Source organism: Stenotrophomonas maltophilia (assembly GCF_003970865.1).
Lineage (GTDB): Bacteria > Pseudomonadota > Gammaproteobacteria > Xanthomonadales > Xanthomonadaceae > Stenotrophomonas > Stenotrophomonas maltophilia_AR.
In genome coordinates, this window is the sequence record NZ_RXLZ01000028.1 from 1 (window position 1) to 57,069 (window position 57,069).

48 protein-coding genes are annotated in these 57,069 nt (G+C 66.6%); 26 read left to right on the plus strand and 22 right to left on the minus strand.

All coding sequences use genetic code 11. The features are described 5' to 3' along the window. Positions 1-243: 243 nt before the first annotated feature. Together EKL94_RS10985 and EKL94_RS10990 are read right to left on the minus strand one after the other, a co-directional pair. Positions 244-1,671 carry an amino acid permease gene (locus tag EKL94_RS10985; protein ID WP_032128776.1) on the minus strand — a complete coding sequence of 476 codons (1,428 nt, stop codon included), beginning with the start codon at positions 1,669-1,671 and terminating at the stop codon, positions 244-246. A gap of 82 nt (positions 1,672-1,753) precedes the next feature. Beyond that, the gene (locus EKL94_RS10990) at positions 1,754-3,229 is read right to left on the minus strand and encodes an amino acid permease (protein ID WP_126929125.1); all 1,476 of its coding nucleotides are present in this window, start codon (positions 3,227-3,229) and stop codon (positions 1,754-1,756) included. A 133-nt stretch (positions 3,230-3,362) separates the two neighbouring features. Between EKL94_RS10990 and EKL94_RS10995 the strand changes: the two genes are divergently transcribed. Further along, complete coding sequence (locus EKL94_RS10995) at positions 3,363-3,977, plus strand: NUDIX hydrolase (protein WP_126929126.1); 615 nt, start codon at positions 3,363-3,365, stop codon at positions 3,975-3,977. Positions 3,978-4,048: 71 nt separating this feature from the next. Here the strand turns inward: EKL94_RS10995 and serA are convergent, their stop codons facing one another. Next, on the minus strand, positions 4,049-5,290 hold the full coding sequence (gene serA / locus EKL94_RS11000) for a phosphoglycerate dehydrogenase (protein WP_126929127.1): 1,242 nt from the start codon (positions 5,288-5,290) through the stop codon (positions 4,049-4,051). Positions 5,291-5,459: 169 nt separating this feature from the next. Here serA and EKL94_RS11005 point away from each other — a divergent pair, with 169 nt between their 5' ends. From EKL94_RS11005 to EKL94_RS11015, 3 genes are all read left to right on the plus strand, one after another. Next, complete coding sequence (locus EKL94_RS11005; protein ID WP_126929128.1) at positions 5,460-6,848, plus strand: D-2-hydroxyglutarate dehydrogenase; 1,389 nt, start codon at positions 5,460-5,462, stop codon at positions 6,846-6,848. Positions 6,849-6,910: 62 nt separating this feature from the next. Then, a complete protein-coding gene (locus EKL94_RS11010; RefSeq protein ID WP_126929129.1) occupies positions 6,911-7,210 on the plus strand; it encodes a DUF2388 domain-containing protein in 300 nt (99 codons plus the stop codon). A 40-nt stretch (positions 7,211-7,250) separates the two neighbouring features. Beyond that, positions 7,251-9,047, plus strand: coding sequence for a DUF7844 domain-containing protein (locus EKL94_RS11015; protein ID WP_126929130.1), 1,797 nt, complete (start codon positions 7,251-7,253; stop codon positions 9,045-9,047). On the opposite strand, the gene EKL94_RS11020 is transcribed toward EKL94_RS11015, so the two are convergent. Further along, positions 9,025-10,101 (minus strand): ATP-binding protein, encoded by a 1,077-nt coding sequence (locus tag EKL94_RS11020; RefSeq protein WP_126929131.1) that lies wholly within the window; start codon positions 10,099-10,101, stop codon positions 9,025-9,027. The genes EKL94_RS11015 and EKL94_RS11020 overlap by 23 nt on opposite strands. After that, the gene (locus EKL94_RS11025; RefSeq protein ID WP_180836344.1) at positions 10,101-10,817 is read right to left on the minus strand and encodes a response regulator; all 717 of its coding nucleotides are present in this window, start codon (positions 10,815-10,817) and stop codon (positions 10,101-10,103) included. Before EKL94_RS11025 ends, EKL94_RS11020 begins: the two co-directional genes overlap by 1 nt. Before the next feature lie 129 nt (positions 10,818-10,946). Here EKL94_RS11025 and EKL94_RS11030 point away from each other — a divergent pair, with 129 nt between their 5' ends. The 4 genes from EKL94_RS11030 to EKL94_RS11045 all read left to right on the plus strand — a co-directional run bounded on the left by EKL94_RS11030 (position 10,947) and on the right by EKL94_RS11045 (position 16,430). Beyond that, positions 10,947-12,095, plus strand: coding sequence for an efflux RND transporter periplasmic adaptor subunit (locus EKL94_RS11030; protein WP_126929132.1), 1,149 nt, complete (start codon positions 10,947-10,949; stop codon positions 12,093-12,095). A gap of 36 nt (positions 12,096-12,131) precedes the next feature. Further along, complete coding sequence (locus EKL94_RS11035; RefSeq protein WP_126929133.1) at positions 12,132-15,281, plus strand: multidrug efflux RND transporter permease subunit; 3,150 nt, start codon at positions 12,132-12,134, stop codon at positions 15,279-15,281. After that, positions 15,262-15,654 carry a nuclear transport factor 2 family protein gene (locus tag EKL94_RS11040; RefSeq protein ID WP_126929134.1) on the plus strand — a complete coding sequence of 131 codons (393 nt, stop codon included), beginning with the start codon at positions 15,262-15,264 and terminating at the stop codon, positions 15,652-15,654. The genes EKL94_RS11035 and EKL94_RS11040 overlap by 20 nt, the downstream gene beginning before the upstream one ends. A gap of 83 nt (positions 15,655-15,737) precedes the next feature. Then, on the plus strand, positions 15,738-16,430 hold the full coding sequence (locus tag EKL94_RS11045) for a COG3650 family protein (RefSeq protein ID WP_126929135.1): 693 nt from the start codon (positions 15,738-15,740) through the stop codon (positions 16,428-16,430). 47 nt (positions 16,431-16,477) lie between these two features. Here the strand turns inward: EKL94_RS11045 and EKL94_RS11050 are convergent, their stop codons facing one another. The 6 genes from EKL94_RS11050 to EKL94_RS11075 form a co-directional block, all read right to left on the minus strand. Continuing rightward, positions 16,478-17,005, minus strand: coding sequence for a hypothetical protein (locus EKL94_RS11050; RefSeq protein ID WP_126929136.1), 528 nt, complete (start codon positions 17,003-17,005; stop codon positions 16,478-16,480). Continuing rightward, positions 16,995-17,561 carry an elongation factor P-like protein YeiP gene (gene yeiP, locus EKL94_RS11055; RefSeq protein WP_006363947.1) on the minus strand — a complete coding sequence of 189 codons (567 nt, stop codon included), beginning with the start codon at positions 17,559-17,561 and terminating at the stop codon, positions 16,995-16,997. Before yeiP ends, EKL94_RS11050 begins: the two co-directional genes overlap by 11 nt. 49 nt (positions 17,562-17,610) lie before the next feature. Beyond that, positions 17,611-18,381, minus strand: a complete 771-nt coding sequence (locus EKL94_RS11060) for an SDR family oxidoreductase (RefSeq protein WP_126929137.1) — start codon at positions 18,379-18,381, stop codon at positions 17,611-17,613. A 100-nt stretch (positions 18,382-18,481) separates the two neighbouring features. After that, complete coding sequence (locus EKL94_RS11065) at positions 18,482-19,378, minus strand: hydroxymethylglutaryl-CoA lyase (RefSeq protein WP_126929138.1); 897 nt, start codon at positions 19,376-19,378, stop codon at positions 18,482-18,484. Further along, positions 19,375-19,776 (minus strand): VOC family protein, encoded by a 402-nt coding sequence (locus EKL94_RS11070; protein ID WP_126929139.1) that lies wholly within the window; start codon positions 19,774-19,776, stop codon positions 19,375-19,377. The genes EKL94_RS11065 and EKL94_RS11070 overlap by 4 nt, the downstream gene beginning before the upstream one ends. Before the next feature lie 2 nt (positions 19,777-19,778). Next, a complete protein-coding gene (locus tag EKL94_RS11075) occupies positions 19,779-20,567 on the minus strand; it encodes an enoyl-CoA hydratase/isomerase family protein (RefSeq protein ID WP_126929140.1) in 789 nt (262 codons plus the stop codon). 119 nt (positions 20,568-20,686) lie between these two features. Here EKL94_RS11075 and EKL94_RS11080 point away from each other — a divergent pair, with 119 nt between their 5' ends. Genes EKL94_RS11080 through EKL94_RS11090 form a run of 3 tightly spaced genes read left to right on the plus strand, consistent with a single transcriptional unit; the run spans position 20,687 to position 23,057 of the window. After that, positions 20,687-20,941, plus strand: a complete 255-nt coding sequence (locus tag EKL94_RS11080) for a FeoA family protein (protein WP_005409473.1) — start codon at positions 20,687-20,689, stop codon at positions 20,939-20,941. Next, positions 20,938-22,803, plus strand: a complete 1,866-nt coding sequence (feoB, locus tag EKL94_RS11085; protein WP_126929141.1) for a ferrous iron transport protein B — start codon at positions 20,938-20,940, stop codon at positions 22,801-22,803. The genes EKL94_RS11080 and feoB overlap by 4 nt, the downstream gene beginning before the upstream one ends. Beyond that, positions 22,803-23,057, plus strand: a complete 255-nt coding sequence (locus EKL94_RS11090) for a DUF6587 family protein (protein ID WP_126929142.1) — start codon at positions 22,803-22,805, stop codon at positions 23,055-23,057. The genes feoB and EKL94_RS11090 overlap by 1 nt, the downstream gene beginning before the upstream one ends. A 129-nt stretch (positions 23,058-23,186) precedes the next feature. Here the strand turns inward: EKL94_RS11090 and EKL94_RS11095 are convergent, their stop codons facing one another. The 4 genes from EKL94_RS11095 to EKL94_RS11110 form a co-directional block, all read right to left on the minus strand. Then, positions 23,187-23,648, minus strand: coding sequence for a DUF4304 domain-containing protein (locus tag EKL94_RS11095; RefSeq protein WP_126929143.1), 462 nt, complete (start codon positions 23,646-23,648; stop codon positions 23,187-23,189). 117 nt (positions 23,649-23,765) lie between these two features. Continuing rightward, positions 23,766-24,347, minus strand: coding sequence for an NAD(P)H-dependent oxidoreductase (locus EKL94_RS11100; protein ID WP_126929144.1), 582 nt, complete (start codon positions 24,345-24,347; stop codon positions 23,766-23,768). 55 nt (positions 24,348-24,402) lie between these two features. After that, entirely contained in the window at positions 24,403-24,798 is a 396-nt protein-coding gene (locus EKL94_RS11105) for a MerR family transcriptional regulator (RefSeq protein WP_126929145.1), read from the minus strand. A 4-nt stretch (positions 24,799-24,802) separates the two neighbouring features. After that, on the minus strand, positions 24,803-25,564 hold the full coding sequence (locus EKL94_RS11110; RefSeq protein WP_440085920.1) for a 3-oxoacyl-ACP reductase: 762 nt from the start codon (positions 25,562-25,564) through the stop codon (positions 24,803-24,805). 90 nt (positions 25,565-25,654) lie between these two features. Here EKL94_RS11110 and dapB point away from each other — a divergent pair, with 90 nt between their 5' ends. The 6 genes from dapB to recJ all read left to right on the plus strand — a co-directional run bounded on the left by dapB (position 25,655) and on the right by recJ (position 34,527). Then, positions 25,655-26,383 (plus strand): 4-hydroxy-tetrahydrodipicolinate reductase, encoded by a 729-nt coding sequence (gene dapB, locus EKL94_RS11115; protein WP_126929146.1) that lies wholly within the window; start codon positions 25,655-25,657, stop codon positions 26,381-26,383. Between the two features lie 311 nt (positions 26,384-26,694). Further along, positions 26,695-27,822, plus strand: coding sequence for a glutamine-hydrolyzing carbamoyl-phosphate synthase small subunit (carA, locus tag EKL94_RS11120; RefSeq protein ID WP_126929147.1), 1,128 nt, complete (start codon positions 26,695-26,697; stop codon positions 27,820-27,822). Positions 27,823-27,971: 149 nt separating this feature from the next. After that, positions 27,972-31,214 (plus strand): carbamoyl-phosphate synthase large subunit, encoded by a 3,243-nt coding sequence (gene carB / locus EKL94_RS11125; RefSeq protein ID WP_126929148.1) that lies wholly within the window; start codon positions 27,972-27,974, stop codon positions 31,212-31,214. Positions 31,215-31,222: 8 nt separating this feature from the next. After that, positions 31,223-31,687, plus strand: coding sequence for a transcription elongation factor GreA (gene greA / locus EKL94_RS11130; protein ID WP_185830019.1), 465 nt, complete (start codon positions 31,223-31,225; stop codon positions 31,685-31,687). Positions 31,688-31,691: 4 nt separating this feature from the next. Continuing rightward, entirely contained in the window at positions 31,692-32,609 is a 918-nt protein-coding gene (locus tag EKL94_RS11135) for a phosphoglycerate mutase (protein ID WP_126929150.1), read from the plus strand. A gap of 160 nt (positions 32,610-32,769) precedes the next feature. After that, the gene (gene recJ, locus EKL94_RS11140; RefSeq protein ID WP_126929151.1) at positions 32,770-34,527 is read left to right on the plus strand and encodes a single-stranded-DNA-specific exonuclease RecJ; all 1,758 of its coding nucleotides are present in this window, start codon (positions 32,770-32,772) and stop codon (positions 34,525-34,527) included. A gap of 84 nt (positions 34,528-34,611) precedes the next feature. On the opposite strand, the gene EKL94_RS11145 is transcribed toward recJ, so the two are convergent. Beyond that, positions 34,612-35,661 (minus strand): DUF1176 domain-containing protein, encoded by a 1,050-nt coding sequence (locus EKL94_RS11145; protein WP_126929152.1) that lies wholly within the window; start codon positions 35,659-35,661, stop codon positions 34,612-34,614. Positions 35,662-35,789: 128 nt separating this feature from the next. Here EKL94_RS11145 and EKL94_RS11150 point away from each other — a divergent pair, with 128 nt between their 5' ends. Beyond that, entirely contained in the window at positions 35,790-38,702 is a 2,913-nt protein-coding gene (locus EKL94_RS11150) for a DUF2135 domain-containing protein (protein WP_126929153.1), read from the plus strand. A 38-nt stretch (positions 38,703-38,740) separates the two neighbouring features. Here the strand turns inward: EKL94_RS11150 and imm45 are convergent, their stop codons facing one another. The 4 genes from imm45 to EKL94_RS11170 all read right to left on the minus strand — a co-directional run bounded on the left by imm45 (position 38,741) and on the right by EKL94_RS11170 (position 42,666). Next, positions 38,741-39,082 (minus strand): Imm45 family immunity protein, encoded by a 342-nt coding sequence (imm45, locus tag EKL94_RS11155; RefSeq protein ID WP_126929154.1) that lies wholly within the window; start codon positions 39,080-39,082, stop codon positions 38,741-38,743. 63 nt (positions 39,083-39,145) lie between these two features. Continuing rightward, positions 39,146-40,300, minus strand: a complete 1,155-nt coding sequence (locus tag EKL94_RS11160; RefSeq protein ID WP_126929155.1) for a hypothetical protein — start codon at positions 40,298-40,300, stop codon at positions 39,146-39,148. 124 nt (positions 40,301-40,424) lie between these two features. Further along, positions 40,425-41,387: a phosphatase PAP2 family protein gene (locus EKL94_RS11165; RefSeq protein WP_126929156.1), complete on the minus strand. Its 963-nt coding sequence runs from the start codon at positions 41,385-41,387 to the stop codon at positions 40,425-40,427. Between the two features lie 73 nt (positions 41,388-41,460). Continuing rightward, positions 41,461-42,666, minus strand: a complete 1,206-nt coding sequence (locus EKL94_RS11170; protein ID WP_126929157.1) for an acyltransferase family protein — start codon at positions 42,664-42,666, stop codon at positions 41,461-41,463. A 153-nt stretch (positions 42,667-42,819) separates the two neighbouring features. On the opposite strand from EKL94_RS11170, the gene EKL94_RS11175 reads away from it, so the two are divergent. The 8 genes from EKL94_RS11175 (at position 42,820) to EKL94_RS11215 (ending at position 55,057) form a co-directional block, all read left to right on the plus strand. Beyond that, positions 42,820-43,704: a LytTR family DNA-binding domain-containing protein gene (locus tag EKL94_RS11175; protein WP_440862116.1), complete on the plus strand. Its 885-nt coding sequence runs from the start codon at positions 42,820-42,822 to the stop codon at positions 43,702-43,704. A gap of 70 nt (positions 43,705-43,774) precedes the next feature. Beyond that, a protein-coding gene (gene prfB / locus EKL94_RS11180; RefSeq protein WP_126929159.1) for a peptide chain release factor 2 occupies positions 43,775-44,900 on the plus strand; the annotation gives its coding sequence in 2 pieces (ribosomal slippage) (positions 43,775-43,849 and positions 43,851-44,900; 1,125 coding nt in all). A gap of 152 nt (positions 44,901-45,052) precedes the next feature. After that, positions 45,053-45,835 (plus strand): helix-turn-helix transcriptional regulator, encoded by a 783-nt coding sequence (locus EKL94_RS11185; RefSeq protein ID WP_126929160.1) that lies wholly within the window; start codon positions 45,053-45,055, stop codon positions 45,833-45,835. Between the two features lie 659 nt (positions 45,836-46,494). Then, complete coding sequence (locus EKL94_RS11195) at positions 46,495-47,880, plus strand: NAD-dependent succinate-semialdehyde dehydrogenase (RefSeq protein ID WP_126929161.1); 1,386 nt, start codon at positions 46,495-46,497, stop codon at positions 47,878-47,880. Between the two features lie 63 nt (positions 47,881-47,943). Beyond that, the gene (locus tag EKL94_RS11200) at positions 47,944-49,584 is read left to right on the plus strand and encodes an acetolactate synthase large subunit (protein WP_049399427.1); all 1,641 of its coding nucleotides are present in this window, start codon (positions 47,944-47,946) and stop codon (positions 49,582-49,584) included. A 439-nt stretch (positions 49,585-50,023) separates the two neighbouring features. After that, positions 50,024-51,535 (plus strand): lysine--tRNA ligase, encoded by a 1,512-nt coding sequence (lysS, locus tag EKL94_RS11205; protein ID WP_126929162.1) that lies wholly within the window; start codon positions 50,024-50,026, stop codon positions 51,533-51,535. A 205-nt stretch (positions 51,536-51,740) separates the two neighbouring features. Then, positions 51,741-52,886: a cyclic di-GMP phosphodiesterase response regulator RpfG gene (locus EKL94_RS11210; RefSeq protein ID WP_126929163.1), complete on the plus strand. Its 1,146-nt coding sequence runs from the start codon at positions 51,741-51,743 to the stop codon at positions 52,884-52,886. After that, a complete protein-coding gene (locus EKL94_RS11215; RefSeq protein WP_126929164.1) occupies positions 52,883-55,057 on the plus strand; it encodes a response regulator in 2,175 nt (724 codons plus the stop codon). The genes EKL94_RS11210 and EKL94_RS11215 overlap by 4 nt, the downstream gene beginning before the upstream one ends. Here the strand turns inward: EKL94_RS11215 and EKL94_RS11220 are convergent. Then, positions 55,054-55,653, minus strand: coding sequence for a hypothetical protein (locus EKL94_RS11220; protein ID WP_126929165.1), 600 nt, complete (start codon positions 55,651-55,653; stop codon positions 55,054-55,056). The two genes, EKL94_RS11215 and EKL94_RS11220, sit on opposite strands and share 4 nt — an antisense overlap. A 9-nt stretch (positions 55,654-55,662) precedes the next feature. Then, a complete protein-coding gene (locus EKL94_RS11225) occupies positions 55,663-56,808 on the minus strand; it encodes a hypothetical protein (protein ID WP_126929166.1) in 1,146 nt (381 codons plus the stop codon). Positions 56,809-57,069: the final 261 nt, after the last annotated feature.

Genomic DNA, 57,069 nt, shown 5'->3' on the forward strand with positions numbered 1-57,069 from the left:
TGTCTGTTCCAATTCTGACCAGTTCAACGCTTACATCAGCTCAGTTTGGCTGGACTCGGTGCGTTTTTTTTTTTCCAGGACGAGACGGCCAACTGGATAGGGTGCCGTTTTGGGGGCTCGGAAGTGTGTAAAAGAGACAGAACCCAACCCGCCCCGCCAAACCCTCAACCCAGCTGTTGCCGTTGCCGTTGCTCCGGCTTCAAAGGCGGGTGCAGGGCCGCAGGCCCTGCAATGCAAAACCCCTTACTTCCCCCGCAGGCGGCTGTGCCGGAACCCGTAGCAGAAATAGATCACGAAGCCGACGAACGTCCACACACCCATCAGCATCCAGTTGTGCATCGTCATCGCCGACAGCAGCGCCAGGCAGCTCAGCACGCCCAGGCTGCAGATCAGCCACGCCATCGGCATGCGGAACGGACGCGGCAGGTCCGGCTGGGTGCGGCGCAGGATCAGCACGCCGGCGCATACGGCCGCGAACGCGATCAGCGTGCCCATCGAGGTCAGCTCACCAAGGATGTCCAGCGGGAACAGCGCCGCCAGCAGCGCGATGCCGATGCCGGTGATCACGGTGTTGATGTGCGGGGTGCGGTACTTCGGGTGGATCTTGGTAAACACCGGCGGCAGCAGGCCGTCGCGCCCCATGATCATGAAGATGCGCGGCTGGCCGATGATCATCACCAGCACCACCGAGGACAGGCCGACCAGCGCGCCGACCTCGACCACCCAGCGCAGCCAGCCCAGCTGCGGGTGGGCCGCCACGGCAGTCACCACCGGCTCATCGGTGCCCAGCAGCTGGAACGGCACCAGGCCGGTCATCACCGCGGCCATCGCGATGTACAGCACGGTGCAGATCACCAGCGACAGCATCATCCCGAACGGCATGTCGCGCTGTGGGTTCTTCGACTCCTGTGCCGCCACCGACACCGCCTCGAAACCGATGTAGGCGAAGAACACCATCGCCGCGCCACGCAGCACGCCTTCCATGCCGTACTTGCCGGGGCCTTCGTTGGCCGGGATGAACGGCGTCCAGTTGCTGGTGTCCACGTACTTCCAGCCGACCACGATGACCAGCACGATCAGGCCGGTCTTGAGCACGACCATCGCCATGTTCATCGCCGAGGACTTGCTGATGCCGACGTAGCACAGCCAGGTCAGCAGCAGCACCAGTGCGGCGGCCGGCAGGTTGGCGATCGCGCCGGTTGGGCGCAGCTGTGCGTCGAGTGGAGCACTGACCAGCGCCGCCGGTAGATGGATGTCGAACTGGCTGAGCAGGCTGAGGAAGTAGCCGGTCCAGCTGACTGCGACCGCCGAGGCGGAGACGCCGTATTCGAGCACCAGCATCCAGCCGATGAACCAGGCCGAGAGCTCGCCGAAGGTGGCGTAGGTGTAGGTGTAGGCGCTGCCGGAGACCGGCACCATCGACGCGAACTCGGCGTAGGCCAGCGCGCAGAAGGCGCAGCAGATGGCGGCCAGTACGAAGGACAGCATGATGGCCGGGCCGGCGTGGTTGGCGGCGGCCTGGCCGGTGATGACGAAGATGCCGCCGCCGATCACCGCGCCGATACCCAGGGCGGTCAGGCCCCAAGGGCCGAGGTGGCGGCGCAGGCTCAGGCCGTTGGCGTCTTCATGGGCGGCATGCGGGTGCTTGGTGGCCCACAGTTGCTTGAACATGTGTGGTGGTCTTGTCGAAGCGCACCGTCAGGGGCGCGCAGGGAAAACGGACGGGCCGGCACGAGGCCGGCCCGTAGGCGGATCAGGGCGACTTGGCCAGCTTGCTGTTGCGGATGCCGTAGCCCAGGTAGATCAGCAGGCCGAGCAGCGTCCAGCCAACAAACAGGTGCCAGTGCACCACGAACGCCTGCCAGAACAGGAACAGGCAGGTGGCTGCACCCAGCGGGCAGATGATCCATACCATCGGTACGCGGAACGGGCGGTGCAGGTCCGGCTTGGAATAGCGCAGCACCAGCACGCCAATGCAGACCGTGGCGAAGGCCAGCAGGGTGCCCATCGAGACCAGTTCGCCCAGCACGTTCAGCGGCACCAGGCCGGCCAGCGCGGCGGCGATCACGCCGACCACGATGGTGGCGACGTACGGGGTGCGGAAGCGGGCGTGGACCTTGCCGAAGAACTTCGGCAGCAGGCCGTCGCGGGAGATGGTGTAGGCGATGCGGGTCTGGCCCATCATCATCACCAGCACCACCGAGGACAGGCCGGCGATGGCGCCGATCTCGACCAGGGTCTTCAACCAGGACAGGGTCGGGTAGGGCTCCAGCGCGGTGGCCACCGGCTTGTCAGTGCCCAGCAGGTGGTACGGCATCATGCCGGTCAGCACCGCACAGACGATGATGTAGACGATGGTGCACACGGCCAGCGAACCGAGCAGGCCGATCGGCATGTTGCGCTGCGGATCCTTGGTTTCGCCGGCGGCGGTGGAGACCGCATCGAAGCCGATGTAGGCGAAGAACACGATGGTGGCCGCGCGGAATACGCCGCTCCAGCCGAATTCACCCGGCACGCCGGTGTTTTCCGGGATGAACGGCTGCCAGTTGGCGGGGTCGATGTGGGCCGCGCCGATGCCGATGAACAGGCAGATGACGGTGACCTTGATCGCCACGATGATGGCGTTGACGAAAGCCGACTGGGTCACGCCCACGTACAGCAGGCCGGACACCGCCGCCACGATCAGCACCGCCGGCAGGTTGAACAGCTTGCCGGAGGCGATGAACTCGCTGCCCGTCCAGGCAATCGGAGCTGCGCTGAGTGCATCCGGGAACGGCATGTGCAGCGTGGTGGTGATGAAACTGATCAGGTACGCCGACCAGCCCACCGCGACCGAGGCCGAAGCGAACAGGTACTCCAGCACCAGGCACCAGCCGATGAACCAGGCCATGCCTTCGCCGAGGGTGGCGTAGGAATAGGAGTAGGCACTGCCGGAGACCGGCATCATTGCCGCGAACTCGGCGTAGCACAGGCCCGCCAGGGCGCAGGCGAAACCGGCGATGACGAACGACAGCATCACTGCCGGGCCAGCGTGGTTGGCTGCGGCCTGGCCGGTCAGCACGAAGATACCAGCGCCGATCACCGCACCCACGCCAAGCAGGATGAGGTGTTTAGCCGTGAGGGTCCGTTTCAACGTGGCTTCGCCGTCCAGGCTGCCTTCGATGGGTTCGCCGGCATCGACGTGCCCGGCCGGCTGGACCGGCTTGACCCTCAACAGAGCTTTCAGCATGCAGTACTTCCTAGTGATCGGATTGGGTGGGTCGCCGATACGTTGCCGGCAACCCTGGAATGGTGAAGGCCGCGCGAACGGCCCGCTGTACCTTAGCCAAAGCTGAAGCCAACGCACAAGCGCAATCGCAACAATGAACGGCGATAATGAGCAGTATTTTTCCAAACGCCGCCCATTCATGAGCCAGACCGCCGAAACCCTTGCCGTGCTTGACGATCGCCTGCGCAACCTGCTGCGGGACTACGCCCGCCGTGAGCCCGCTCACGACGCACTGGCTGCCGAATTCGGCACATTGCTGGACGATCCGGAAGATCCGTTCCGGCGTGAACGGCTGGCCGGGCACTTCACTGCCAGCTGCTGGCTGGTCAGTGCCGATGGCCAGCGACTGCTGCTGACCCACCACCGCAAGCTGCAGCGCTGGTTGCAGCTGGGCGGCCACGCCGACGGCGACCGCGACCTGGCCCAGGTGGCGCTGAAGGAAGCCGAGGAGGAGTCGGGGCTGAGCGGCCTGGTGCTGGAAGACCCTGCCATCTTCGATCTGGACAAACATTGGATTCCGGAGCGCAAGGACGTACCGGGGCACTGGCATTACGACGTGCGTTTCGTGATCCGCGCGCTGGGCGGCGAGGCCTTCGTGCTCAGCGAGGAATCGCTGGACCTGGCCTGGCGGCCGGTGACCGAAGTCGCCGCCGACCCGGAATCGGATGAGTCCATGCAGCGCATGGCGCGCAGGTGGTTGGCGCGTTGAAGAAAAAGGGGACGGAGGGGATTAAGTCGTTAATGCATAAACGACTTAATCCCCTCCGTCCCCTTTTTTGCTCAGTACAGAATGCGCGTACGCAGCGTCCCTGGAATCGCGGCCAGTTCGTCACGCACGGCGGCAGCCTGTTCCTCGCTGGCGGTGATGTCGATCACCACGTAGCCCACCTTCGGGTCGGTGCGAAGGAACTGGCCGTCGATGTTGACGTTGTGGCGCGAGAAGATCTCGTTGACCTTGGACAGCACGCCCGGCACGTTCTGGTGGATGTGCAGCAGGCGCAGGCTGTCGGCGTGCTCGGGCAGGGTCACTTCCGGGAAGTTGACCGCCGACAGGGTGCTGCCGTTGTCGCTGTAGCGCACCAGCTTGGCCGCCACTTCCACGCCGATATTGTCCTGCGCTTCCAGGGTGCTGCCACCCACGTGCGGGGTGAGAATCACGTTGTCGTGGCGGGTCAGCGGCGATTCGAAGATATCGCCGTTGCCCTTCGGCTCGACCGGGAACACGTCCAGCGCGGCGCCACCGACGTGACCGCTGGCCAGGGCCGCATCCAGTGCATCGATGTCGACCACGGTGCCGCGCGCGGCATTGATCAGGTGCGCGCCCTTGCGCATCTTCGCCAGCTCGGTGCTGCCGATCATCCACTGCGTGGACGGGGTCTCCGGCACGTGCAGGGTGACGATGTCGGCACGCGCCAGCAGGTCGTCCAGGCTGGCCGCTGCACGGGCATTGCCCAGTGCCAGCTTGGTTTCCACGTCGTGGAAGATCACCTGCATGCCCAGCGATTCGGCCAGCACGCCGACCTGGGTGCCGATGTGGCCATAGCCGATGATGCCCAGCGTCTTGCCGCGCACTTCATGGCTGCCGCTGGCCGACTTCGACCAGCCGCCGCGATGGCATTCGGCATTTTTCTGCGGAATGCCTCGGGTCAGCATGATCGCCTCGGCGATCACCAGTTCGGCCACGCTGCGGGTGTTGGAATAGGGCGCGTTGAACACCGGGATGCCGGCCAGCTCGGCCGTGTCCAGGTCGACCTGGTTGGTGCCGATGCAGAAGCAGCCCACCGCGATCAGGCGCTTGGCCTCGGCCAGCACCTCGGCACTGAGCTGGGTGCGCGAGCGGATGCCGACGATGTGCGCCTCGGCGATGCGCGCCTTCAGTTCGTCTTCGGGCAGCGCCTTGGTGTGCGCCTCGATCTGGCTGTAGCCGGCGGCGCTGAACACCTCCACGGCGGTCTGGCTGACCCCCTCCAGCAACAGTACGCGGATATCCTGCTTCGGGAACGAGGTCTTCTTCGGCGACATGGGGCAACACGGCCAGTGGGACAGGGGCTCACCACTATGCCAGATCGAAGCGCCCATGGTGCAGTGCGCAATTGGTTGCATCCGTAGCTATTCGCAGCGCGGTGGGGCTGGACGCTGGCGCGTGCCGCTGGCACGCTTGCCCGTTCTTCACGCACCGCGCTGGACCGTCATGACCGATTCCCGCATTGCCTCGCTGCTGCAGGCCTGTCCCGGCCTGAAGCTGAAGACCGACCCGGCCGACCTGGAGCACTACGGGCGCGACTGGACCCGGCGCTGGACGCCGGCGCCGCTGGCGATCGCGCTGCCGGCCACGGTCGAGGAAGTGCAGGCGGTGATGCGCTGGAGTGCAGGCGAGGGCGTTGCCGTGGTGCCGTCCGGGGGCCGTACCGGTCTCTCTGGTGGCGCGGTGGCGGCCAACGGCGAGCTGGTACTCAGCCTGGAACGGATGAACAAGGCATTGGCCTACGACGCGGTCGATCGCACCCTGGTGGTGCAGGCCGGCATGGCGCTGGAAGCGGTGCACAACGCCGCGCTGGACCACGGCCTGATCTACCCGGTGGATTTCGCCGCGCGCGGGTCGTGCACGATCGGCGGCAACATCGCCACCAATGCCGGCGGCATCCGCGTGATCCGCTACGGCAATACCCGCGAGTGGATCGCCGGGCTGAAGGTGGTCACCGCCAGTGGCGAGTTGCTGGAGCTCAACAAGGGCCTGATCAAGAACTCCAGCGGCTACGACTTCCGCCAGCTGCTGATCGGTTCGGAGGGTACGCTGGGCGTGATCGTTGAGGCGACGGTGAAGCTGACCGACCCGCCGCCGGCCAGCAACGTGATGCTGCTGGCACTGCCCAGCTTCGAAGTGCTGATGCAGGTGTTTGCAGCGTTCCGCGCGCGCCTGCAGCTGCAGGCCTTCGAGTTCTTCACCGACCGCGCGCTGGAACATGTGCTGGCGCACGGTGCACAGGCGCCGTTCGATGAGGTGCATCCGTACTACGTGGTCACCGAATTCGCAGCCGGCGACGACGCCCAGGAAGCGGCTGCGATGGCGGCCTTCGAGGACTGCATGGGCAACGGCTGGGTCAGCGATGGCGTGATCAGTGCCAGCGACGGCCAGGCCGCGCAGTTGTGGCGCCTGCGCGAAGGCATCACCGAATCGCTGGCTCGCTACAAGCCCTACAAGAACGACGTTTCGGTGCGGATCTCGGCGATGCCGGCGTTCCTGGCCGAGACCCAGGCATTGATCGGGCAGGCCTACCCGCACTTCGACGTGGTCTGGTTCGGCCATATCGGTGACGGTAACCTGCACATCAACGTGCTCAAGCCGGATGACACCAGCGACGCCGATTTCGTGGCGCAGTGCGAGCAGGTGACCAAGCTGCTGGCGCAGGTGCTGGCGCGCTTCGATGGCAGTATTTCGGCCGAACACGGCATCGGCCTGGTCAAGAAGGGCTACCTGGGCAGCACCCGCGGCCCGGCCGAGATCGCGCTGATGAAGGCGGTCAAGCACGCGTTCGATCCCCAAGCGCGGCTGAATCCCGGCAAGCTGTTCGACGTTTGAACCGGGCAAATCCTTCACGCACCCGTTACGCTCCACGCTTCCTCACAACCGGCTTCGAACCGATGACCCGTCCGCTTCTGCTGCTCGCCCTGCTGTCCCTGCCGCTGGCCGGCTTCGCTTCCAGCTTCGCCGGCACGTCGGCCGGTTCGGCCACGGGTGCTTCCTCCGGTTCCTCGGGCAGCAGCTCGGGTGACGACAAGGTGGTGCTGGCTGCACGCGACGATGCCGCTGCGTTCATCGCCAGCGACGGCCAGATCCGTGGCGCCCGCCTGCAGGCCGCGCTGGTCCACCTGCGTGAGCAGAGCGCTGCCGCACAGCAGCAGAGCGATCTGGAACTGGCTCGCGCGCTGCTGGCACGTTGATCCCGCCTTCGGGTAGTGCCGGCCGCTGGCCGGCGACGCCATGACATCTGCACGAAGCGCAGCCACGCATGGCGTGGCTCTACTGCTGATCGCTCACGTCGCGCACGCGGCTGATCGCCTGCAGCTTGATCCGTCCGGTCTTGATCCGGCGCAGCAGCAGCTCGCCAGCCAGACCCTTGCCGACGTGCAGTCGCTGCTGCCCGAGGGCCTGCTGCGCGCATTGCCGGCACAGGTCCAGGTGCGCTGGAGTGATGACCTGCCGGCCGATGTACACGGCCGTGCTTTTGCCGGGCGCATCGCCCTGCGTCGTGAGTTGCTGGATGATGCCGTGCCCGGCGCGCGCCGCGCACGCCGCAGCGCGCTGGTACACGAACTGACCCATGTTGCCGACCGTACGGGGGCGAACTGGTCGCGCAGTGTGCGCTGGCGTGATCTGGCCGGATGGCAGCGCAAGCCCTGGCATCTCGGCCGTGGCGGCAACGACTTCCGTGACCGTAGTCCGGATGCCTATGAACTGAAGGATCCGGCCGAGTACCTGGCAGTGAACGCCGAGCATTTCGTGCTGGACAGCGAGTTTGCCTGCCGACGCCCGGCGCTGGCGCAGTGGTACCAGGCCCATTTCGGAACCCCACCATCGCTGCCGCAGTCGCACTGCGCGACCACCTTGCCATTGCTGCAGGCCGAGTCGGAAGAGGGTGCGGCATCGCTGCTGCAGCTCGATCCCTCGCGTGTCTACGCCGTGGATTACCTGTTCGCCGAAGGCAGTGCGCAGCCGATGAGCCGCTGGGGCCACAGCATGCTGCGGCTGGTGATCTGCCGGCCGGGCCGTGCGCCGGGGCCGGACTGTCGCCTGGATCTGGAACATCACCGCGTGCTGTCGTTCCGCGCATTCGTGGGCGATGTGCAGATTTCCAACTGGCGTGGCCTGACCGGCGGCTATCCGTCGCGCCTGTTCGTGCTGCCGCTGCAGCAGGTGGTGGACGAGTACACCAAGGTGGAACTGCGTGGGTTGCAGTCGTTGCCGTTGCAGTTGTCGCCCGGCGAGATCGCCAGCCTGCTCGAGCGCACTGCACAGGTGCACTGGAGCTATGACGGGCGCTATTACTTTGTCAGCAACAACTGCGCGGTGGAAACCGCAAAGCTGTTGCAGGCGGGTGTGCCGCGCCTGGGCGAGGCCGGGCTGGCCCAGCTGAGTCCGCGCGGGTTGAAGCGTCGGCTGTCCCGGCTGCATGTGCTGGACGAACAGGTGCTGACGGACCGCAATGCAGCGCAGGCGCAGGGCTACTACTTTGCCTCGGCGCGCGATCACTATCAGCAGTTGTTCGCGGTGGCGAGCTCACAGCTGGGGCTGCCGGTGCGCGATGTGCGCGCCTGGCTGAAGTTGCCCGCACAGCAGCGTGCGCCGTGGCTGCTGCAGGGTGACCTGCGTGCCAGCGCCGGACTGCTGCTGCTGGAACAGGCCGCGCAACGCCGCGCCGAACTGCGCGCGCGCGATGTGCTGAAACGGCGCCTGCTTGCGGCACCGGACAGTGCCGAGACGCGCGGCCTGCGCCAGCTGCTGGAGCAGGGTGGGCAATGGCTGCGCCCGGGTACGCTGTTGGCGGACGGTGGCTACGGGTTGCCGCTGGCCGATGAGCAGGCGGTGCTGGCCGAAGCGGTTTCCGCCGCCAGTGCAGAGGCGGTGCCGGCCTGGCAGGCGCTGCGCGTGCAGCTGCGCCAGCAGTTGCCGGTGGGCCAGCGCAACGAAATGGATGCGATCGATGCCAACCTCGCCGCACTCGGCGCGCGCCTGCGGGAACAGGCAGCCACACCCGCTACTGGCGCGGCAGTTCGATGACGAAACGGCTGCCACCGGCGTTGCCCGTTGTGCAGTAGACGCGGCCGCCGTGCGCGTCGGCGATGGCCTTGACCACCGCCAGGCCGAGGCCACTGCCACCGCCCTGGCGTGAACGCGAGCCGTCGGCACGCATGAACGGGCTGAAGATGTCGGCGTGCAGCTCCGGATCGATGCCCGGGCCCTCATCCTCGATCGCCACCTGCACATGGCCCGGTGTGTCATGCACGGCAATCCGCACCTTGCCCGGGCTGGCATAGCGGCGCGCGTTTTCCAGCAGCGCCAGCAGCGCCTGGCGAAGGCGGGTCGGGTCGCAGTGCGCATTGTGTTCCTCGCGGCTGGTTTCCAGCTCCAGCACGAAGCCGGCGGCGCGGAACTGCGGGTCGACCAGGGTCATCACCGAATGCACTTCGGCCACCACATCGGTGCGCGCGCGGCGTACGTCCAGCCGCGCGTTGTCGGACAGGCTCAGCACGCGCAGATCCTCGATCAGGCGCGATAGACCCTCGACCTGCGCCAGCAGGCTGCGGAACTGTGATTCGTCCGGCTGGAACACGCCCTCGGCCAGCCCCTGCAGGCGCCCGCGCAGGATCGTCACTGGAGTACGCAGTTCATGGGCGATGGCCGCATGCCACATCGCACGCTCGCTCTCCATATGCTGCAGGCGGCGCGCCATCGCATTGAAATCCTCGACCAGGGTGGCCACTTCGCCCGGCGAGTTTTCCTCGACGCTGGCGCGCGCACCGAGGTCGCCGCCCGCGAGCGCGCGCACGCTGTCGACCAGCGAATTCAAGGGCGACAGGATGCGGTGGGCAAGGCGGAACGAGGCGGCGATCGCCAGTGCCAGGCCGGTCAGGATCACCCCGACCATCCATGCCAGCTCCGGCCCGGTCGGCAGCCAGCTTTCCGGCTCTTCGGCACTGCCGGGGAAGAACTCGACCAGCACCGCGTACAGCAGCCACGACGACAGGATCATCATCACGATGACGCCGATCACCATCAGCGACATCGAGACAATGATGTGGCGGCTGAGCCCGGAGCGGCGCAGGCGGGCCATCAGCGGTCGGCCATCAACCGGTAGCCGACACCGCGCACGCTGGCCGGAACATTGACCATGCCCACTTCATCCAGCTTGCGGCGCAGCTTGCTGACATGGCTGTCGACCGTGCGCTCCAGTGCCTCGCTTTCCGGCAGGCATTCGTGCATCAGTTCGCTGCGGCTGAAGATGCGGGTCGGCGCCAGCGCCATGCAGTGCAAGAGCTTGAACTCGGTGAGCGTGAGCAGCACTTCGTGGCTGTAGCCGTCGCCTTCCACATGCACGGCATGGGTAGCCGAGTCGATCAGCAGCGGGCCCGCCCGCAAAGCGGTCGGTGCGTCCACGCGCGAGGCGCGCAACGTACGGCGCAGCACGGCGCGCACGCGCGCTGCCACCTCGGCTGGATTGAACGGCTTGACCACGTAGTCGTCGGCGCCCATGCGCAGTGCGGTCAGCTTGTCCAGGTCCTGGTCCAGTGCGGTCAGCATGATCACCGGCGTTTCGCCGCGCTGGCGCAGCTGGGTCAGCACGCTCCAGCCATCCAGGCGCGGCAGCTGTACATCGAGCAGGACCAGGTCGGGGCGGGCGCTGCGGTGCAGGTCCAGGGCGCTGTGGCCGTCGGCGGCGCGCAGCGTACGCAGTCCTTCGCGTTCCAGATAGGCGGTGAGAATGTCGGCGATCTCGGCCTCATCCTCGACGATCAGGACGAGGGCGGCGAGGGCAGGGGCGGCGTGCATGCAGGGGCGGGGCCTTAAGGTGCTTGCCTCCATCGTATCTCCACAGTTCCTCCATCGAAACCCCATCATCGCCACGCACACTCTGCGCTTCAGAACCTATCAGCCGCCCGCGCGGCATTGTGCACAGCAATGAGAACCTTCAGGACTCCGGTCGCGTTGATCGCGGCCCTCGCCCTGGCCATGACGGCCTGTTCCGCCCCCGAAGCCACGCCCGAAGCCACGCCACGCGTCAGCGTGGTCACCGTCGGCCCGCAGGTGGTGCAGCGCGATGACGAACTGCCCGGCCGCGTGGCCGCCGTACGCACCGCACAGATCCGTGCCCAGGTGGGCGGCATCGTGCAGCGCCGCCTGTTTGACCAGGGTGCGGAAGTGAGCGCCGGCCAGGCCCTGTTCCAGATCGATCCGGCGGCCTTCCGGGCCGATGTCGACTCGGCACTGGCCGCGCTGCAGCGCAGTGAGGCCGCCCTGGGCCGCAGTCGCGTGCAGTCGCAGCGCCTGCATGCACTGGCCGCCGCACAGGCCGTCAGCCAGCAGCACCGCGACGATGCCAGTGCCGAGTACGAACAGGCCCGTGCTGCGGTGAACGAAGCGCGCGCGATCCTGGCGCGTCGCCAGCTCGACCTGCGCTATGCCACGGTCAGCGCGCCGATTGCCGGCCGCATCGACCAGGCGCTGGTGACCGAAGGTGCACTGGTCGGCGTGGCCGATGCCGAGCCGATGGCGGTGGTGCAGCAGATCGACCAGGTCTACGTCGATGTACGCCAGCCGGCCGCGCAGCTGGAGTCGCTGCAGCGCAGCGCTGCCGGCGGCGGCGAGCTGCCGGTGACGATCATCGGTGCGGCCGGCAAGCCGCTGTCCGAGCGTGGCCAGATGCTGTTCTCCGGCATCAACGTCGATGCGCGTACCGGTGATGTGATCCTCCGCATCCTGGTCGACAACCCGCAGCGCCAGCTGCTGCCCGGCATGTACGTGCGCGCGAAGGTGCCGCGGGGGGCGCCGGCCAGTGCACTGACCGTGCCGCAGCAGGCCGTGCTGCGCAGCGCCGGTGGCCAGGCCTATGCCTGGGTGATCGGTGGCGATGGCAAGGCGGTGATCCGCACGCTGGAGGTCGACGGCAGCGTTGATCGCCAGTGGCTGGTGCGCACGGGCCTGAAGGCGGGCGAAAAGGTGGTGGTCGAGGGCCAGGAACGCCTGCAGGAAGGCGTGGTGGTCGATGCGCGCGATTGGCAGATGCCGGTCGCCAGCGCTGGCGCGGTGCAGGCCGGCAGCAAGGGCTGAGCCTCTACCGGGCTGGTCCCTCCAGGGAAATCCAACATGGCACGTTTCTTCATCGATCGCCCGGTGTTCGCCTGGGTGCTGGCGATCTTCATCATCCTGGCCGGCGTTCTGGCGATCCCGCGGCTGGCGGTGGAGCGCTATCCGGCGGTCGCCCCGCCCAGCGTCAGCATCTATGCCAGCTACCCGGGTGCCAGCCCGCAGACGCTGAACGATGCAGTGGTCGGTCTGATCGAGCGCGAGTTGTCCAGCGTCAAGCACCTGCTGTACTTCGAGTCGTCGGTGGACACCTCCGGCGAAGCCTCGATTACTGCGACCTTCAAGCCGGGTACCAACCCGGAGCTGGCGCAGGTGGACGTGCAGAACCGGATCAAGGCGATCGAGCCGCGCCTGCCGCGCAGCGTGCGCCAGAACGGCCTGTTCGTGGAGGCTGCCGATTCCGGCTTCCTGATGCTGGTCGGCCTGCGTTCGCCGGATGCCAGCGTCAGCGAGGCCGCACTGGGCGACTTCATGGCGCGCAACATCATTGAAGAGTTGCGCCGCATCGATGGCGTCGGCCGCGTGCAGCTGTTCGGTGCCGAACAGGCGATGCGCGTGTGGCTGGACCCGACCCGGTTGACCGGCTACGGGCTGACCATGGGGGACGTGGCCGCTGCCATCGAGCAGCAGAACCTGGAGATATCGCCAGGGCGCATCGGCGATTCGCCAGGTGTGCCGGGCCAGCGCATCACCGTGCCGCTGAGTGCCGATGGCCAGCTGTCCACGCCGGAGCAGTTCGCTGCCATCGTGCTGCGCGCCGGGGCCGACGGCTCGCGGGTGGTGCTGGGCGATGTCGCCCGCGTCGAACTGGGCGCGCAGAGCTATGCCTGGGGTACCCGCGAAGATGGCCATCCGGCTACCGCCGCCGGCGTGCAGCTGCGCCCGGGCGCGAATGCGGTGCGTACTGCTTCGGCAGTGCGCGAGCGCATGGCCGAGCTGGCGCCGCTGCTGCCGCGCGGCGTGGAGTCGAGCATTCCGTTCGACACCGCACCGTTCGTCAAGATCTCGATCCAGAAGGTGGTGCAGACGCTGCTGGAGGCGATGCTGCTGGTGTTTGCGGTGATGTACCTGTTCCTGCAGAACTGGCGCTACACGCTGATTCCGGCGCTGGTCGCACCGATCGCGCTGCTGGGCACCTTCGCGGTGATGCTGGCGCTGGGCTTCTCGATCAACGTGCTGACCATGTTCGGCATGGTGTTGGCAATCGGCATCATCGTCGACGACGCCATCGTGGTGGTCGAAGGCGTGGAACGGATCATGGCTGAAGAAGGGCTGCCACCGCGAGAGGCAACCATCAAGGCGATGCGTGAACTGACCGGCGCGGTGATCGGCATCACCCTGGTGTTGACCGCGGTGTTCATTCCGATGGCGTTGGCCAGCGGCTCGGTGGGCGCGATCTACCGCCAGTTCACAGTGGCGATGGCGGTGTCGATCCTGTTCTCGGCGCTGCTGGCATTGAGCCTGACGCCGGCGCTGTGCGCGACGTTGCTGCGTCCGAACACCCATGGCCATCATGGTCGTGGTGGGCTGTTCGGCGCCTTCAACCGTGGCTTCGAGCGGATGACCGGGCGTTACCAGCGTGGTGTGGCGTCGGTGCTGCAGCGGAGCGGGCGGGTCATGGGCGTGTTCGCCGCGCTGGTGGCGGCGCTACTGCTGGGCCTGCACTGGCTGCCGGGCGCCTTCCTGCCGGAAGAGGACCAGGGCTACTTCATGACCTCGATCCAGCTGCCGGCCGAAGCCACCGCCGAACGCACGCTGGCCGTGGTCGAAGCCTACGAACGGCATGTGGCGTCACGCCCGGGCATCGGCTCCAACCAGTCGATCCTCGGCTACAGCTTCTCCGGTTCCGGCCCGAGCGCGGCGCTGACCTACACCATGCTGAAAGACTGGGGCGAGCGTGCAGGGGCCACCGCGGCCGGGGAAGTGGAGGCCGCGCAGAAGGCCATGGCGACGATTGCCGAGGGCGAGGTGATGAGTGTGATGCCGCCGGCCATCGACAGCCTGGGGCGCTCGTCCGGCTTCTCACTGGCGCTGCAGGCGCGCACCGGGCAGAGCCAGGCAGAGCTGCGTGCGGCCCTGCAGCAGCTGCTGAAGCTGGCCGAGGCCAGCCCGCAGCTGTCGGAGGTGCATGCCGATGGCCTGCCAGCAGGTACCAGCGTGCGGCTGGACATCGACCGCGCCAAGGCCGAGGCGATGGGCGTGGGGTTCGAGCAGATCAGCAGCACGCTGTCGGCTGCGATGGGCTCGCAGTACGTCAACGACTTCCCCAACAAGGGGCGGCTGCAGCAGGTGATCCTGCAGGCCGATGCACCCCACCGGATGGAGCTGGAGGATGTGCTGAAGCTGTACGTGCGCAACAGCGACGGCGGTATGGTGGCGTTGTCGGAACTGGTGACGCCGCACTGGACCGAGGCGCCGCTGCAGCTGCAGCGCTATCTCGGCTTCCCGGCGTTGAACCTGTCCGGCGCACCGGCCTCCGGCGTATCGACCGGGCAGGCCATGGCGGAGATGGAGCGGTTGGCGGAGAAGCTGCCGTCCGGTTTTGCCCTGCAGTGGACCAGCCAATCGCTGCAGGAGCGGGAATCGGGGGCGCAGGCGCCGTGGCTGCTGCTGCTGTCGATGCTGGTGGTGTTCCTGGTGCTGGCGGCGCTGTATGAGAGCTGGTCTATCCCGCTGGCGGTGATGCTGGTGGTGCCGCTGGGCCTGCTCGGTGCGGTTGCTGCGGTGCTGTTGCGGGGCATGCCCAACGACGTGTTCTTCAAGGTCGGCATGATCACCGTGATCGGGCTGTCGGCGAAGAACGCGATCCTCATCGTCGAGTTCGCGCGCCAGCTGCAGCAGCAGGGTCGCGGCCTGGTAGAAGCAGCGCTGGAGGCGGCGCGGCTGCGCCTGCGGCCGATCGTGATGACCTCGCTGGCGTTCGCGCTGGGCGTGGTGCCGCTGATGCTGGCGCAGGGCGCGTCGAAGGAAACCCAGCAGGCGATTGGAACCGGTGTGTTCGGCGGCATGGTCAGTGCGACGGTGCTGGCGGTGTTCTTCGTGCCGGTCTTCTATGTAGTAGTGCAGGGCGCGCGGCAGTGGATCGCGCAACGCCTGCGCAGGCGCCGGCCGATGCCGGAAGGATCCGTGGATGGAACGGGACATCGTTGAAGACCTGCATGAGCGGCAGCTGGCAGCGCTGGAACAGCGCCTGCGGCAGGCATTGCTGGATGACGACCACGATGCGCTGACCGCGCTGGTATCGCCGGCATTGTTCATGATGGACGGGCAGGGCGGGTGCATGCTCGATCTGCCCTGGCTGGGCGACTGGCTGGCCGGAAACCTGCAGGTGAGCAGCCTGCAGTCGTACACGGTGGAAACGCTGCTGTGCGGACGCCTGGCATTGTTGTCCAGCGACGTGCGCTTGTCGGTGCGCGGGCAGGGCCAGGAGCGCGAGCTGAAACTGCGCCTGCTGCGGGTGTGGACCTGCAGTTCCGGCGAAAGCGGCGCGCAGCTGTTGTCGATGGCGGTACTGGCCGCATGAGTGCGGTCAGGCCGCTTTCAGGCCCCGCTCACCAACAGGTGGTAGGGTCGAGCCTCTCTGTAGTGTCGACAAGGAGTCGAGCCATGCGTGTAGTTCCCAGTCTGTTGGCAGCCTCCCTCGGGTTGGTGCTGGCCGCGTGCCAGCCGGCCCAGCCGCCCGCCGCAGGCGGCAATGATGCTCCGCCTGCTACGCCGCAGCCGGGCGCCAGCACCGAAGGTGGCAGCGAGACCGCCTACCAGTGTGGTGATCTGAGCGTGCGCGCCACCTTCAATGGCGAAGATGCAGCCACGGTGGTGATCGGCGACCGTACCTTCGCCATGACCTCCGAACGAGCGGCATCCGGCGCCAAGTATGGCGATGGCCAGGGCAACAGCTTCTGGACCAAGGGCAGCGATGACGGCCTGTTGAGCCTCAAGGGCGAGGCGGACCGAGAGTGCCGTGCGGTGGAAGCCACCGAAGGCGATGGCAGCGCCGGCAATGCCGCGTTCCGTGCCACCGGCAATGAGCCCGGCTGGCTGGCGGTTGTCGACGGCGACACGCCGGGCCTGCAGGTGGAAGTGGATTACGGTGAGCGTCGTTTCGATGTCGCCAAGCCCACCGAAGGTGCTGACGGATGGAGTGGCAAGGCGTCTGATGGCACCGACGTCAAGCTCAGCTTCCAGCGCACTACCTGCCAGGACGATATGAGTGGCGAGGCGTTCGAGGCCAAGGTGAATCTGACCATCGGCACCCGCCAGTACCACGGCTGCGGCAATTTCGGCGCGAAGCAGCCGTAAGCCATCCGTAGAGCCGAGCTCATGCTCGGCTCTACATCATCGAGGGGTCAGCCCTCGCAGGGCTTCAGGTCCAGCTCGAAGTCCAGGTCATAGCGACCGTTGATTCCGATCAGCGCATCGCGGATCGCACAGTCACCGCGATGACGCGCGATCAGATCGGTGAAGATCCTCTCGCGGCCCTCGCAGTACCTCGCGCCGGCCTCTTCCAGTTCGCGGCGGCGCTCGTCGTCGTAAGCCTCCTCACCCGCAAAGTGCTGGCAGGTGTTCTCGCGCGCGAGGAAGGCCTGGACGTCGCCCGGCATCGCGCAGTAGATGCGCACGTCGTCGACGTCATACACATCTTCCGGGACCGGACAGCCTGCCGCGGCACGTGCCTTGTCCAGCGCCTCATCGCCCGAGGACAGGTCGGCAGAGGGCTCCGCTTCGGCGCTGGCCTCGACGGCGGCCGGTGCCTCCACCGCCGGTTCGACCGGCGCGGCCTTCGGCGCAGCATCGGCCGTGCTGTCCGCTGCCTGCGGCGAACACGCCGCAAGCAGGGACAGGCAGGCGATCAACGCGAGGCGCTTAGTCGGCACGGCCAGCGAATTCGCCGGTGGCGGTGTTCACCAGTACGCGCTCGCCGTTGACGATGTACTCCGGCACCATGATTTCGATGCCGGTGTTGAGCTTGGCCGGCTTCGGGCGCTTGGTGGCGGTGCCACCCTTCAGTTCCGGCGGCGTCTCGATCACTTCCAGCACCACCGAGGCCGGCAGCTGGATCGCCACCGGCTGCTCGTCGATCACCTGCACGTAGATGCCGGTCAGGCCGTCGGTGATGTAGCCGGCGTCGTCGCCGATCACGTCCGCATCCAGGGTGTAGGGGGTGTAGTCCTCGTCATCGAGGAACACGAACGCATCGCCGTCCTTGTACGAATAGGTGGACTGGCGGCGCAGCAGTTCGACCTCGACCAGGTTGTCGTCGGCATCGAAGCTGGCGTCGAGCTTGTTGCCGCCCGGCACGCTGTACATGATGAAGCGGAAGCGGACGTTGCCGCCGCGACCCTGAGGCGAGCTGCGCTCGATGTCGCGGATCTGGTACACGCCGTTGTTGAACTCGACGACGTTGCCCTTCTTGATGTCGTTGGCTTTCATGGTGATCTAGGTCGTTGGGGGAGGGCGCCGTCCCGGCGCCCGGGGGGAATCACTTCGGAGCGAGGCGGGTAGCGCCGTCCAGGCGGATGGTCTCGCCGTTTAGGTAGGTGTTGCCGAGGATGAAGCCGACCAGGCTGGCGAAGTCTTCCGGCTTGCCCAGGCGCGACGGGAACGGAATCGAGGCGGCCAGCGACTGCTGCACGGCTTCGGGCATGCCGTCGACCATCGGCGTCCAGAACACGCCCGGAGCGATGGTATTGACGCGGATGCCGAAGCGCGACAGTTCGCGTGCCATCGGCAGCGTCATCGAGACCACGCCGCCCTTGCTGGCGGCATACGCGGCCTGGCCGATCTGGCCTTCATAGGCGGCGATGCTGGCGGTGTTGATGATCACGCCGCGCTCGCCGTCGGTGCCGGCTTCATTGTGCTGCATGCGGTTGGCGGCGGCCTTGGCGACGTTGAAGCTGCCGACCAGGTTGACCATCACCGTGCCCTGGAAGCCGGCCAGCGGCATCGGGCCTTCCTTGCCGAGCACGCGGCCGGCGCCGAGGATGCCGGCGCAGTTCATCGCCACGTTCAGGCCGCCGAGGAAGTCGTGGGCCTGGTCGATGGCCGCAGCCACGGCCGACTCATCGCTGACGTTGACGTTGAAATAGCGGGCCTTGTCTGCACCCAGCCCGGCGACGGCGGCAGCGCCCTTGTCGTCGTTGAGGTCGAACAGGGCCACCTTGCCGCCCTGGGCGACGAGGTGCTGGGCCACGGCCAGGCCGAGGCCGGAGACGCCGCCAGTGATCACGGCACGTACGGAAGACAGCTGCATTGAACGGTCCTGCAGGTTCGAGAACCGCCGATTCTAACGGAAGCCGCGACCGCCGCTGTTGTGCACTGCGCCGCCTTTGCGGGGCGGCGCAGCGCGGCGGTCAACCGGCGGCGGCCAGCGCCTGTCCGGTGCGGCTGGCGGTGGCGCGGCCGAGCAGGCCGGCCAGCCAGCGGCCGGTCTCGGCCAGTGCTGGCAGGTCCACGCCGCTGTCCAGTCCCAGGCCCTGCAGCAGGTAGACCACGTCCTCGCTGGCGACGTTGCCGCTGGCGCCCTTCGCATACGGGCAGCCACCGGCGCCGGAGACGGCACTGTCGACCACGCGCACGCCTTCTTCCAGGCAGGTGGCGATGTTGGCGATGGCCTGGCCGTAGGTGTCGTGGAAGTGCACGGCCAGGGCCGCCATCGGGATCTCGGCGGCCACCGCCTGCAGCATTGCCCGTGCCTTGCGCGGGGTGCCGACGCCGATGGTGTCGCCCAGCGAGATTTCGTAACAGCCCATCTGGTGCAGGGCGCGTGCCACCCGCACCACGTCGGCCAACGGTACGTCGCCCTGGTAGGGGCAGCCGAGCACGGTGGAGACGTAGCCGCGCACGCGCACGCCATCGGCGGCGGCGCGGCGCAGGATCGGCTCAAAGCGGGCCAGCGATTCGTCGATGCCGGCATTGGTGTTGGTGCGGTTGAACGCCTCGGACGCCGCGGTGAACACCGCCACTTCCTCCACGCCCACCGCACGGGCGCGATCGTAGCCCTGTTCGTTCGGCACCAGTACCGGGTAGTGGATGCCCGGCCGGCGCTGGATGCCGGCATAGACCTCGGCGGCGTCGGCCAGCTGCGGGATCCACTTCGGGCTGACAAAACTGGTCGCTTCGATGCTACGCAGGCCGGTGGCCGACAGGCGGTTGATCAGTTCGATCTTGTCGGCGGTGGACACCGACTGCTTTTCGTTCTGCAGGCCGTCACGCGGGCCGACCTCGACGATGCGGACGTAGTCGCTCATGCGGTCACCCCGGCGGTGGGGCGGTGGCAGACCGCCTCGATGTTGTTGCCATCCGGGTCCAGCACGAAGGCACCGTAGTAGTCGGGGTGGTACCACGGGCGCAGGCCCGGGGCGCCGTTGTCGCGACCGCCGGCGGCGAGGGCGGCGGCATGGAAGGCGTCCACCTGGGTGCGGCTGGCGCAGGCGAAGGCCACGTGCACGCCGTGGCTGGCGGTGCCGCCATTGCCGAGCCAGAAGTACGGCTTGCCGTCGCTGCCGAAGCCGATGTGGTCGTGGGCGCCGGTCTGTTCGGCGGTGACTTCCATCACCACGCCGATCTGCAGCGGCGCCAGCGCCTGCAGGAAGAACGTCTTGCTGCGCGCCAGGTCGGCGCTGGTCAAACCAAGATGATCGAGCATGTTCAGGCTTCCGTGACCCAATGGGGCGCGCGCTTGTCGAGGAAGGCGCCGAGGCCTTCCTGGCCCTCGGCGGACACCCGCAGGCGCGCGATCAGGGCGGCATTATCGCGGTCCAGGGCGTCGCGGTCATGGCTGTCACGCACCTGCCGCACCAGTTGCTTGGCGCTGGAGGAGGCGATCGGACCAGCCTTGTCGAGCAGTGCCAGCTGGCGCTGCACCGCCTCGTCCAGGCGCTCGGGCTCGACCAGCTGGTGGACCAGGCCGATGCGCAGCGCGGTTTCGCCGTCGAAGTGCTCGCCGGTGGCGAACCAGCGACGGGCCTGGCGCGGGCCGATGGCCTCGATCACATAGGGCGAGATCACCGCCGGCAGCAGGCCCAGGCGGCTTTCGGTCAGGCCGAAGCGGGCCGAGGTGCTGGCAATGGCAATGTCGCAGCAGGCAACCAGGCCGACGCCGCCACCGAAGGCCGCGCCGTGGACCCGGGCCAGGGTCGGTTTGGGCAGCTCGTCCAGGGTGCGCATCAGCCGCGCCAGGGCCAGCGAGTCCTCGCGGTTGTCGGCCTCGCTGGCCGCAGCCATGCCGCGCATCCATTGCATGTCGGCACCTGCCGAGAAGGAGGCGCCGTGGCCGGCCAGTACCACCGCGCGCACCGAATCATCGTGGCCGGCGGCCTCCAGTGCGGCGGTCAGCCGGGCGATCAGCCCGGCGTCAAAGGCGTTGTGCAGCTCCGGCCGGTTCAGCCAGAGGGTGAGGACGGCGCCGCTGCGCTCGATCTGCAAAGCATCGTTCATGGGATTCCAGGGTCACTCCATACCTGTATGGATCATAGCGGGCCATTGGTCATGGGCCATGACGCGACGCGGGAATGTTAGAATCGAGAACCATTTACATCCAGCAGAGAACACGCTAGATGACGCTGTCCGAACTGCCGCTGCACACCTCGGCCGTGGTCGAGTCCGTGCAGGACCTGCATGCCAACGATGCCATCGCCCGTCGCCTGCGCGAGCTGGGTTTCGTGAAGGGCGAGGAAGTACGCCTGGTGGCCAAGGGTCCGGTGGGGGGCGAACCGCTGCTGGTGCAGGTCGGGTTCACCCGTTTCGCGCTGCGGATCAGTGAAGCCAAGCGGGTCGTGGTCGACGCCGCCAGCCAGGAACGACGCGCATGACCGCTACTGCCACTGCCGCCCCCCTGCGCGTTGCGCTGGTCGGTAATCCCAACAGCGGCAAGACCGCACTGTTCAACCAGCTGACCGGCAGCCGGCAGAAGGTTGCCAACTACACCGGCGTCACTGTCGAACGCAAGGAAGGTCGCCTGCGTGCGCCGTCCGGCCGTGAATTCGCGGTGCTCGACCTGCCGGGCGCCTACAGTCTGCATCCGGCCAGCCTGGACGAGGCGATCACCCGCGACCTGTGCCGGGGTTTCTACCCGGGCGAAGCCGCGCCGGACGTGCTGCTGTGCGTGATCGACGCCACCAACCTGCGCCTGCACCTGCGTTTCGCGCTGGAACTGCGCGAGCTGGGCAAGCCGATGGTGGTGGCGCTGAACATGGTCGATGCCGCCCAGCGCCGTGGCATCCAGGTGGATGTGGCCGCGCTGGAGCGCGAGCTGGGCGTGCCGGTGGTGGAGACCGTGGCGGTGCGCAAGCAGGGCGCCAAGGCTCTGGTCGAGCGCCTCGATGCGATGGTGCCGCACCTTGATGCGCCGGTGCCGGGCCCGGAAGGTGGCATCGACTACCACGCCAAGGTGCGCGAGATCCTGTCGGTGGCCGTGCGCATGCCGGCACGGACCGCGAAGGTCGACGATGCGCTGGACCGCTGGCTGCTGCACCCGGTGTTCGGCCTGATCAGCCTGGCCGTGGTGATGTTCCTGATCTTCCAGGCGGTGTACGCCTGGGCCACGCCGCTGATGGACGCCATCGAGGCCGGTTTCGCCTGGCTCGGCGCCTTCGTCGGCAGCGTGCTGCCGGAAGGGCCGCTGGCCAGCCTGCTGACCGACGGCATCATCGCCGGTGTCGGTGGCGTGGTGGTGTTCCTGCCGCAGATCCTGATCCTGTTCTTCTTCATCCTGGTGCTGGAGGAATCCGGCTACCTGCCGCGTGCGGCATTCCTGCTCGACCGCATGATGGCCGCCGCCGGCCTGTCCGGCCGCTCGTTCATCCCGCTGCTGTCCAGCTTCGCCTGCGCGGTGCCGGGCATCATGTCCACCCGCAGCATCCAGGACCCGCGCGACCGTCTGGCCACGATCCTGGTGGCGCCGCTGATGACCTGTTCCGCACGCCTGCCGGTGTACGCGCTGCTGATCGGTGCGTTCATCCCGCAGAAGACGGTGTGGGGCGTGTTCAACCAGCAGGGCCTGGTGCTGTTCGGCCTGTACGCAGCGGGCATCCTCAGCGCGCTGGCGATGTCGTGGATCATGAAGAAGTGGCGCCGCGACAAGAGTGAGCATCCGCTGATGCTGGAGCTGCCCTCGTACCGGCTGCCGCACGTGCGCGACCTGGCGGTCGGCCTGTACGAGCGCGGCATGATCTTCCTCAAGCGCGTCGGCGGCATCATCCTGGCGTTGACCATCCTGTTGTGGGTGCTGCTGTCGTTCCCGGCGGCACCGGCCGGCGCCACGATGCCGGCCATCGACTACAGCTACGCCGGCCAGATCGGCCATGCGATGGCGGTGTTCTTCGCGCCGCTGGGCTTCAACTGGCAGATCTGCATCGCGCTGATCCCGGGCCTGGCCGCGCGTGAGGTGGCGGTGGCTTCGCTGGCCACGGTGTATGCGTTGTCGGCGGCCGACGACGATGCCGCCAGCCAGGCGCTGACCCCGCTGATCAGCGACGGCTGGTCGCTGGCCACCGCGCTGTCGCTGCTGGTCTGGTACATCTATGCCCCGATGTGCATCTCGACGCTGGCCACCATCAAGCGCGAGACCAACTCGTGGAAGACGATGGCTTTCTCGGCGTTCTACCTGTTTGCCGCGGCTTACGTGGCCGCGCTGATCACCTACCAGGTGACCAAGGCGCTGGGAGGCGGCTGATGGATACCGGCCTGCTGATCCAGTACCTGATCATCGCGGTGGCCGTGCTGGTCAGTGCCTGGGTGGTGCTGAAGAAGCAGTTCCCCGGCACCGTGCGCAAGCTGCGCGGTGCGCTGGCGCTGGTCCTGCTGAAGCCGGGCCGTGCTGCCTGGCTGCAGGCGCTGGGGCGGAAGGTCGCGCCGCCGACGAGTGGGAGTGGTGGCGCCTGTGGCGGTTGTGACAGCTGCGGGCCGATTCCGCCGAAGCAGCACTGACGCTGCTTTTCCTGCCCTGGTGGGTGCGAACCTTGGTTCGCACGCTTCCGCGCTTCATCCACGCATGGCGTGGATCTACTGTGGGTTTTCCGCCACGCATGGCGGGGATCTACCGAACGCCGGCCGGATTCAGACCTCTCTGCGGATGATCGCCCGGAAGCTTCCATCCTGATTCAATCGCCGCACCGATTCCCGGTTTCCATGGGTTGCCGCAAAACCGGCCACGTCGGCAAGAGCAAAGAGCAGCAGGCCTTTCAGCGCGTCGCGGTTGCCGGTCTGCAGCAGATCTTCAAGATCCTGCTGGATGAAGGTCCGGCGCAGGCCTGGCGTCTCTTCGATCCGCCAGTCGACATGGGGCGTGGGAATGCTGGAGCGGTACCTGAAGGCCGTTTCAAGATCGTCAGGCGCGAGGGGATACTCGAGCAGCTCTGGAAAGTAGAGTCCAGCATTCACGTAGAAGCCTCGGCTTTCGCTGGCGCGTTGGTGATTCACGACAAGCAGGGCGTCATCCAGCAAGCGGTAGCGGGTCGTCGACGTGCCGGCGAAGCCGGTCTTCCTGGCGCACTTGCTGAAGACAGTCGAGGATTTCATGGGCTTTGCCTGCGCCGGAAGAGGGGCCCACAGCCTTGAGGCGCAGTGCCTGGCGGTCAATTGGCAAACGCGACACGCGGAACACTGGCCAGCATTTCATCCACGCATGGCGTGGATCTACCAGGCGCGTGAGCCCAGCTCCGCTGCCAGCGCCAGCCACCGGTTGCGTTGCTCCGGCGAGCTGCTGCGTACCGCGCCCACGCGGCTGACACGCACCGGGCGGATGCCGCAGAACTCCAGGATGGTGGCGCGGATCTGGGTGATGCCCGGGTCGCGGTAGATCCAGCGGTAGTACCAGGGCGGCGTATCCAGCGTGGTGATCACCCGCGCGCTGCGCCCGGCCAGCAGCCGGTCCCACCACACCGAATCGCGCCGGTAGCGGAAGGCGTACCCCGGCAACAGCACGCGGTCGAAGAAGCCCTTCAGCAGCGCCGGCATCGCGCCCCACCAGGTGGGGTAGACCAGCACCAGATGATCGCAGGCCTCGATCGCATCGGCGGCATCCTGCAGATCGGGTTCCAGTGGCTGGATCTGGCGGCAGCCGTGGCGCAGCACCGGGTCGAATTCAAGGTCGCCCAATGCGATCAGGCGCACCCGGTGGCCGGCATTCTCCGCAGCCGTGGCATAGCGCTGGGCGAGGGCGCCGCACAGGCTGTTACGGTCAGGATGGCCGAGCAGGATCAGGATGGAGCGGGACACGGCAACCTCGGGCAATGGAAAGTGCGCGAGGTTGGGGTCTGCCCCAGGGGCAGAGTCAAACCGGGGTGGTGCAGACGCCGGGTTCCAGGATGCAGTCGCCGCTGCCGGAGTGCAGCCACTGCTGCAGTTCGTCGCTGACCTGCTGCAGGTCGCGCTCGACCTGTGCCAGCCGCACCCGCTCGTCGGCAATGCGGCTGCGCTGCTGCTCCAGCAAGGCCAGCACCGCTGGCCAGTCGAGCCGTCCATCGCGGCCCCGAAGGCGCGAGATCGCGGCCAGGGTGATGCCCAGCCCCAGAGCCTGGCGGATCAGCTGCACCCAGGCCACGTCCTGTTCGCTGTAGTCGCGATAGCGGTTCAGGCGTGGCACCGGCGGCAGCAGTCCGCGCGCCTCGTACAGGCGGATGGCCTTGGCGCTGGCACCGGTCAGGCGGCTGACCTCGGAGATGCGCATCGGCTCAGTCCCGCACCAGCCCGCCATCGACCACCAGGTTCTGGCCGGTCACCGCTCGCGACCAGGGACTGGCGAAGAACAGCGCGGCATCGGCGAACTCGGCCGGGGTGGTGACGCTGCGCAGCGGGGTGTTGGCAGCGATGTAGTCGAACACCGCTTCCGGCGTGGCGGCACTGGCATCGGTGGTGCGCAGCAGGCCGCCGGACAACATGTTTACCGTGATGCCATGCGGGCCGAGATCGCCGGCCAGGGTGCGGGTGAGTGACAGCAGGGCGGCCTTGGCGGCAGTGTAGTCGTGGTAGGGCACCACCGGATTCTGGAACAGGTTGGTGCCGATGTTGATCACGCGGCCGAAGCGGCGGGCCTGCATGCCGGGCAGGGCGGCCTGCACGGTGTTCAGCGCGCCGCGCACGCTGCCCTCGAACTGCGCCTGGAAGGCCGGCCAGCCGATATCCGCGGCGCCGTCGCGGGCATCACCATTGAACGAGAAAGCGGCCAGCGCGTTGTTGACCACGGTGGTGACACCTTGGCCGAAGTGGGCCAGCGCGTGCTGCAGCATCGCATCGACCTGGGCGCGGTCGGTGACGTCGGCCGGCAGCGCGATCGCCTGTCCGCCCAGCTCGGTGGCCAGCGTACGTGCGGCGGCTTCGCTGCGGTGGTAGTTGATGATGACGCGGGCGCCCTGGGCGGCGAAGGTGCGGGCGATGTGCTTGCCAAGGCCGCGGCCGGCGCCGGTGACCAGCACCAGCTGTTCGCTGATCTGCATGAAGGAGCTGCCATCCATTGCATGAAAGGGCATGCAGCGTAGCAGCGATGGCGCTTGCCGGAGCGGGCGTGCTGCCGCTAGCCTGCAGGCATGAACCAGACTCCCCTGCGATTGCTCATTCACGGTGCCTCCGGGCGCATGGGCCAGGCCCTGCTGCGGCTGGCCGCCGAACAACCCGAAACCCTGCAGATCGTGGCCGCAGTGACCGGCCGTGCGCCGACGCAGCGCGTGGTCGACGGCGTGCCGTTCTTCGCTGCCAGCGAGCTGCCCGGCGCACCGGCGTTCGATGTGGCGATCGACTTCAGCCTGCCGGAGGGCTTCGACCCGCTGCTGGCACTGTGCGTGGAACGTGGTGCGGGGCTGGTCTCGGGCACCACCGGCATCTCCAGCACGCAGCGTCAGGCGCTGGAGGCCGCGGCGGCGAAGATCCCGCTGGTCTGGGCCTCGAATTTCAGCCTGGGCGTGGCGGTGCTGGACGAGCTGGTCGAGCGCGCGGCGCAGGCGCTGGCCGGCTGGGACTGCGACATCGTCGAATCGCACCACACCCAGAAGAAGGACGCGCCGTCGGGCACCGCGCTGACCCTGGGCGCGGCCGCGCAGCGGGGCGGGGCGGAGCCGCAGTACGCCAGCCTGCGCGCCGGTGACATCGTCGGCGAGCATCTGGTGCAGTTCACCGGGCTGGGCGAGCGTATCGAGCTGGTGCACCGGGCCACCAACCGCGACATCTTTGCCCGCGGCGCCCTGTTCGCCGCCCGCCAGCTGCAGGGCCGGGCCCCGGGTAGCTATCGGGTAAGGGACCTGCTGGACGGGCCCAGGTAACGGGCCCGGGTCGATGGTAGATGCCAACCTTGGTTGGCAGGCTTTCCGGGAAGCGCCAACCAAGGTTGGCATCTACCAGGGGCGCGGCGGACCCCGCATACGCCGCCGGATTGAAATGAATGCGCAATCGCCTGTTCATGAAGTGCGATAACCGCTGGCGCGAGCGCCCCGGCAGCGCTACAATTCGCACTCGCCGAATCACGAAAGCCGGACCGGTCCCAGACCGCACGTCCGCGCTTTTTTGCAACCGGATTTCCGTGAAGCGCAGGCGTGACTTCGGCAGCCCCCTCGGTAGCCAAAGTGAGATTCCCGTGACCCAAGCCGCAATCCTCGTCCTCGAAGACGGCACCGTATTCGAGGGCGAATCCGTAGGCGCGCCCGGCCTGTCCGTCGGTGAGGTGGTGTTCAACACCGCCATGACCGGCTACCAGGAAGTGCTGACCGACCCGTCCTACGCCCGGCAGATGGTCACGCTGACCTATCCGCATATCGGTAACACCGGCATGACCGACCAGGACAATGAAGCGTCCAAGGTGTGGTCGGCCGGCCTGATCGTGCGCGATGTTCCCCGCCGCCCCAGCAACTGGCGCAGCCAGGTGTCGCTGCAGGACTGGCTGATCCAGCGTGGCGTGGTCGCCATCGCCGGCATCGACACCCGCAAGCTGACCCGCATCCTGCGCGAGAAGGGCGCGCAGAACGGTGCGCTGATGGCCGGCGACATCGACGTGGAAAAGGCACTGGAAGCCGCCCGCAAGTTCCCGGGGCTGAAGGGCATGGATCTGGCCAAGGTCGTCACTACCGAGAAGACCTACACCTGGACCGAGGGCCAGCTGGACCTGGATGCCAATGCCTTCGTCAGCGTACCGGTCAAATACAAGGTCGTGGCCTACGATTTCGGCGTGAAGACCAACATCCTGCGCATGCTGGCCGAGCGCGGCTGCGAAGTGACCGTGGTGCCGGCGCAGACCCCGGCCGCCGAAGTGCTGGCGCTGAAGCCGGATGGCGTGTTCCTGTCCAACGGCCCGGGTGACCCGGAACCGTGCGACTACGCCATCGAAGCGATCAAGACCTTCATCGACGTGAAGATCCCGACCTTCGGCATCTGCCTGGGCCACCAGCTGCTGGGCCTGGCCTCGGGCGCGCAGACCATGAAAATGGGCCACGGCCACCACGGTGCCAACCACCCGGTGCAGGACCTGGACAGCGGCCGGGTGATGATCACCTCGCAGAACCACGGCTTCGCGATCGATGAAGCGACCCTGCCGCCGACCCTGCGCGTGACCCACCGCTCGCTGTTCGATGGCACCAACCAGGGTGTCGCCCGCACCGACGTGCCGGCGTTCTCGTTCCAGGGCCATCCGGAAGCGTCGCCGGGCCCGACCGATGTCGGTCCGCTGTTCGACCGCTTCGTGGTGCTGATGGAGCAGGCCAAGGCGTGATCAGTACGCCGCCGGCCCCCCGGTGGCGTCGCGATGGACCGTAAACCCCGCATCGCTGCTGCCCCTGGCGCGGCGCTGCGGATCAAGATTCCTGATCGACAGCGTGCGATCACTCCCCCTTGTCACGCTGTACTGACTTAGAGAAGAAAATGCCCAAGCGCACTGACCTCAAGACCATCCTCATCATCGGTGCTGGCCCGATCGTCATCGGCCAGGCCTGCGAGTTCGACTATTCCGGCGCCCAGGCCTGCAAGGCCCTGCGCGACGAGGGTTACCGCGTGGTGCTGGTCAACAGCAACCCGGCCACGATCATGACCGACCCGGAGATGGCCGACGCCGTCTACATCGAGCCGATCAACTGGCAGACGGTCGAGAAGATCATCGCCAAGGAAAAGCCCGATGCACTGCTGCCGACCATGGGTGGCCAGACCGCGCTGAACTGCGCGCTGGACCTGGCCGACAACGGCGTGCTGGAGAAGTACAACGTCGAGCTGATCGGCGCCAAGCGCGAAGCGATCCGCATGGCCGAAGACCGCGAGCTGTTCCGCGTGGCCATGGGTGAGATCGGCCTGGAATGCCCGACCGCCGCCGTCGCCCACACCCTGGACGAAGCGCTGGAGATCCAGACCCGCGTCGGCTACCCGACCATCATCCGTCCCAGCTTCACCCTGGGCGGCAGCGGTGGCGGCATCGCCTACAACCGCGAAGAGCTGGTCGACATCGTCAGCCGCGGCCTCGAACTGTCGCCGACCACCGAAGTGCTGGTGGAAGAGTCGGTGCTGGGCTGGAAGGAGTTCGAGATGGAAGTGGTCCGCGATACCGCGGACAACTGCATCATCGTCTGCTCGATCGAAAACCTGGACCCGATGGGCGTGCACACCGGTGACTCGATCACCGTGGCCCCGGCGCAGACCCTGACCGACAAGGAATACCAGCGCCTGCGCGATGCCTCCATCGCCGTCCTGCGCAAGATCGGCGTCGATACCGGTGGCTCGAACGTGCAGTTCGGCATCAACCCGAAGACCGGCCGCGTGGTCGTCATCGAGATGAATCCGCGCGTGTCGCGTTCCTCGGCGCTGGCCTCCAAGGCCACCGGCTTCCCGATCGCCAAGGTCGCCGCGAAGCTGGCCGTGGGCTACACCCTGGACGAACTGAAGAACGAGATCACCGGCGGCCTGACCCCGGCCTCGTTCGAGCCGTCCATCGACTACGTCGTCACCAAGATTCCGCGCTTCGCCTTCGAGAAGTTCCCGGCCGCCGATGCCCGCCTGACCACCCAGATGAAGTCGGTGGGCGAGGTGATGGCGATGGGCCGCACCTTCCAGGAGTCGGTGCAGAAGGCCCTGCGTGGCCTGGAAACCGGCAAGGTCGGCTTCGACCCGACCGGCCTGGACCTGGCCAACGAGGAAGACCTGCAGACCCTGCGCCGCGAGCTGAAGGCACCGGGCCCGGAGCGCCTGTTCTTCGTCGCCGATGCATTCCGCGCCGGCATGAGCGTGGAAGAGATCTACGCGCTGTCGTTCATCGATCATTGGTTCCTGGACCAGATCGAGGAAATCATTGCTGCCGAAGCTGAAGTCGCTGCCGGTGGCATCGACGCGCTGGATGCTGCGCGCCTGCGCAAGCTGAAGCGCGCTGGCTTCTCCGACGCGCGCCTGGCGCAGCTGACCGGCACCAACGAAGCCGCCATCCGCGCGCTGCGTCGTGCGCACAAGGTGCGCCCGGTCTACAAGCGCGTGGACTCCTGTGCCGGTGAATTCTCCACCGGTACCGCCTACCTGTACTCGACCTACGAGGACGAGTGCGAGGCCGCGCCGAGCAACCGCGACAAGATCATGATCCTGGGCGGTGGCCCGAACCGCATCGGCCAGGGCATTGAGTTCGACTACTGCTGCGTGCACGCGGCACTGGCGCTGCGCGAAGATGGCTATGAAACCATCATGGTCAACTGCAACCCGGAAACTGTGTCGACCGACTACGACACCTCCGACCGCCTGTACTTCGAACCGCTGACCCTGGAAGACGTGCTGGAAATCGTCGAACTGGAACAGCCGAAGGGCGTGATCGTGCAGTACGGCGGCCAGACCCCGCTGAAGCTGGCGCGCGCGCTGGAGGCCAATGGCGTGCCGGTGATCGGTACCAGCCCGGATTCGATCGACCTGGCCGAAGACCGCGAGCGCTTCCAGCAGCTGGTCGACAAGCTGGGCCTGAAGCAGCCGCCGAACCGCATCGCCCGCAACGACCAGGAAGCCCTGCTGCTGGCCCGCGAGATCGGCTACCCGCTGGTGGTGCGCCCGAGCTACGTGCTGGGCGGCCGTGCGATGGAAATCGTCTACGGCGAAGCCGACCTGGCCCGCTACGTGCGCGACGCGGTGAAGGTGTCCAACGATTCGCCGGTGCTGCTGGACCGCTTCCTCGACAACGCCGTCGAGTGCGACGTCGACATCATTGCCGACAAGGATGGCAACGTCCTGATCGGTGGCGTGATGGAGCACATCGAAGAAGCCGGCGTGCATTCGGGCGATTCCTCGTGCTCGCTGCCGCCGTACTCGCTGTCGGCTGAAACCCAGGCCGAACTGCGCCGCCAGGTGGTGGAGCTGGCCAAGGCCCTGAACGTGGTCGGCCTGATGAACACCCAGTTCGCAATCCAGACCAGCGACGACGGTGCCGACACCATCTACCTGCTGGAAGTGAACCCGCGTGCCTCGCGCACCGTGCCGTTCGTGTCCAAGGCCACCGGCATGTCGCTGGCCAAGATCGCCGCCCGCTGCATGGCCGGCAAGAGCCTGGCCGAGCAGGGCGCGACCAAGGAAATCGTGCCGGACTACTACTCGGTGAAGGAAGCGATCTTCCCGTTCGCCAAGTTCCAGGGCGTCGACCCGATCCTCGGGCCGGAGATGCGCTCCACCGGTGAAGTGATGGGCGTGGGCCGCACCTTCAACGCCGCCTTCGCGCGTGCGCAGGAAGCCGGTGGCATCAAGGCGCCGCCGGTCGGCAAGGCCTTCGTTTCGGTGCGTGACCCGGACAAGAAGCGCGTGCTGCCGGTGGCCAAGGCGCTGCTGGCACGTGGCTACAGCCTGGTCGCCACCCGCGGCACCGCCGCATGGCTGCAGCAGCACGGCATGGACTGCGAGATCATCAACAAGGTGGTCGAAGGCCGTCCGCACATCGTCGACTCGATCAAGAACGGCGAGATCGTCTACATCGTCAACACGACCGAAGGTCGTTCGGCGATCAACGACTCGTTCTCGATCCGTCGCGAGGCGCTGCAGCATCGCGTCACCTACTCGACCACCATTGCCGGCGCCAAGGCGCTGGTGGATTCACTGGAATTCCGCGGCACCGGCCCCGTCTGGTCGCTGCAGGAGCTGCACAAGGAGTTGAATGCATGAGAGCCCCCATCACGCTGAAGGGCGCGCAGCGTCTGCGCGATGAACTGGATCACCTGAAGTCGGTCAAGCGCCCGAAGGTGATCGCCGCGATCGCCGAAGCGCGTGAGCATGGCGACCTGAAGGAGAACGCCGAGTACCACGCCGCGCGCGAGGAACAGGGCTTCATCGAAGGCCGCATCAAGCAGCTGGAAGGCGAGCTGTCGCACGCCGAGATCATCGACGTGAGCAAGCTCAATGCCGGCTCCAAGGTGGTGTTCGGCGCCAGCGTGACCCTGGCCGACGTGGAAACCGACGAAGAGAAGAAGTACCAGATCGTCGGTGACCTGGAAGCGGACATCAAGCTGGGCCTGATCGCGATTTCCTCGCCGGTGGCGCGCGCGATGATCGGCAAGCTGGAAGGCGATTCGATCGTGATCGACGCACCGGCCGGCCAGCGCGAGTACGAGATCGTCAGCGTCAGCTACGTGGACTGACCCGGTGGCAACGGCGACCCTGCTGTTGCCGGCACGCAGCCGCTTTGCCGCGGCTGCGCTGCCTGATGACGTGGCGCGTGCCCTGGGCCGCGCCAACGCCTCGCAGTTCGAAGCCGGCGAGCGGGCACAGCTGCAACGCCATTTCACCGTCGCCGCGCCGCACTGGCCGGTGGCCGCACTGAGCCGCCAGCGTGACGTCGGCGATGCGGCCGGCGCGTGCTGGCTGCGTGCCGATCCGGCCTGCATGGTGCCGGACATGCACGGCGCGCGGATGATGGCCTACGGCGAAACGCTGCGGCCGACCCTGGCCGATTGCCTGGCCCTGCTGCCGGTGCTGCAACCGCTGTTCGCCGATGCCGGGTTCGTGCTCGACGCACCGGACCCTTCGCGCTGGTACCTGCGGCTTCCGATCGACCTGGCCCTGCCGGACTTCGACAGTCCGGACGAGGTGCTGGGCGATGACCTGTTCTCGCACCTGCCGGCAGGCGAGGGCGGTCGTCGCTGGCGGGCGCTGATGACCGAAGTGCAGGTGCTGCTGCACAACCATTCCTGGAACCAGCAGCGCGCAGCGCAGGGACAACAGCCGATCAATTCGCTGTGGTTCTGGGGCGGTGGCGTGATGCCGGTATCGGTCAGCACGCCGCACGCACAGGTGCGCAGCCGCGATGCGCTGCTGCAGGGCCTGGCTCTTGCGGCTGGCGTAGCCGTGGATGGCGAGCAGGCGGTGGATGCACTGGTTGATCTGCGCCAGCTGCGCTCTTTGCAGCAGCTGGGCAATGATGCGATCCGTCCGCTGCTGGCCGCGCTGAAGCGTGGCGAGCTGCAGCGGCTGGTGCTGGATTTCGAGGACGGCCTGCAGTTCCAGCTGGACCGTGGCCAGCGCTGGCAGTTCTGGAAGAAGCCGCGCCAGCTTCACGATTGATCGGGGTCGGATCCGTTTTCCATGGGAAAACGGCTCTGCCCCTAGATGTTTGCCGGGGTTGCCGGCCAGCGGCCGGCACTACCGCAGGTGCCGGGCGCAATCCCGCCAGCCTCTCCCGCGCGCGGTATCATCCCTCTGTCTTTCGTAACCGGCGATGCCGATGTCCCTTGCCGCCGATGCTGCGCAGTCGTCCTCCGATACACCGATGATCCGCCGCCGCGATGCGGTCGCGCCAGGCAGTTGGCCGGAGGGCACGCTGCCGCTGCTGGCGCGTCTCTATGCCAGCCGGGGTGCGGGCACACCGGAGTTGGCGCAGCCGAAGCTGGGCAATCTGCACGCCCCCGAGCTGCTGACCGGCATCGACGATGCGGTGGGCCTGCTGGTCGAGGCCATCGCCAACGACAAGCGCATCCTGGTGGTCGGCGATTTCGACTGCGATGGCGCCACCGCCTGTGCGGTCGGCGTGCGCGGCCTGCGCATGCTCGGCGCACGGCATGTCTTCCACGCGGTGCCGAACCGAATGGTGCACGGCTACGGCCTGTCGCCGTCACTGGTGGAGGAGCTGGCCGAGCTGCAGCCGGACCTGCTGGTCACGGTCGACCACGGCATTGCCTGCCACGCCGGTGTCATCGCGGCCAAGGCGCGTGGCTGGCAGGTGCTGGTCACCGATCATCATCTTCCCGGTCCGCAATTGCCGCCGGCCGATGTCATCGTCGATCCGAATCTGGACGGCGATGCCTTCCCCAGCAAATCGCTGGCCGGTGTCGGCGTGATCTTCTACGTGCTGATGGCGTTGCGCCGGCAGATGCGCGAGGCCGGTATCTTTGCCGATGGCAAGGGGCCGGACCTGACCACGCTGCTGGACCTGGTGGCGGTCGGCACCGTCGCCGACCTGGTGGCGCTGGACCCGAACAACCGTGCACTGGTCAGTGCGGGCCTGCGCCGTCTGCGCGCAGGGCAGGGCTGTGTCGGCCTGCGTGCGCTGATCGAAGCCAGCGGCCGTGACGCCACGCGACTGACCGCCACCGATATCGGCTTCGCACTCGGCCCACGCCTGAACGCGGCGGGCCGGCTGGAAGACATGGCGCTGGGCATTGCCCTGCTACTGACCGAAGACCCGCGCCAGGCGCGCGAGATCGCGCAGACGCTGGAACAGATCAATTCGGAACGGCGCGCCGTGCAGCAATCGATGACTGACGACGCCGAACAGGCGTTGACCCGCGTGGTGCTGGACATGGCCGGCCAGCGCCCGGTGGCGGCCTGCCTGTTCGATGCCGACTGGCACCCGGGCGTGGTCGGCCTGGTCGCGTCGAAGATGAAGGATCGCCTGCATCGCCCGGTGATCGCCTTCGCCCCGGCCGAACCCGGCGCCGGCACCCTGCGCGGCTCGGCGCGCTCGATTCCTGGCCTGCACATCCGTGACGCCCTCGCGCTGGTCGATGCACGTCATCCGGGCCTGATCGAACGCTTCGGCGGGCATGCCATGGCGGCAGGATTGAGCATGCGGCTGGATCACGTCGATGACTTCAAGGCCGCCTTCGTCGCCGTGGTATTGGAAATGCTCGACCCGGCGGCACTGCAGCAGCAGGTCCTCAGCGACGGCGAACTGGCCGCCGACGAGCTCGACCATCGCCACGCCGACGCACTGCGCCTGGCCGGGCCGTGGGGCCAGGGTTTCCCCGAGCCGCTGTTCGACGGCCACTTCGAAGTGGCCAACTGGCGCGTACTGAAGGAACGCCACCTCAAGCTGGAACTGCGCCTGCCGGGCGTACCCGGCACGATCAACGCGATCCACTTCGGCGGCTGGCACGGCAACGCACCCTCTCGCCACGTGCATCTCGCCTACCGTCTCGCCTGCGACGACTATCGCGGCGGCGGCGCCATCCAGCTGATCGTGGAGCACAGCCTCCCCGCCTGAAAAAAGGGGACGGAGGGGATTAAGTCGCAAATGGCAAACAAGGCAAAAGCGACTTAATCCCCTCCGTCCCCTTTTTCTGTCGGGTCAGCGGACCTCGGTCACCAGCGTCGGTAGTTCCCAGGTGCCACCGGGCACGCCTCGGCACAGACCGGCCGCTACCTCCGACGACGCGACGAAGTTTGTCCCGTCCCATGTCCAGGTTGCCTGCGAGATGCAATCACCCAGGCCGCGGCCCTTCTGCGCGGCAATGATCTGGCCATCGTCGTAGTCGATGGCATCGCTGGTCACCCACTGCGGCTGGAACGGCGCCTGCGGGCGGGCGACCCAGTAGCCATCGCCGGTGTTGTAGGCCGCGCGCCAGCACTGCACGTTGACCAGCACATGCTGTGCGTCCAGGCGTTGGATCTGCAGCGGGGAGTTGCTGAGCGGAACGTCGGCGTCGGTCTCCAGCAGGCCTTCGCAGCTGTCGTCCTTCAGCGTGGCACGCAGTGCCGCGCGCAGGGCGGGTGAGGCGGCCAGTTGCGCAAACACCGGATCGTCCGGGGTCGAGTCCACGGTAGCGGCCTTGCGCACCACCGGCACCGGCAGTGCGGCGGGGACGCTGGATTCGGGCGTGCTGCCCTTGCGCATCACGGCGCCGGGTGTGCCGAGGCGCCCCTGGTACTCATCGATCTTCAGCAGCACCGCTGCCGCCCCCTTGTTTGACAGCGGCCAGCGATGGCCGGCGCCATCGGTCACGCTGACCCCACCGTCGCGCACCAGTGCGGACAGCAACGCGCTGGTCTGCGCGGCATTCAAGCTGTGCGTGCCTTCGCCCTTCGCGGAGGCCAGAGCGCCCAGATCCTGCTGCTGGATGCGCAGATGCAGTGCACCCTTGGGCTGGGGCTGGCCTTCTTCCGGCTGCAGCGTCAGGCGGCCTTGGATGGTCTGGTTGGGGCCGCCCTTGCGGGTGAGCAGCACACTCAGGGTGCTGCCATCATCGGGGGCATAGCCAGCGGCGCGGCAGGTCAGGGTGTTGTCGCAGGCCACGACCCAGTCGTGGTGCTGGAAATACAGGCTTCTGGCCGGGGCTGCCGCAAGGGCGGCGATAGGGCAGGCCAGGGCCAGCAGGGCGGTTGGCAGGGGAAGTCGCATCGGCATCCTTGCGCATATGTGAGTGGGCATCGTGCCTGTGGGTGGCGGTATTGAAAAGCTCGACCGCGTCAAACCCCGTTCCGATTGTTCGTGCGTTCAACCTTCCACGATCCCACTGGAGTCCGGTCATGGTCTTCGCCCGTTGCTGCACTGTGTTGTTGCTGGCCCTTGCGGCCTGGCCCGCTGGCGCGCAGTCGCCGCCGATCTCCCGGCCGCAGGCCGGCACGCCTCTGCTGATCGCGCCCGCTGCCGAACGACCGGTGCAGCTGGAGCGTGCCCGCATCGAGGGCGAAGTGCAGGCCGGCGTTGCCCAGACCCGGATCACCCTGGAGTTCCACAACCCGAACCGGCGCGTGCTGGAGGGCGAGCTGCAGTTCCCGCTGAGCGATGGCCAGCAGATCAGCGGCTTCGCGCTGGATATCAACGGCGAGTTGCGTGATGCGGTGCCGGTGCCCAAGGACCGCGGCCGCCAGGTGTTCGAGGAAATCGCCCGCCGCGGCGTCGACCCGGGCCTGCTGGAACAGACCGCTGGCAACCAGTTCCGGCTGCGCATCTACCCGCTGCCGGCCGGTGGTAGCCGGCGTGTGCAGCTGGTGATTCGCGAGCCGCTGGCCTTCGCCGGCCAAGGCTGGCAGTGGACGCTCCCGCTGCAGTTCTCCGCCGGTGCAGCCTCGGTTGAGCTGAAGCTGCAGGCCCCCGGCGCGACCACTGCAGGTACGGCGCCATTCCGCATCAGCGCGGGCCAGCTGCAGTGGCAGGGCAAGGGTGCGCAGCTGCCGAAGCAGCTGCAGTGGAGCCTGCCGGCAGCACGTCAGGCGCAGGTGCAGGTGGCGCCCTGGCAGGATGGGCACTACCTGTTGGCACAGCTGCCGGTGGCGGCCAGCAGCACGCCCCGCACGTTGCCCAGCGAGATCGGCCTGCTGTGGGATGGCTCCGGTTCGGCGGGGCAGCGCGATCGCACACGTGAGTTCGCCCTGCTGGATCGCTATTTCGCAGCGCTGGGCGAGGGCACCGTGGCGTTGACCGTGCTGCGTGATCGCGCCGAACCGGTGCGTCGCTTCCGCATCCGCGCCGGTAACTGGAACGAGCTGCGCGCGGCACTGCAGGCGGTGCGCCCGGACGGTGCCAGCGCGCTGGCGCAGTGGCAGTCGCAGCCGGGCGTGAAGGAGTACCTGCTGGTCAGCGATGGCCTGTTGACCTATGGGCCGGAACAGCTGCCGGCAATGGCGGCGGATCAACGCCTGTTTGCGGTCAGCAGCGCCGGTGCGCGTACCGATGCCGTGCGACTGCGTGGTTGGAGCGAAGCGCATGGTGGCCGCTTCGTCGCGCTGGGCAAGGATGTCGAATTGGCCGCCCGTGAGCTGCTGTCGTCGCCGTTGGATGTGCAGGTCGATGCAGGACGCGGCGTGCAGGACGTGGTGATCGATCGTCGCAGTGAAGCCCAGGGCTGGTTGTGGCTGCACGCACGACTGGCGGCCGACGGTGTGCCGATGCGGGTGCGCGTGGGTGGCGGCGAATGGCAGGCGCTTCCCGCCACGCAGAAGAGTGAAGACGGTGAACTGCTGGCCGGCTTGTGGGCACAGGCGCGCCTGCAGCAGCTGGCCGCCGATCGCCGTGGTAACCGCGAGGCGATGCAGCGCCTGTCGCAGCAGTTTGGCCTGGTGGGCCCGGATACCTCGCTGATCGTGCTGGAGACGTTGGAGGACTACCTGCGCTATGCGATCCGCCCTTCGGGCACGCTGCGCGCCGGGTACGACGCCGGGTTTGCAGTGCAGGTAAGAGATCGCGACGCTGCTGATCGCCAGCGTCTGGGTGAAGTGGCTGCACGCTGGAAGGAGCGCCAGCAGTGGTGGAACCGCAGCTGGCCGAAGGGAATGCCGCCGCAGGCGAAGAGCGGGGCGTTGGAAGTGGCCTCGGCGGACTACGCGATGGAATCGGCGCCGGTGGCGATGCTCGCCGCGCCGGCCCCTGCGGCACCGCCCGCCCCGGCACCGATGGCCGCCGCCGCCGAGCAGCGCATGGAAGCCAGCAGCGCGCGTGCACGTCGCTCAGCGCCTGCATCGAACAAGTCCCTGGATTCAATCGCGGTCACTGGTGGTCGTGTCGCTGCGCCCGCTGCCGCCAACGAGGGCGAGCTCGGCATCCAGCTGGCGGCCTGGCAGGCGGATTCGGCCATCGCCCGGCGCCTGCGCCAGGGCCCGGCGTCGCAACTGTATGACCGCTACCTGGCCGAGCGCGATGCGCATGCCGACAGCAGCGCATTCTTCCTCGACGTGGCCGACCTGCTGCTGGAGCAGGGTCAGCGCGACCTCGCACTGCGTGTGCTGTCGAACCTGGCCGAGATGGATCTGGACAACCGCCACCTGCTGCGCGTGCTCGGTTACCGGCTGATGCAGGCTGATGCCCCCGCACTGGCGGTGCCGGTGTTCGAGCAGGTCCTGGCGATGGGCCAGGAAGAACCGCAGAGCTTCCGCGACCTGGGCCTGGCACTGGCAGCGGCCGGCAAGCCGCAGCAGGCGCTGGCGCCGCTGTACCAGGTGGTGGTGCGGCCGTGGGACAGCCGCTTCGATGGCATCGCCCTGATCGCATTGGATGAACTGACCAACCTGGTGGCCCGCAGCACGCCCCGGTTGGATACCACCAGCATCGACCCGCGCCTGCTGCAGGCGATGCCGCTGGACCTGCGCGTGGTGCTGTCGTGGGATGCCGACAACAGCGACATGGATCTGTGGGTGACCGACCCGAACGGCGAGCGCGCGTACTACGGCAACCGCCTGACCTACCAGGGCGGGCAGATGTCGCAGGACTTCACCGGCGGCTATGGTCCCGAGCAGTTCTCGCTGCGCAACGCCAAGCCGGGCAAGTACAAGGTGGAGGCGAATTACTTCGGCAGCCGCCAGCAGCTGGTGACGGGTGCGACGACCCTGATGCTGCGCCTGACCACCCACTGGGGCACGGCCAAGCAGAAGGACCAGATGGTGAAGATGCGGTTGAAGGACCGCGCCGAGACTGTGCTGGTGGGCGAGTTCGAGGTGAAATGACTGTTCGGACGCCTGTGTAGAGTCGAGCTTGCTCGACTCTACATTTCTACCTGAATCGGCGCGGGATAGCGGCGAAGGACCCGGACTTTCCCGACCGGGCACTCCGGGTAGATCCAGTGTGCCCATTCCGAGACGAGCCATTCAGTACGCACGCCGCGCAGATTCGGATGCCTGGATTCCGGCGGCAGAAGAACCAGAATCAATCCGGCCTTCTGTCCCGTGCAGACCATGAATCCATGGGGATGCCGCTCGTCGGGATTGTCGAACAGCATGAGGTCGACCATCGCTTCATGAGGCCACACTCCAGGGAAGCGGAACACGGTCCCATGGCCCAGCGCATCGTCGGTGAGTTCCAGTAGTGGTTGCAGGATAGAGGTCATCGTGATTCATCGAGCTGGGGTTGGCGCGAAATCCATCGCGCCAGCGCCACCCGACCATTTACTCTAACCGCGCACCCAGCTATCCAGCTGTTTTGCCAGCACGCGGTTCTTGTGCGCGCTGGCGACCACGCCTTTGCCAGGTGCCAGATTGATGCCCAGTTGTGCATTGACCTGCCTGATCCATTGTGGGAACTGTGCGAGATTGGCGCCTGTAATTGGCGGCAGTTCGAGGTCATTGCTGATGGGCCCGTCTCCATATGCCTCGTACGATCCATCACCTGCGGACAAACTGATCGACCACGAACTATCGGGCCAGCTGCTGAGAGTCAGGCTGACACGTGGATGGCCGTTCTGGGAGCTGTACTCGCCATCCTGATACAGCGTGATACGCGCGTTCCAGTCTCGGATGTTCTCCACCGTCCATGCCTGCCTCTGGACCAGCTGAATGGCGGCGCCTGCCATGACGCGCTCATTGTGCAGCGTCGACAGCTGTTCGCAGAGGGTGTTGAACGCCGGGTCTTCGGGACCATGCGGCTGGGCTGCCATCGCTGTGTAGTGGAGAAGCGAGAGAAATCGTTCACGGGCTGCGCTCCCTGCGTGATCGCGATCAAGCTGAATTCGCAGCGCGCCGAGGCGGGTTCGAGTATCCAGTAACGTGACCAGAATCATGCCCCAGTACAGGATGCTGTCGAGCTGTTCGGCATCGTGTTGAACGTGTTGGATAGCTTCGAGGACCTGTGGTGCCAAGCTGCGATAGGGCAGAAATTTTTCCGCCTTGTCGCGTTGGGCGTAGTACGACTGGTACTTCCTGCAATGCTCGACCAGGCGCGCGCGCTGCTTGAGTTCTCCTGCGTTGCCAAGTGTTCCACTTGGAAGCTCGCCGTTCTCGTCGAAGCCGAAGCAGAACAAATGCTCAAGGCCGAGCCTTGGCAGGCGCGAGTAATAACCAACGGGAAGCTGCGTGAGTTCACGGTAGGCGGCGCTCAGGGCTGGTAGATCCTTCTCGGGAAGTCCGGCGACCTTCCAGTCCCCCACTCGCAGCCAGTGGAAGTAGAAGCGTTGCAACATATCCCCAGCCAGGTGGCGACCTGCTTTCGGTGCAAGTGCTTTGAGTTGGTAGTGGTAACCCGGATAAATGTCGCCTTGACGCTCCTCAGCAAGCGCAACTTCTTCTGAGTCAACAAAGGCTATCAGCAGATTGAGGTCGGATTGATCCATTGCGGGTCTCCAAGCAAAGGGGCCTTCTGTCGGGAAGGCGACCTCCTAGGCTGGCAGGGCGATGTGGAACATCCAATGCGAATAGTTGCAAATGCCGTGAAGGGGCGCGTATCCGTTGCCCGTATCAGGCTCCACGCGGAATCCACCGCGCCAGCGTCACACCGCCACCGAGGATCAACAGTGTGCCGACGGTGTGCCACAGCAGCTCGGTAACCGGCGCATCCGGCAGCGGAATAGTGTCTGCGAGCCAACCAACGACCGGCCGCGCCAACAGGTAGACCACCACCACGGCCAACACGCGCAGCACCCGCTGCACGACGCCCTGCGGATCGGCCGGCCAGCCGCGCCACTGCATCCACGCCACCAGCAGGCCAAGCGCGAGCAGTCGCGAGGCTTCGCCCAGCGGCACCAGGGGCGTACACAACGAGGCCCATGCCAACGCCACGCCCAGGCACAGCAGTGCCGGCAGCTGCCAGCGCCTTTCTCCACGCAGCCCCGGCATCAACTGCCAGGCCAGCGCGCCGATGCCGATGCCGAGCAACCAACCGGCCAACACGTCGGCCAGGAAGTGGCGGCCCAGATACATGCGCGAGATCGCCATCAGCACGGGCCAGCCCAGCACCAGCGTCCAGCGCAGCCAACGGCGGCGGATGCCGAACGCCAGCAGCAGGGCGACGCCCGCCGCGGTGGTGATGCCAACGTGACCACTGTTGAAGCCATAGTCGGCGTGCGGCTGCGCCCGCAGCATCGTCGTGGCCTGCGCATCGGGTAGCGACCAGAACGTGTGGCCGCCACCATCGACCACGAACGGGTGCGACGGCTCGCCCTTGTCCAGTACCGCCGCATCCACGTCGGAGGGGCGGGGCAGGGCGGCGCTCTGTTTGATCGCATGCGTGGCGCAGGCCATCAGCAGTACCGCCAGCATCACACAGAGGCCGGCGCGCAGCCGTGCACCGAACGCGCACACCAGGATCAGCGCGGTATAGGCCATTTCATAGCCGAGCAGGCTGATGAACTGCATCACCGACAGCATCCAGCCGGCGTCGAAGGTGTGCTGCAACCACAGGTGCCACTGCGTCTGGAACATCCGTTGTCCTCATCTTCCGTCGGTAAGCGGGCCAGGTAGAGCCGCGCCAAAGCAGCCGAGTGTGGACTCGGCCCTACACCGGCGCAACACGTGCCACGGGCAGCGATGACGCGTCGTTGCGCAGACCGAACAGCGGGCGTAGCCAGCGCACGCGACGGATCAGCAGTTCGTGGATCAGCAGGCAGCCGCCAACGGTGCCGGCCACGAGCAGGGCGGGTTCCAGCCACGGGCCAAGCTGCAGCGGGCGCAGCGCATACAGCAGCACGATCAGCACGGTCTGGTGCAGGATGTACCAGCTGAACACCGCTTCCCGGCAATAGTCCAGGCCTGGCCGCGGGCGGGACAGCAGCACCCGCGCCCAGCCGAACAGGGCCAGCAGCATGCACCAGGTATAGAGCGCCCGGCCGATGCGTTCGGTCTGGCCCCACGGCAGCGCCAGTATCCAGGCGTCGACATCGCCCACATGCGGCAGCCGGGCCAGGGCGCGGATACCCAGTTCCAGGCACAGCCCCAACAGGGCGAGCGCCAGGGTCAGCCGGCGCCCACGGACCAGCAGGTCCCAGCCCCGCTGCCAGCGCGCGGCGATGAAACCGCCGAGGAACAGCGGCAGCGATTCGGCGTGCACATAGACGTCGTCCAGCAGCGCGTGGGTGGGCGGCCAGCGCGGCATCAGCACCAGCAGCGCCCAGGCCAGCCAGGCCACCGGCAGCACCAGCAGCAGCCCGCCCAGCACACGGTCACTGATGTGCCAGCGCGGCAGCGCCCCGCGCAGCGGCCGCAGCAGGCTGGCCAGCACCACCGCCAGCACGGTATAGGGCAGCAGATAGGCCAGGTACCAGAGGTGGTTCCAGGTGAAGCCATAGGCGGCGCCACTGAAATGCGCGCCCGGCCACGGCCGGAACTGCCAGTAGCGCCACAGGAACCGGGCCAGTCCCGGCGCCACATCGCCCTTGTCCAGGGCCTCGTAGTAGGCCTGCAGGGACACCACCGCGACGATGCCGAACAACAGCGGCAGCTGCAGGCGCCAGCACCTGCGCAGCGTGTGCCCCCACCGCCCGCGCTCGGGCAGCGACAGGCCCAGGGCGATGCCGCTGATGGCGAACAGCAGCGGCATCCGCCAGCGGTTCATCGCGATCATCGGCCACTGCAGCCACTCGGCGGTGTAAGCGCTCTTGAGGTGAAAATCCCAGCCGGCCACATAGGCCATGGCAGCGTGGTAGAGGATCAGCAGCGCAAAGGCGGCGATGCGTAGGGTGTCCAGATCGTGGCGACGGTGCATGGGCGGCGGGCATCAGGAGGAAGTGGCAGGCTCCGCGGGCCAGGAGTGGGGCGCCAGTAGATGGGGCGCAATGGAGGCCGCGTAGGGGCCAGTGGTGGGGTGGCTGGGACCAATGGCCGATGCGCACAGAGCCCGATGGGCAACAATGGAAGCATGGAGAATGGAGATTCGGCGGCGCTGACCGCCCCAGTTGCAGAACGACCGCATCGCCCCGGGCTTGCCGTCGCATTCTGGTCGTTGCTGTTCCTGGGCACTGCCGCAGGCAACGTGCTGGCACAGTGGATGCGGGCGTTGCGCGATGCCCAGTCCTTTTCCGGCGGGGCGATCTCGATCGAGGAATTCAGCAGTGCGCTGGCCAGTCTGGGCCTGCTGTCGCTTCTGCATGCCGCCGCCCAGCGCTGGCCATTGCATGCAGACACCTGGCGCCGCAGGATCGGTTTCTACGTGCTTGGGGGTATTGCCTGGTGGCTGCTGCACGTCAGCGCCATGGTGTTGTTCCGCAAGCTGGCCTTTGCACTCATCGGCCAGCACTACACCTACGGTGACTGGCCAGCGCAGTGGTTCTACGAGTTCTTCAAGGATGTGCAGACCTACAGCCTGCTGGTGATTGCCGTGCACGCGGTGGCCTGGTTCGGCCGCCAGCGCCAGGGCGAGGCGCACCTGCTGGCACCGCCCGATGTCGGCCCGCCGGTGGAGCCGATCGAGCGCCCCCAGCACTTCCTGGTGCGCAAGCTGGGCAAGGAGTTCCTGGTCGCCACTGCAGACGTGGAGTACGCCCAGGCGGCGGGGAATTACGTGAACCTGCGGGTACGCGGCCACGACTACCCGCTGCGGATCACCATGGCGGTGCTGGAGCAGCGACTGGATCCGGCAGTGTTCCTGCGCCCGCACCGCAGCTGGCTGATCCACCGTGGCCAGTTGCGCTCGATCGAGCCGCTGGACGGTGGGGAGGCCCTCCTGCACATGGCCGACGGGGCGAAGGTGCCGTGCAGCCGGCGCCAGCTGCCGCTGCTGCGGCAGGCGCTGGGGGCAGGGTGAGGCCCTCATTCCGGGCATCCCCGGCCTGCGGTATCATTAGCAGTCATCTTTTGAATGCATAACCGCCGACATGATCGAACTGAATCCTGTCCGCCAGCGCATCGCCGATCTGACCGATCGCGTGTTGTCGCTCCGGGGGTATCTTTGACTACGACGCCAAGAAAGAGCGTCTTGAAGAAGTAACGCGGGAGCTGGAAAGCCCCGACGTCTGGAACAACGCCGAGTACGCCCAGAACCTGGGGCGCGAGCGCTCGACCCTGGAAAAGACCGTGGGCGGCATCGCCACGGTGCTGGAGGGCCTGAGCGACGCCACCGAACTGCTGGAGCTGGCCGAGTCCGAGCAGGACGAGGACACCGCGCTGGCCGTGGTGGCCGACCTGGACAAGCACCAGTCGCACGTCGAGAAGCTGGAATTCCAGCGCATGTTCTCCGGCGAGATGGACAATGCTGCCGCATTCGTCGACATCCAGGCCGGTGCCGGTGGCACCGAAGCCCAGGACTGGGCCGAGATCCTGCTGCGCATGTACCTGCGCTGGTGCGAATCGCGTGGCTGGAAGACCGAGCTGATGGAAGTCTCGGGTGGCGACGTCGCCGGTATCAAGTCGGCCACGCTACGCGTGGAAGGCGACTATGCCTACGGCTGGCTGAAGACCGAGACCGGCGTGCACCGCCTGGTGCGCAAGTCGCCGTTCGACTCGGACAACCGCCGCCACACCAGCTTCACCTCGGTGTTCGTGTCGCCGGAGATCGATGACAACATCGACATCACCATCAACCCGGCCGACCTGCGTACCGACGTGTACCGTTCGTCCGGTGCCGGTGGCCAGCACGTGAACAAGACCGAGTCGGCGGTGCGAATCACCCACATCCCGACCAACATCGTCGTGGCCTGCCAGACCGGCCGCAGCCAGCACCAGAACCGCGACAACGCGATGAAGATGCTGGCCGCCAAGCTGTACGAGCTGGAGATCCAGAAGCGCAACGCCGAGAAGGACGCTGTGGAAGCCACCAAGTCCGACATCGGCTGGGGCAGCCAGATCCGCAATTACGTGCTCGACCAGAGCCGTATCAAGGACCTGCGCACCGGCATCGAGCGTTCGGATACGCAGAAGGTGCTCGACGGGGACCTCGACGAATTCGTCGAAGCCAGCCTGAAGGCCGGCCTGGCCGTGGGCTCCAAGCGCGTTGATGCCTGATCGACGCGTCTGCGCGGATATCGTCACCCTCGCGCACAACGCCGAGGGTGGTTGAACCGGTTTTTTGTAGAGCTGAGCCATGCTCGGCTGCTTTTCGCGAGCTGGCGGATGCGTCGAGCATGGCTCGACGCTACAAAGGGTAGGACGGGCCGATGATGCGCAGCGAAAGTGAACGCAAGGAACTCGGCGGCTTCCTCAAGGCCTGCCGTGCCCGTGTCGACCCCGCCACGCTCGGCCTGCCGGCCGGGCGCCGGCGTACCCCGGGCCTGAAGCGCGAGGAAGTGGCGCTGGCGATCGGGGTCAGTGTCAGCTGGTACACCTGGATCGAGCAGGGCCGTGAAGTGCGCGCCTCGCCGGAGGTGCTTGAGCGCATGGCGCAGGTGCTGCGCATGAGCGACGACGAACGCGCCTACGCATTCGCGCTGTCCGGCTACGGCGTGCCGCTGGAATCGCCGGACGAGAGCGTGACCGACGGCCTGCGCCAGCTGGTGGAAGCGATGCAGCCGATTCCGGCCTACGTGCGCAACACCCGCTTCGACATCCTGGCCTGGAACCCGGCCATCGCCGAGCTGTTCGTGGACTACAGCCAGCTGGCGCCGCATGAGCGCAATACGCTGCGACTGATGTTCCTGTACCCGCCGTACCGCACGCTGATCCTCAACTGGGAAGAAATGACCCGCGGCCTGCTGGCGGGTTTCCGTGCGGCGATGGCACAGGCGCCGGACAAGGCCCCGTTCCTGGCGCTGGTGGAAGACATTGCCGCGCACAGCGAAGAGTTCCGCCAGTGGTGGCCGGAGCACGATGTGCGTCGGTTCGATGAAGGGGCGAAGAAGCTCAACCACCCCACGCGCGGGTTGCTGGACCTGCAGTACGTGGCGCTGGTGCCGGAGAGCCGGCACGATCTTTCCCTGGTGACCTACCTGCCGCGGAAGTAGGTTGGTCGGCAGGGCTGCGCCCTGCACCCGCAGAGGCCGAAGCAACAGCAACAGCAACAGCAACAGCGGGCTATCCGTGGAATGGTGGGGCGGTGTGGGTTGGCAGGACACGCCGTAAACCCATCCATGGGGGCTCGATGGCGCCATCCATGGCGCCAACGGTCCTGCCAACCCACACCGCCCCACCTCTGACAGGTTCACGCGGCTGTTGGTAGGTGTCGACCTTGGCCGACACATCTGTCAGATATCGAATGAGTCATCCACGCATGGCGTGGATCTACTGTGTCGACCAAGGTCGACACCCACCAGGGCAATACGTCGCTCCAACAGATCCCGGAAAACTGTCGAAGGCGGGGTGGGTCCGGTTGAGGGGGCGTGAGCCGCATGGATGCGGCGACCGAGCTTACATGGACGTACTTGCAGCGTCCCCCTCAACCGGACCCACCCCGCCAACCCACGGAATGCCAGCTTCTGCCGTTGCCCTTGCCTTGGCTTGAAGCCTCTGCGGGTGCAGGGCGCAGCCCTGCCAAGAGCCCCCATTCAGGCAGGTAAGTGCAGGTCACAGGATAAGCAGACGCCTTGTTGTGCCCGCAGATCGGGTCCACATTCCTGTGCAGGAGACGGGCCACCGCCCGTTGTCGAGACAACAGGAGCCCTGCATGTCCGCTGCCCCCAGCACTGCCATTTCCCGCGATCCGGCCACCGGCCAGCAGATCGCCAGCCATCCCTTCGCCAGCGACGCCGAACTGGAGGCCATCCTCGATCGCGGTCAGGTCGGCTTCGCTACCTGGAGCACCAGGAGCCTCGAGCAGCGCGCAGACGTACTGCGTGCAATGGCCGCGGTACTGCGCCGCGATCGTGAAAAGCTGGCTGCGCTGGCTACCGCCGAAATGGGCAAGGTCCAGGCCGAATCCCTGGCCGAAATCGAGAAGTGCGCCGTGCTGTGCGACTGGTATGCCGACAACGGTGCGCAGTTCCTGCGCGACGAACCGACCCAGGTGCCCGACGACAAGGCTTACGTGTCCTACCTGCCGCTGGGCGTGGTGCTGGGCATCATGCCGTGGAACTTCCCGTACTGGCAGGTGATGCGCGCGGCGGTGCCGATCCTGATGGGCGGCAACGGCTTCCTGCTGAAGCCGGCCGAGAACATCGTCGGTACCGCGCAGCTGCTCGACGCCGCTTGGCGCGACGCTGGGCTGCCGGAAGGCACCTTCATCGCCGCCAACATCAGCCGCGACGGCACCAGCCGCGCGATCGCCGATGACCGCATCGCGGCGGTGACCCTGACCGGCAGTGTGGCCGCCGGCCGCAGCATTGCTGCCCAGGCCGGGCAGGCGCTGAAGAAGGTGGTGCTGGAACTGGGCGGCTCGGACCCGTTCATCGTGCTGGCCGACGCCGATCTGGACGCTGCCGTCGATGCCGCCGTGACCTCGCGTTTCCAGAACACCGGGCAGGTCTGCATCGCAGGCAAGCGCATCATTGTTGAAGACGCGGTATACGACCGCTTCGTGGCGCAGTTCTGCCAGAAGGTGCAGGCGCTGACCATCGGTGATGGCCGTGAAGCGGGTAATCGCATTGGTCCGATGGCACGCCAGGACCTGCTGGAGCAGCTCGACGCGCAGGTGCGCGCCTCGGTGGACGCGGGCGCAAAGCTGCTGGTCGGCGGTCATCAACTGGATCGCCCGGGCGCGTTCTATGCCCCCACCGTGCTGGCCGACGTGCAGCCGGGCATGCAGGCCTTCGATACCGAGACGTTCGGTCCGGTGGCCTCGATCAGCCGCGCCCGCGACGCCGACCATGCGGTGGAACTGGCCAACCAGAGCGAATTCGGCCTCAGCGGCAACCTGTGGAGCGGCGACCGCGCCCGTGCGATGCAGCTGGCGCGCCGGCTGCAGACCGGCGGTGTATTCGTCAACGGTTTCTCGGCGTCCGACCCGCGCGTGCCGATCGGCGGCGTGAAGAAGAGCGGCTTCGGTCGCGAGCTCTCGCACTTCGGTATTCGCGAATTCGTCAACGCACAGACGGTGTGGTTCGATAAGCGTTGACGCGCAGCTTCCATCCTTCCTGCAACGATCCATCATCAGTCCAGCGAAAAGGACGGCATTCCAATGTCCAAGGGTTCAGATCTGCTTGTCGCCGCACTTGAGAACGAGGGCGTCGAGCGCATTTTCGGTATTCCCGGCGAAGAGAATCTCGACGTGGTCGAGTCACTGCGCCATTCCAGCATCGAGCTGGTCATCACCCGTCACGAGCAGGCGGCCGTGTTCATGGCGGCCACCTATGGCCGCCTGACCGGCAAGCCCGGTGTGTGCCTGGCCACGCTTGGCCCGGGCGCGCTCAACTTCACCACCGGTGCCGCCTACGCGCTGCTCGGTGCATGGCCGGTCATCATGATCACCGGCCAGAAGGGCATCGTCGCCAGCAAGCAGGCGCGCTTCCAGATCGTCGACATCGTCAGCACGATGAAGCCGCTGACCAAGCAGGCGCGGCAGATCGTCTCGGCGCGCACCATCCCGACGATCGTGCGCGAGGCGTTCCGTACCGCGCTGGAAGAGCGCCCGGGCCCGGTGCTGCTGGAGCTGCCCGAGGACATCGCCGCCGATGAGGTCGGGGAAGTAGCGCTGATTCCGCCGCATGCGGTGGATCGTCCCATTGCCAGTCCGGAGGCGCTGGACCGCGCGGCGGAGATCATCCGCAACGCCAAGCGCCCGCTGCTGATGATCGCTTCGGCGGCGTCGCGGCCGCAGTCCAGCGAAGCGCTGTCGGCGTTCGTGCTGCGTGCCGGCATTCCGTTCTTCACCACGCAGATGGGCAAGGGCGCGGTGGCCGGTGGATCGGGCCTGTACATGGGCACCGCGGCGCTGACCGAGCGCGACTACGTGCACATGGCGATCGACCAGGCCGACGTGATCGTGACCATCGGCCACGAGGTCACCGAGAAGCCGCCGTTCGTGATGCGCCCGGGTGGGCCGACCGTGATCCATATCGGCTACTCGCAGGCGGCGGTGGAGCAGGTCTATTTCCCGCAGGTGGAAGTGATCGGTGACATCGGTCGTTCGCTGACCCAGCTGGCCGACCGTATCGAAGGCGCGGTGCCGAATGCTGACGCGCTGCTGCCGCTGCGCGCGACCATTCTGGAACACCTGGCTGACCGTGCCGAGGAAGCTGGATTCACCCCGCAGCGGCTGGTGCACGACGTGCGCCAGGTGATGCCGCCGGACGGCATCGTGGCGCTGGACAACGGCATGTACAAGATCTGGTTTGCGCGCAATTACCGCACCCAGGTGGCCAATACGCTGCTGCTGGACAATGCGCTGGCGACCATGGGTGCGGGCCTGCCGTCGGCGATCATGGCTTCGATCCTGTACCCGCAGCGGCGGGTGCTGGCGGTGTGCGGCGATGGCGGATTCATGATGAACAGCCAGGAGCTGGAGACCGCGCGTCGGCTGGGCCTGAACCTGGTGGTGCTGATCCTCAACGACGGCGCCTACGGCATGATCCGCTGGAAGCAGGCGGTGGATGGCTTCACCGACTACGGCATGACCTTCAGCAACCCCGATTTCGTGAAGTACGCCGAGGCCTATGGCTGCAAGGGGCATGAGGTGACGGCCATCGAGCAGTTCATTCCGACGCTGGAGGCGGCATTCAACGAGGGTGGGGTGCACCTGGTGTCGGTGCCGATCGATTACTCGGAGAACCAGCGGGTGCTGGTGGACGAGCTGCGGCAGGCGTTCCCGGGCAACGGGTGAGGCCAACCCCGCGCGCTCTGGTGGGTGTCGCGCAATCTGGTGGGTGTCGACCTTGGTCGACACAGGGACCGCCAACCAAGGTTGGCGGCTACCAGGGCATCGTTTCCCCGAAATCCGGTAGGTGTCGACCTTGGTCGACACGCGGACCGCCAACCAAGGTTGGCGACTACCGGGGCATCGGTTCCCCGGAATCCGGTAGGTGTCGACCTTGGTCGACACGGGGACCGCCAACCAAGGTTGGCGACTACCGGGGCATCGGTTCCCTGGAATCCGGTAGGTGTCGACCTTGGTCAACACACGGACCGCCAACCAAGGTTGGCGGCAACCGGGCAGCGGGCCGAGGCCCGGCCCAAGGCCGGGGCGGGGCGGTTTTGGTATGCTGGGCAACCGGCTATGCCGGGTGCAACATCCCCCCTCACTACACGATTCCCGCAGATCCATGAGCGAAGCTACCGATACCCCCCCCGTTGACGAAAACAAGTTGATCGCCGAGCGCCGCGAGAAACTCAAAACGCTGCGTGGGCAGGGCATCGCGTACCCGAACGACTTCCGTCGCGAGGACTTCGCCGGCCGCCTGCAGGAAGAATTCGCCGATGCCGAACAGTGGACCGCTGAGGCCCTGGAAGGTAGCGGCCGCCAGGTGAAGATGGCCGGCCGCCTGATGGCCAAGCGCATCATGGGCAAGGCCAGTTTCGCGCAGATCCAGGACGAGTCCGGCCGCATCCAGCTGTTCCTGCAGGGCACGGTGCTGGGCGATGCCTATATCGCCTTCAAGGGCTGGGACGTGGGCGACATCATCGCCGTCGAAGGCGGCCTGACCCGTACCAAGACCGGCGAGCTGTCGGTCAAGGCCGAATCGATCCGCCTGCTGACCAAGTCGCTGCGCCCGCTGCCGGACAAGTGGCACGGCCTTGCCGACGTCGAGCAGCGTTACCGCCAGCGTTACGTCGACCTGATCGTGACCCCGGAGTCGCGCGCGGTGTTCATCAAGCGCTCGAAGATCATCCGCGCCATGCGCGCGTGGCTGGACAACCGCGACTTCCTGGAAGTCGAGACGCCGATGATGCATTACATCCCCGGCGGCGCGGCGGCCAAGCCGTTCACCACCCACCACAACGCGCTGGATCTGGACCTGTACCTGCGCGTGGCGCCGGAGCTGTACCTCAAGCGCCTGACCGTGGGTGGCCTGGAGCGCGTGTACGAGATCAACCGCAACTTCCGCAATGAAGGCGTCAGCACCCGCCACAACCCGGAATTCACCATGATGGAGCTGTACGAGGCCTATGCCACGTACAACGAGATCATGGACCTGACCGAAGGCGTCATCCGTGACGTGGCCACCACCGTCAACGGTGGCACCGAAGTGGAATGGGACGGCGCGAAGATCGACCTGGGCCCGGCGTTCCGCCGCTGGCGCATGGACGAGGCGGTGCGTCACCACAATCCGGAAATCTCGGCCGCTGATTGCACCGACCGCGACGCGCTGCTGCGCCATTGCGAGCGCTTGAAGATCCGCGTCAAGCCGTCCTACGGCTGGGGCAAGCTGCTGCTGGAGATCTTCGAGGCCACGGTCGAACACACCCTGATCCAGCCGACCTTCATCACCGACCACCCGGTGGAGGTTTCGCCGCTGGCCCGCGCCAACGACAACGATCCGGGCTACACCGACCGCTTCGAGCTGTTCGTCAACGGCAAGGAGCTGGCCAACGGCTTCTCCGAGCTGAACGACCCGGAAGACCAGGCCCAGCGTTTCCAGGCCCAGGTGGCCGCGAAGGAAGGTGGCGACGACGAGGCCATGCACTACGACGCCGACTACATCCGTGCGCTGGAGTACGGCATGGCCCCGACCGGCGGCCTCGGCATCGGCGTCGATCGCCTGGTGATGCTGCTGACCGGCAGCAGCTCGATCCGTGACGTGCTGCTGTTCCCGTACATGCGTCCGGAGCAGTAAGTCGTCTTTTTGACTCCTGTTTGTGCGCGCCGTCGCGAAATGAGACGGCGCGATTGACGCCTCCCGCACTCGGCGTATCGTTAATGCACTACCTTGACGTCTGTTATGGCTTGATCGGCGCCAGGGGGAGTGCGCATTGTGGAGAGTCCGCTTCACAATGTGATGACGATCATGAACCGGGACGCATGACACGGGAGTCAGGCCGATGCAGGGTGCGAGCGTTCGCAGCGGCAGGGTATCCTCGCCTGCTGATGATCCAGCATGGTCGAGAAACCAGGCAGAGTACGCGTTGAACATCGTCATTGTTGACGACCAGACGTCCGCTCGGACGATGCTGCGTCACGTCATCGAGGACATCGCGCCGGAACTGAGCGTGTATGACTTCGGTGATCCGCTGACCGCATTGGCCTGGTGCGAGGCGCATCCGGTCGACCTGCTGCTGCTCGATTACCGCATGCCGGAGATGGACGGGCTGGAGTTCGCCCGCCGTTTCCGCCGCCTGCCCAAGCATCGCGACATTCCGGTGATCCTGATCACCGTGGTCGGCGACGAGCCGATCCGTCAGGCGGCGCTGGAAGCGGGGGTCATCGACTTCCTGGTCAAGCCCATCCGCCCGCGCGAACTGCGCGCGCGCTGCTACAACCTGCTGCAGCTGCGCCAGCAGACCGAGAACGTGAAGCAACGCGCGTTGTCGCTGGAGCAGCGCTTGCTGGCCAGCATGCACGAGGTCGAGGAACGCGAACGCGAGACCCTGTCGCGATTGGCGCGGGCGATCGAGTTCCGTGATGCCGGCACCAGTGCCTATCTCGAGCGCATGGCGCGCGTGGCTGGGCTGATCGCCGAGCAGCTGGGCCTGCCCGAAGACGACGTGCGCCTGATCGAGATGGCGGCGCCGCTGCATGACATGGGCAAGATCGCCATTCCCGATGCGGTGCTGCTCAAGCAGGGCAAGCTCAACGACGAGGAGCTGGCGATCATGCGCCGGCACCCGCGCATCGGCCATGAGCTGCTCAGCGGCAGCCAGAATCGCTTCATCCAGGTTGGCGCATTGATCGCACTGCGTCATCATGAACGCTACGACGGCAGTGGCTATCCCGATGGGCTGGTCGGCGATGCGATTCCGCTGGAAGCGCGCATCGTGGCCGTCGCTGATGTCTTCGACGCTCTGATATCACCCCGTCCGTACAAGGAAGCATGGACCATGGAAGCCACCCTGGCTTATCTCTACGCCCAGCGTGGCCGTCTGTTCGATCCCCGTTGCGTGGACGCGCTGCTGCGCGGCCGCGAACAGCTGGACCAGATCTGCGCCGAGCATTCGATGGCGTCCGCGCGCCCGGGGCTGGGCGCGTGAAACGGCTGTTGTCGCAGCTGCGGCTGCGCCTGTCCCAGCGCCAGGACAGTGAGCACGGCCAGCAGATCGTCCGCATTGTCCTGATCAGCCTGATCCTGGCCTACGTGCTGTTGCCGGCGCCGCGCCACGATCTGCCGCACGCGCAGTACGTGGGCGCGCTGGCCATCGTACTGACCGGCCTGAGCCTGTCGCTGCTGCTGTTCGGTTGGCTGTTGTGGCGGCCGGCGCGTTCCGATCCACGTCGCGTGCTGGGCATGCTGGCCGACTACGGCCTGATCGCTGCCGGCATGGTGCAGATGGGCGAGCCGCTGGCGTGGGTCTACATCGTGGTGATGTGGGTGACGGTCGGCAACGGCATGCGCTTCGGCAACCACTACCTGTACGTGGCGGTGGCAATGGCGATGGCCAGCTTCGGTTGCACCGTGCTGCTGACCCCGTATTGGCAGCAGAATTTCCGCCTTGCCATCGGCCTCTGGCTCGGCCTGGCTGCGGTGCCGCTGTATTTCTCGACACTGCTGCGGCAGCTGACCGAAGCGATGGCCGAGGCGCGTCGCGCCAGCGAGGCCAAGAGTCGTTTCCTGGCCAATATGAGCCACGAGTTCCGCACGCCATTGAACGGCCTCAACGGCATGACCGAAGTGCTGGCGACCACGCGTCTGGATGACGAGCAGCGCGAGTGCCTCAGTACCATCCAGGCGTCGTCGCGCAGCCTGCTGGCGCTGGTGGAGGAGGTGCTGGACATTTCGGCCATCGAGGCGGGCAAGTTGCGCGTGGTAGCCGAAGACTTCGCCGTGGCCGATGTGATCCAGGCGATCGGGCTGATCCTGTTGCCGCAGGCCAAGGCCAAGCGCCTGGATTACCGGGTGAAGGTGGCCGACGGCGTGCCGCCCCGCGTGCGCGGCGATGTCGGGCACCTGCGGCAGATCCTGCTGAACCTGGCCGGTAACGCGGTCAAGTTCACCGACCAGGGCCGGGTCGAAATCCGTGTCAGCGTAGTGCAGGCCGATACCAGTGGCGCGGTGCGGCTGCGCTTCGACATCCTCGACACAGGCATCGGCGTGGCCCCGGCCATGCGTGCGCGGCTGTTCGATGCCTTCGAGCAGGCTGACGTCAGCATGGCGCGCCGCCATGAGGGCACCGGGCTGGGCACGACCATCGCCAAGGGCCTGGTCGAAGCAATGGATGGCGACATCGGCTATCTGGAAAACCCGCCGCGCGGCAGCCACTTCTGGGTCGAGCTGCCGTTCGCGCCACCGCAGCCGTTGGTGCCGGGCGCGGTGCCGAGCCTGACCGGCGACGAGGATGTGGGGCCTGGCGGCAACGTGATCGCCTTTGCCGATCCGTTCCTGCGCCATCGCGCCCGCGTGCGCAGCATGCAGATCCTGGTGGCCGATGACCACGAGGCCAACCGCATGGTCCTGCAGCGCCTGCTGCAGAAGGCCGGCCACCGTGTGCTGTGCGTGGATGGCGGTGAGGCGGTACTGGATGCGCTGGCTGACAGTGAGTTCGACGCGGTCATCGTCGACCTGCATATGCCGGGCATGAGCGGGCTGGACATGCTCAAGGAGCTGCGGGTGATGCAGGCCGGTGGCGGTCCGCGCACACCGGTGCTGGTACTCAGTGCCGATGTCACGCCCGAGGCGATCCAGCGTTGTACCCAGGCCGGCGCGCATGCGTTCCTGGCCAAGCCCGTGGTGGCGGTGCGCCTGCTCGATACCCTGGCCGAGATCGCCAGCAACGCCCAGTTGAAGACCATGGCCGCGCCGGTGGTGCGACCGATGGCGCTGCAGGATGGGGTGCTCGACAGCAGCGTGCTGGACGAGCTGGCCTCGCTGGGCATGGGGGAGGGCTTCGAACGTGAGTTCATCCGCCAGTGTCTGGAGGACGTGGCGAGCTGCATCAGCAAGGCCGAGCAGGCCGGCGAGGCTACGCAGTGGGATGTGTTCCGCGAACAATCCCACGCGATCAAGGGCGTGGCGAGCAACCTCGGCCTGATGCGCGCGTCCAATCGTGCCGGCGAGCTGATGCGGATGGCCGACTGGCAGCTCAAGACCGAATGGCGTCCGCGCCTGGGAATCCTGCAGGAGGCGATCAAGGAAGGCCGGCGCGCGCTGGAGGCACGGGCCGAACGCCGACTGCGCGGCACCGCTGATGATGGTGAGGCGCGCTAGGGGTTGATGGTTCGTCGCGCGAGTCCGAGAATCTGTTGTGCCGCTGATTCCGCTGTGCGCAGTATCCGGGCGAGGGAGTTTGACGCGCCCCTTGGCTTCTGATCGGAGTCGGACGGCTGACGTATCGATTCCCGATGTGTCAGCAGCAGGGTTTCCGGGTGCGGCTGGCGTTGACCCCCCTTTACATACCAGCGGATCAAGGTGTGATTCGGCGCGTCGTACTCGATGCCTTCAACGAAGTACTCGGACATGCGTGGGTAGCGTTCCAGCAAGGGCCCGAGGTGGGTCTTCATCCACGCCAGGAGATCCATGTGAAAGGCACGCCAGGGCTCTCCATAGCGTGATTCGGCAGTGGTTGCCGAAAGGCCCAGAGCGTTGATGCAGAAGCTGAGCAGGTGGACAGCGTCCAGGCTGGGGCATTCACGGATGCTTGCGAGCATGCGTGCGGCGATGCGCTCCTGGAACTGCCTTCCTGCGGCCGACGCACGAATGGGGGGCGAGAACAGGTGTTCCCAGATGAGCGAGAACTGGATTTTTGTGGCCGAAGCCTGCGGGGCCTTCATCTCTGCGGCTGACTCGATCAATGAGAACGCCATGGCTTCGATTTACCTGATTGCCGGCTCCCCTCGTCCTGTCGATGGAAGCGGTGTCCCCGGAAGCTGGGCGATCAATCTGCCAATGAACTGCAGCTCCATTTCGACACGTTGGTAGGGCTGGCTCCGGAACGTTACGGGCTCTCCGATCTGTGCAAGGTCGGAGGTCTGGCGATCAATGAAGAGGCGTGCCCAATGCAGTGCGCAAGGAGGTTCCTGCGACGGACTTTCCATCCATGCTGCGTGCGCCAGGGATACCAGGCCGAGATAGGCGTGCCACTGGGGGAGGCTCAGTCTGACTGCAGATCCCTCGCGGGGGGCCAGCAGGTCTGAGGAGTTGTCGAGTAGCGCGGGGTTGCAGACGAGTGCGGCAGATGCCGGGTGAGGGAGCGCCTCATCATCGATGTCATTTGCGGGGAAGTAGTCCTCGTCGTAGAGGAACGATCCATCGAGTCTGATTGCTTCAGCAACCAGATTCTCTGCAAAACGGATGGCGGCGGGATGTGGCCGATCAGTGGATAGGATTTCTCTGAAGAATGCGGGAATGGCGGTCGGGCACTCAACTACGATGGTGCGACAGAAGTTCCGATCCTTGAATCGATGGGCGATTCGTTCTGCGCATGCGTGCACGGATTTTTCGTTGCTGGGCGCTGTTTCCGGTGCATGCAGGTGGCGAGCGATCTCCCCCATGGAGCGACCTAGTTCCTCGACCAGTACTGAAATTTCATCTGGCCTTCCGCGATTGATGATCTTCTGGACGGCCTCAGAAAAGCGGTTTGCGTTGGCGGCACTGAATCGATTCGATGATGAGAACGCCGCGATTGTCCAGGCGATCAATGTCGCGAAGAACACAGCAGCAAGAGCGGCCTGCCAGGTCTCCGGAGTGAGCAATGATCCGGCGATGACCGGCCGGGATGTGGCGCGCCACCAATCGGTGAGGAGCGTAAGGCAGCCTACCGAGATCATCGCAATCATCGCGAACTTCTCGACGTGAATTCTCGCGGTTGCGACGCGGAATCGATACCTCACGTCGGATATGGTCCAGACCAGAAGGAGCAACGCCAATCCAGAGAGAAACTCCGGGAAGCCGAAGAGGCGAGGGGCATCACTTCTGAGATGAATCCACTGGATTCCAGCACCGAACAAGCAACTGAACATTGATCCCTTCTTGCAGCCTCGACGGCTCCATTGCCATCAGCGGGATTATCGGTGTTCATCTTGCGTGCTGGATAGGCCCGAGGTTCGTTGTTCTGCCGGCCGGTCCAGCTGAAGTTGTTGCACCCATAAAAAAAGGTTCTTCTCCCATCTGAGGGGAGAGGCTCACGGCCGACCCGCTAGATTGTGGTTGTCGAGACTACAAACTGGGGCCGGCCGTGGCCAAGCTGGATTGTATGCCGTTGCTGGGATGCTGGGCGGGAT

Excerpts from the sequence above, each read along its gene's own strand:
- EKL94_RS10985 (WP_032128776.1), bottom strand. The coding sequence starts at position 1,671 with ATGTTCAAGCAACTGTGGGCCACCAAGCACCCGCATGCCGCCCATGAA.
- EKL94_RS10990 (WP_126929125.1), bottom strand. The coding sequence starts at position 3,229 with ATGCTGAAAGCTCTGTTGAGGGTCAAGCCGGTCCAGCCGGCCGGGCAC.
- EKL94_RS10995 (WP_126929126.1), top strand. The coding sequence starts at position 3,363 with ATGAACGGCGATAATGAGCAGTATTTTTCCAAACGCCGCCCATTCATG.
- serA (WP_126929127.1), bottom strand. The coding sequence starts at position 5,290 with ATGTCGCCGAAGAAGACCTCGTTCCCGAAGCAGGATATCCGCGTACTG.
- EKL94_RS11005 (WP_126929128.1), top strand. The coding sequence starts at position 5,460 with ATGACCGATTCCCGCATTGCCTCGCTGCTGCAGGCCTGTCCCGGCCTG.
- EKL94_RS11010 (WP_126929129.1), top strand. The coding sequence starts at position 6,911 with ATGACCCGTCCGCTTCTGCTGCTCGCCCTGCTGTCCCTGCCGCTGGCC.
- EKL94_RS11015 (WP_126929130.1), top strand. The coding sequence starts at position 7,251 with ATGACATCTGCACGAAGCGCAGCCACGCATGGCGTGGCTCTACTGCTG.
- EKL94_RS11020 (WP_126929131.1), bottom strand. The coding sequence starts at position 10,101 with ATGGCCCGCCTGCGCCGCTCCGGGCTCAGCCGCCACATCATTGTCTCG.
- EKL94_RS11025 (WP_180836344.1), bottom strand. The coding sequence starts at position 10,817 with ATGCACGCCGCCCCTGCCCTCGCCGCCCTCGTCCTGATCGTCGAGGAT.
- EKL94_RS11030 (WP_126929132.1), top strand. The coding sequence starts at position 10,947 with ATGAGAACCTTCAGGACTCCGGTCGCGTTGATCGCGGCCCTCGCCCTG.
- EKL94_RS11035 (WP_126929133.1), top strand. The coding sequence starts at position 12,132 with ATGGCACGTTTCTTCATCGATCGCCCGGTGTTCGCCTGGGTGCTGGCG.
- EKL94_RS11040 (WP_126929134.1), top strand. The coding sequence starts at position 15,262 with ATGGAACGGGACATCGTTGAAGACCTGCATGAGCGGCAGCTGGCAGCG.
- EKL94_RS11045 (WP_126929135.1), top strand. The coding sequence starts at position 15,738 with ATGCGTGTAGTTCCCAGTCTGTTGGCAGCCTCCCTCGGGTTGGTGCTG.
- yeiP (WP_006363947.1), bottom strand. The coding sequence starts at position 17,561 with ATGAAAGCCAACGACATCAAGAAGGGCAACGTCGTCGAGTTCAACAAC.
- EKL94_RS11060 (WP_126929137.1), bottom strand. The coding sequence starts at position 18,381 with ATGCAGCTGTCTTCCGTACGTGCCGTGATCACTGGCGGCGTCTCCGGC.
- EKL94_RS11065 (WP_126929138.1), bottom strand. The coding sequence starts at position 19,378 with ATGAGCGACTACGTCCGCATCGTCGAGGTCGGCCCGCGTGACGGCCTG.
- EKL94_RS11070 (WP_126929139.1), bottom strand. The coding sequence starts at position 19,776 with ATGCTCGATCATCTTGGTTTGACCAGCGCCGACCTGGCGCGCAGCAAG.
- EKL94_RS11075 (WP_126929140.1), bottom strand. The coding sequence starts at position 20,567 with ATGAACGATGCTTTGCAGATCGAGCGCAGCGGCGCCGTCCTCACCCTC.
- EKL94_RS11080 (WP_005409473.1), top strand. The coding sequence starts at position 20,687 with ATGACGCTGTCCGAACTGCCGCTGCACACCTCGGCCGTGGTCGAGTCC.
- feoB (WP_126929141.1), top strand. The coding sequence starts at position 20,938 with ATGACCGCTACTGCCACTGCCGCCCCCCTGCGCGTTGCGCTGGTCGGT.
- EKL94_RS11090 (WP_126929142.1), top strand. The coding sequence starts at position 22,803 with ATGGATACCGGCCTGCTGATCCAGTACCTGATCATCGCGGTGGCCGTG.
- EKL94_RS11095 (WP_126929143.1), bottom strand. The coding sequence starts at position 23,648 with ATGAAATCCTCGACTGTCTTCAGCAAGTGCGCCAGGAAGACCGGCTTC.
- EKL94_RS11105 (WP_126929145.1), bottom strand. The coding sequence starts at position 24,798 with ATGCGCATCTCCGAGGTCAGCCGCCTGACCGGTGCCAGCGCCAAGGCC.
- EKL94_RS11110 (WP_440085920.1), bottom strand. The coding sequence starts at position 25,564 with ATGCAGATCAGCGAACAGCTGGTGCTGGTCACCGGCGCCGGCCGCGGC.
- dapB (WP_126929146.1), top strand. The coding sequence starts at position 25,655 with ATGAACCAGACTCCCCTGCGATTGCTCATTCACGGTGCCTCCGGGCGC.
- carB (WP_126929148.1), top strand. The coding sequence starts at position 27,972 with ATGCCCAAGCGCACTGACCTCAAGACCATCCTCATCATCGGTGCTGGC.
- recJ (WP_126929151.1), top strand. The coding sequence starts at position 32,770 with ATGTCCCTTGCCGCCGATGCTGCGCAGTCGTCCTCCGATACACCGATG.
- EKL94_RS11145 (WP_126929152.1), bottom strand. The coding sequence starts at position 35,661 with ATGCGACTTCCCCTGCCAACCGCCCTGCTGGCCCTGGCCTGCCCTATC.
- EKL94_RS11150 (WP_126929153.1), top strand. The coding sequence starts at position 35,790 with ATGGTCTTCGCCCGTTGCTGCACTGTGTTGTTGCTGGCCCTTGCGGCC.
- imm45 (WP_126929154.1), bottom strand. The coding sequence starts at position 39,082 with ATGACCTCTATCCTGCAACCACTACTGGAACTCACCGACGATGCGCTG.
- EKL94_RS11160 (WP_126929155.1), bottom strand. The coding sequence starts at position 40,300 with ATGGATCAATCCGACCTCAATCTGCTGATAGCCTTTGTTGACTCAGAA.
- EKL94_RS11165 (WP_126929156.1), bottom strand. The coding sequence starts at position 41,387 with ATGTTCCAGACGCAGTGGCACCTGTGGTTGCAGCACACCTTCGACGCC.
- EKL94_RS11170 (WP_126929157.1), bottom strand. The coding sequence starts at position 42,666 with ATGCACCGTCGCCACGATCTGGACACCCTACGCATCGCCGCCTTTGCG.
- EKL94_RS11175 (WP_440862116.1), top strand. The coding sequence starts at position 42,820 with ATGGAGAATGGAGATTCGGCGGCGCTGACCGCCCCAGTTGCAGAACGA.
- EKL94_RS11185 (WP_126929160.1), top strand. The coding sequence starts at position 45,053 with ATGATGCGCAGCGAAAGTGAACGCAAGGAACTCGGCGGCTTCCTCAAG.
- EKL94_RS11195 (WP_126929161.1), top strand. The coding sequence starts at position 46,495 with ATGTCCGCTGCCCCCAGCACTGCCATTTCCCGCGATCCGGCCACCGGC.
- EKL94_RS11200 (WP_049399427.1), top strand. The coding sequence starts at position 47,944 with ATGTCCAAGGGTTCAGATCTGCTTGTCGCCGCACTTGAGAACGAGGGC.
- lysS (WP_126929162.1), top strand. The coding sequence starts at position 50,024 with ATGAGCGAAGCTACCGATACCCCCCCCGTTGACGAAAACAAGTTGATC.
- EKL94_RS11210 (WP_126929163.1), top strand. The coding sequence starts at position 51,741 with ATGCAGGGTGCGAGCGTTCGCAGCGGCAGGGTATCCTCGCCTGCTGAT.
- EKL94_RS11220 (WP_126929165.1), bottom strand. The coding sequence starts at position 55,653 with ATGGCGTTCTCATTGATCGAGTCAGCCGCAGAGATGAAGGCCCCGCAG.
- EKL94_RS11225 (WP_126929166.1), bottom strand. The coding sequence starts at position 56,808 with ATGTTCAGTTGCTTGTTCGGTGCTGGAATCCAGTGGATTCATCTCAGA.